Origin of the sequence: Streptomyces sp. NPDC051207 (assembly GCF_040682395.1) — a bacterium.
GTDB lineage: Bacteria > Actinomycetota > Actinomycetes > Streptomycetales > Streptomycetaceae > Streptomyces.
This window is the reverse complement of sequence record NZ_JBFBAX010000021.1, coordinates 55,820-113,490: the sequence shown is the minus strand read 5'-3', so window position 1 is coordinate 113,490 and position 57,671 is coordinate 55,820. Positions and strand designations below refer to the sequence as shown.

48 protein-coding genes and 3 pseudogenes (1 of these 51 cut by a window edge) are annotated in these 57,671 nt (G+C 73.2%); 32 read left to right on the top strand and 19 right to left on the bottom strand.

Features of this window, described 5'->3' with window-relative positions; translation table 11 throughout:
- Together AB0M97_RS21170 and AB0M97_RS21165 are read right to left on the bottom strand one after the other, a co-directional pair.
- On the bottom strand, positions 1–687 hold the start of the coding sequence (locus AB0M97_RS21170) for a PucR family transcriptional regulator ligand-binding domain-containing protein (protein ID WP_365962461.1). 966 nt of this gene lie to the left of the window's left edge; the window shows 687 of its 1,653 coding nt (coding positions 1–687); it begins with the start codon at positions 685–687; the stop codon falls past the left edge of the window.
- Between the two features lie 140 nt (positions 688–827).
- The gene (locus AB0M97_RS21165) at positions 828–2,630 is read right to left on the bottom strand and encodes a glycoside hydrolase family 15 protein (RefSeq protein ID WP_365962478.1); all 1,803 of its coding nucleotides are present in this window, start codon (positions 2,628–2,630) and stop codon (positions 828–830) included.
- A 458-nt stretch (positions 2,631–3,088) separates the two neighbouring features.
- On the opposite strand from AB0M97_RS21165, the gene AB0M97_RS21160 reads away from it, so the two are divergent.
- From AB0M97_RS21160 to AB0M97_RS21105, 12 genes and pseudogenes are all read left to right on the top strand, one after another.
- Positions 3,089–4,738, top strand: coding sequence for a CTP synthase (locus tag AB0M97_RS21160; RefSeq protein WP_365962460.1), 1,650 nt, complete (start codon positions 3,089–3,091; stop codon positions 4,736–4,738).
- 83 nt (positions 4,739–4,821) lie between these two features.
- Positions 4,822–5,448: an NUDIX hydrolase gene (locus AB0M97_RS21155; protein WP_365962459.1), complete on the top strand. Its 627-nt coding sequence runs from the start codon at positions 4,822–4,824 to the stop codon at positions 5,446–5,448.
- Positions 5,449–5,655: 207 nt separating this feature from the next.
- A complete protein-coding gene (locus AB0M97_RS21150) occupies positions 5,656–7,794 on the top strand; it encodes a tetratricopeptide repeat protein (protein ID WP_365962458.1) in 2,139 nt (712 codons plus the stop codon).
- A 135-nt stretch (positions 7,795–7,929) separates the two neighbouring features.
- A complete protein-coding gene (gene ald, locus AB0M97_RS21145) occupies positions 7,930–9,054 on the top strand; it encodes an alanine dehydrogenase (RefSeq protein WP_365962457.1) in 1,125 nt (374 codons plus the stop codon).
- A 412-nt stretch (positions 9,055–9,466) separates the two neighbouring features.
- Entirely contained in the window at positions 9,467–10,594 is a 1,128-nt protein-coding gene (locus AB0M97_RS21140) for a ParA family protein (RefSeq protein ID WP_365962456.1), read from the top strand.
- Entirely contained in the window at positions 10,579–11,136 is a 558-nt protein-coding gene (locus tag AB0M97_RS21135; RefSeq protein ID WP_365962455.1) for a hypothetical protein, read from the top strand. The genes AB0M97_RS21140 and AB0M97_RS21135 overlap by 16 nt, the downstream gene beginning before the upstream one ends.
- A gap of 18 nt (positions 11,137–11,154) precedes the next feature.
- Complete coding sequence (locus AB0M97_RS21130; protein WP_365962454.1) at positions 11,155–12,255, top strand: segregation/condensation protein A; 1,101 nt, start codon at positions 11,155–11,157, stop codon at positions 12,253–12,255.
- Positions 12,252–12,956 (top strand): SMC-Scp complex subunit ScpB, encoded by a 705-nt coding sequence (gene scpB / locus AB0M97_RS21125; RefSeq protein WP_365962453.1) that lies wholly within the window; start codon positions 12,252–12,254, stop codon positions 12,954–12,956. Before AB0M97_RS21130 ends, scpB begins: the two co-directional genes overlap by 4 nt.
- A complete protein-coding gene (locus AB0M97_RS21120; protein ID WP_365962452.1) occupies positions 12,956–14,023 on the top strand; it encodes a pseudouridine synthase in 1,068 nt (355 codons plus the stop codon). Before scpB ends, AB0M97_RS21120 begins: the two co-directional genes overlap by 1 nt.
- Positions 14,024–14,158: 135 nt before the next feature.
- Positions 14,159–14,326 (top strand): annotated as a pseudogene (locus AB0M97_RS21115) (sigma factor); the annotation flags it as partial.
- A gap of 318 nt (positions 14,327–14,644) precedes the next feature.
- On the top strand, positions 14,645–15,400 hold the full coding sequence (locus AB0M97_RS21110; protein WP_365962451.1) for an NUDIX domain-containing protein: 756 nt from the start codon (positions 14,645–14,647) through the stop codon (positions 15,398–15,400).
- Positions 15,397–16,419: an ADP-ribosylglycohydrolase family protein gene (locus tag AB0M97_RS21105; RefSeq protein WP_365962450.1), complete on the top strand. Its 1,023-nt coding sequence runs from the start codon at positions 15,397–15,399 to the stop codon at positions 16,417–16,419. Before AB0M97_RS21110 ends, AB0M97_RS21105 begins: the two co-directional genes overlap by 4 nt.
- Positions 16,420–16,606: 187 nt before the next feature.
- On the opposite strand, the gene AB0M97_RS21100 is transcribed toward AB0M97_RS21105, so the two are convergent.
- Positions 16,607–17,323, bottom strand: a complete 717-nt coding sequence (locus AB0M97_RS21100; RefSeq protein ID WP_365962449.1) for a nucleotidyltransferase domain-containing protein — start codon at positions 17,321–17,323, stop codon at positions 16,607–16,609.
- A 252-nt stretch (positions 17,324–17,575) separates the two neighbouring features.
- Here AB0M97_RS21100 and aroH point away from each other — a divergent pair, with 252 nt between their 5' ends.
- The 5 genes from aroH to der all read left to right on the top strand — a co-directional run bounded on the left by aroH (position 17,576) and on the right by der (position 22,013).
- Positions 17,576–17,938, top strand: a complete 363-nt coding sequence (gene aroH / locus AB0M97_RS21095) for a chorismate mutase (RefSeq protein WP_365962448.1) — start codon at positions 17,576–17,578, stop codon at positions 17,936–17,938.
- A complete protein-coding gene (locus tag AB0M97_RS21090) occupies positions 17,935–19,020 on the top strand; it encodes a prephenate dehydrogenase (RefSeq protein WP_365962447.1) in 1,086 nt (361 codons plus the stop codon). The genes aroH and AB0M97_RS21090 overlap by 4 nt, the downstream gene beginning before the upstream one ends.
- A 109-nt stretch (positions 19,021–19,129) precedes the next feature.
- On the top strand, positions 19,130–19,807 hold the full coding sequence (gene cmk / locus AB0M97_RS21085) for a (d)CMP kinase (protein ID WP_365962446.1): 678 nt from the start codon (positions 19,130–19,132) through the stop codon (positions 19,805–19,807).
- Positions 19,765–20,490: a lysophospholipid acyltransferase family protein gene (locus AB0M97_RS21080; RefSeq protein WP_365962445.1), complete on the top strand. Its 726-nt coding sequence runs from the start codon at positions 19,765–19,767 to the stop codon at positions 20,488–20,490. Before cmk ends, AB0M97_RS21080 begins: the two co-directional genes overlap by 43 nt.
- 47 nt (positions 20,491–20,537) lie before the next feature.
- Positions 20,538–22,013 (top strand): ribosome biogenesis GTPase Der, encoded by a 1,476-nt coding sequence (gene der, locus AB0M97_RS21075; protein ID WP_365962444.1) that lies wholly within the window; start codon positions 20,538–20,540, stop codon positions 22,011–22,013.
- A gap of 68 nt (positions 22,014–22,081) precedes the next feature.
- Here der and AB0M97_RS21070 read toward each other — a convergent pair whose 3' ends face one another.
- Positions 22,082–22,483 carry a hypothetical protein gene (locus AB0M97_RS21070; protein WP_365962443.1) on the bottom strand — a complete coding sequence of 134 codons (402 nt, stop codon included), beginning with the start codon at positions 22,481–22,483 and terminating at the stop codon, positions 22,082–22,084.
- Positions 22,484–22,569: 86 nt separating this feature from the next.
- On the bottom strand, positions 22,570–23,385 hold the full coding sequence (locus tag AB0M97_RS21065; RefSeq protein WP_365962442.1) for a hypothetical protein: 816 nt from the start codon (positions 23,383–23,385) through the stop codon (positions 22,570–22,572).
- A 261-nt stretch (positions 23,386–23,646) separates the two neighbouring features.
- Here AB0M97_RS21065 and AB0M97_RS21060 point away from each other — a divergent pair, with 261 nt between their 5' ends.
- Complete coding sequence (locus tag AB0M97_RS21060; RefSeq protein ID WP_365962441.1) at positions 23,647–24,555, top strand: transglycosylase family protein; 909 nt, start codon at positions 23,647–23,649, stop codon at positions 24,553–24,555.
- An 84-nt stretch (positions 24,556–24,639) separates the two neighbouring features.
- Complete coding sequence (locus AB0M97_RS21055) at positions 24,640–24,855, top strand: I78 family peptidase inhibitor (protein WP_365962440.1); 216 nt, start codon at positions 24,640–24,642, stop codon at positions 24,853–24,855.
- A gap of 24 nt (positions 24,856–24,879) precedes the next feature.
- On the opposite strand, the gene AB0M97_RS21050 is transcribed toward AB0M97_RS21055, so the two are convergent.
- Entirely contained in the window at positions 24,880–25,917 is a 1,038-nt protein-coding gene (locus AB0M97_RS21050; protein WP_365962439.1) for a phosphatase PAP2 family protein, read from the bottom strand.
- Between the two features lie 621 nt (positions 25,918–26,538).
- On the opposite strand from AB0M97_RS21050, the gene AB0M97_RS21045 reads away from it, so the two are divergent.
- Both AB0M97_RS21045 and AB0M97_RS21040 read left to right on the top strand, forming a co-directional pair.
- Positions 26,539–28,152, top strand: coding sequence for an MFS transporter (locus tag AB0M97_RS21045; protein ID WP_365962437.1), 1,614 nt, complete (start codon positions 26,539–26,541; stop codon positions 28,150–28,152).
- Between the two features lie 101 nt (positions 28,153–28,253).
- Positions 28,254–29,444: an acyl-CoA dehydrogenase family protein gene (locus tag AB0M97_RS21040; RefSeq protein ID WP_365962436.1), complete on the top strand. Its 1,191-nt coding sequence runs from the start codon at positions 28,254–28,256 to the stop codon at positions 29,442–29,444.
- 43 nt (positions 29,445–29,487) lie between these two features.
- On the opposite strand, the gene AB0M97_RS21035 is transcribed toward AB0M97_RS21040, so the two are convergent.
- Positions 29,488–29,925, bottom strand: coding sequence for a cell division protein SepF (locus tag AB0M97_RS21035; protein WP_365962435.1), 438 nt, complete (start codon positions 29,923–29,925; stop codon positions 29,488–29,490).
- A 290-nt stretch (positions 29,926–30,215) separates the two neighbouring features.
- On the opposite strand from AB0M97_RS21035, the gene AB0M97_RS21030 reads away from it, so the two are divergent.
- From AB0M97_RS21030 to AB0M97_RS21010, 5 genes are all read left to right on the top strand, one after another.
- Positions 30,216–31,400, top strand: a complete 1,185-nt coding sequence (locus tag AB0M97_RS21030) for a DUF5685 family protein (RefSeq protein ID WP_365962434.1) — start codon at positions 30,216–30,218, stop codon at positions 31,398–31,400.
- A gap of 421 nt (positions 31,401–31,821) precedes the next feature.
- Positions 31,822–32,730 (top strand): S1 family peptidase, encoded by a 909-nt coding sequence (locus tag AB0M97_RS21025; protein ID WP_365962433.1) that lies wholly within the window; start codon positions 31,822–31,824, stop codon positions 32,728–32,730.
- Positions 32,731–33,080: 350 nt separating this feature from the next.
- Positions 33,081–34,163 (top strand): S1 family peptidase, encoded by a 1,083-nt coding sequence (locus AB0M97_RS21020; RefSeq protein WP_365962432.1) that lies wholly within the window; start codon positions 33,081–33,083, stop codon positions 34,161–34,163.
- Positions 34,164–34,387: 224 nt separating this feature from the next.
- A complete protein-coding gene (locus AB0M97_RS21015) occupies positions 34,388–37,900 on the top strand; it encodes a DNA polymerase III subunit alpha (RefSeq protein ID WP_365962431.1) in 3,513 nt (1,170 codons plus the stop codon).
- Positions 37,897–38,901, top strand: coding sequence for a hypothetical protein (locus AB0M97_RS21010; protein ID WP_365962430.1), 1,005 nt, complete (start codon positions 37,897–37,899; stop codon positions 38,899–38,901). Before AB0M97_RS21015 ends, AB0M97_RS21010 begins: the two co-directional genes overlap by 4 nt.
- A 253-nt stretch (positions 38,902–39,154) precedes the next feature.
- Here the strand turns inward: AB0M97_RS21010 and AB0M97_RS21005 are convergent, their stop codons facing one another.
- The 4 genes from AB0M97_RS21005 to AB0M97_RS20990 form a co-directional block, all read right to left on the bottom strand.
- Positions 39,155–40,174, bottom strand: a complete 1,020-nt coding sequence (locus tag AB0M97_RS21005; RefSeq protein ID WP_365962429.1) for a lytic polysaccharide monooxygenase — start codon at positions 40,172–40,174, stop codon at positions 39,155–39,157.
- A gap of 227 nt (positions 40,175–40,401) precedes the next feature.
- A complete protein-coding gene (locus AB0M97_RS21000) occupies positions 40,402–40,536 on the bottom strand; it encodes a hypothetical protein (protein WP_365962427.1) in 135 nt (44 codons plus the stop codon).
- 260 nt (positions 40,537–40,796) lie between these two features.
- The gene (locus AB0M97_RS20995) at positions 40,797–41,297 is read right to left on the bottom strand and encodes a DUF402 domain-containing protein (RefSeq protein WP_365962426.1); all 501 of its coding nucleotides are present in this window, start codon (positions 41,295–41,297) and stop codon (positions 40,797–40,799) included.
- Positions 41,278–42,207 carry a GNAT family N-acetyltransferase gene (locus AB0M97_RS20990; RefSeq protein WP_365962425.1) on the bottom strand — a complete coding sequence of 310 codons (930 nt, stop codon included), beginning with the start codon at positions 42,205–42,207 and terminating at the stop codon, positions 41,278–41,280. Before AB0M97_RS20990 ends, AB0M97_RS20995 begins: the two co-directional genes overlap by 20 nt.
- A 70-nt stretch (positions 42,208–42,277) precedes the next feature.
- Here AB0M97_RS20990 and AB0M97_RS20985 point away from each other — a divergent pair, with 70 nt between their 5' ends.
- The gene (locus AB0M97_RS20985; protein ID WP_365962424.1) at positions 42,278–42,646 is read left to right on the top strand and encodes a GntR family transcriptional regulator; all 369 of its coding nucleotides are present in this window, start codon (positions 42,278–42,280) and stop codon (positions 42,644–42,646) included.
- A 40-nt stretch (positions 42,647–42,686) separates the two neighbouring features.
- On the opposite strand, the gene AB0M97_RS20980 is transcribed toward AB0M97_RS20985, so the two are convergent.
- The 4 genes and pseudogenes from AB0M97_RS20980 to AB0M97_RS20965 form a co-directional block, all read right to left on the bottom strand.
- The gene (locus AB0M97_RS20980; protein WP_365962423.1) at positions 42,687–43,439 is read right to left on the bottom strand and encodes a DUF72 domain-containing protein; all 753 of its coding nucleotides are present in this window, start codon (positions 43,437–43,439) and stop codon (positions 42,687–42,689) included.
- A gap of 20 nt (positions 43,440–43,459) precedes the next feature.
- Positions 43,460–44,554, bottom strand: a complete 1,095-nt coding sequence (locus tag AB0M97_RS20975; RefSeq protein ID WP_365962422.1) for a DUF5925 domain-containing protein — start codon at positions 44,552–44,554, stop codon at positions 43,460–43,462.
- 97 nt (positions 44,555–44,651) lie between these two features.
- Positions 44,652–45,311 (bottom strand): annotated as a pseudogene (locus tag AB0M97_RS20970) (polysaccharide deacetylase family protein); the annotation flags it as partial.
- Positions 45,312–45,421: 110 nt separating this feature from the next.
- A complete protein-coding gene (locus tag AB0M97_RS20965; RefSeq protein ID WP_365962421.1) occupies positions 45,422–46,627 on the bottom strand; it encodes a S8 family peptidase in 1,206 nt (401 codons plus the stop codon).
- Positions 46,628–47,003: 376 nt separating this feature from the next.
- Here AB0M97_RS20965 and AB0M97_RS20960 point away from each other — a divergent pair, with 376 nt between their 5' ends.
- Positions 47,004–47,810 carry an SGNH/GDSL hydrolase family protein gene (locus AB0M97_RS20960; protein WP_365962420.1) on the top strand — a complete coding sequence of 269 codons (807 nt, stop codon included), beginning with the start codon at positions 47,004–47,006 and terminating at the stop codon, positions 47,808–47,810.
- A gap of 4 nt (positions 47,811–47,814) precedes the next feature.
- On the opposite strand, the pseudogene AB0M97_RS20955 reads toward AB0M97_RS20960, so the two are convergent.
- Positions 47,815–49,382 (bottom strand): annotated as a pseudogene (locus AB0M97_RS20955) (serine/threonine-protein kinase).
- Between the two features lie 425 nt (positions 49,383–49,807).
- On the opposite strand from AB0M97_RS20955, the gene AB0M97_RS20950 reads away from it, so the two are divergent.
- Complete coding sequence (locus AB0M97_RS20950; RefSeq protein WP_365962419.1) at positions 49,808–50,077, top strand: hypothetical protein; 270 nt, start codon at positions 49,808–49,810, stop codon at positions 50,075–50,077.
- Between the two features lie 238 nt (positions 50,078–50,315).
- On the opposite strand, the gene AB0M97_RS20945 is transcribed toward AB0M97_RS20950, so the two are convergent.
- The 3 genes from AB0M97_RS20945 to hmgA all read right to left on the bottom strand — a co-directional run bounded on the left by AB0M97_RS20945 (position 50,316) and on the right by hmgA (position 53,745).
- Positions 50,316–51,482, bottom strand: a complete 1,167-nt coding sequence (locus AB0M97_RS20945) for a type ISP restriction/modification enzyme (protein ID WP_365962418.1) — start codon at positions 51,480–51,482, stop codon at positions 50,316–50,318.
- Positions 51,483–51,651: 169 nt separating this feature from the next.
- Positions 51,652–52,401, bottom strand: a complete 750-nt coding sequence (locus AB0M97_RS20940; RefSeq protein WP_365962416.1) for a GntR family transcriptional regulator — start codon at positions 52,399–52,401, stop codon at positions 51,652–51,654.
- Between the two features lie 27 nt (positions 52,402–52,428).
- Positions 52,429–53,745: a homogentisate 1,2-dioxygenase gene (gene hmgA / locus AB0M97_RS20935; protein WP_365962415.1), complete on the bottom strand. Its 1,317-nt coding sequence runs from the start codon at positions 53,743–53,745 to the stop codon at positions 52,429–52,431.
- A 215-nt stretch (positions 53,746–53,960) separates the two neighbouring features.
- On the opposite strand from hmgA, the gene AB0M97_RS20930 reads away from it, so the two are divergent.
- From AB0M97_RS20930 to AB0M97_RS20920, 3 genes are all read left to right on the top strand, one after another.
- A complete protein-coding gene (locus AB0M97_RS20930) occupies positions 53,961–54,500 on the top strand; it encodes a hypothetical protein (protein ID WP_365962414.1) in 540 nt (179 codons plus the stop codon).
- Positions 54,501–54,529: 29 nt separating this feature from the next.
- The gene (locus AB0M97_RS20925) at positions 54,530–55,147 is read left to right on the top strand and encodes a TetR/AcrR family transcriptional regulator (RefSeq protein ID WP_365962477.1); all 618 of its coding nucleotides are present in this window, start codon (positions 54,530–54,532) and stop codon (positions 55,145–55,147) included.
- A 167-nt stretch (positions 55,148–55,314) separates the two neighbouring features.
- Positions 55,315–57,567, top strand: a complete 2,253-nt coding sequence (locus AB0M97_RS20920) for a molybdopterin oxidoreductase family protein (protein ID WP_365962413.1) — start codon at positions 55,315–55,317, stop codon at positions 57,565–57,567.
- The last annotated feature ends 104 nt before the right edge of the window (positions 57,568–57,671 follow it).

Below are 57,671 nucleotides of genomic sequence, written 5' to 3'. Positions count from 1 at the left end.
CACCAGCACCGAACCCGCGGGCGGCGGCACGTCCTTGTGCTGGCCGCGCAGGCCCTCCCACACCTGCAACGGCTCCGCGCCCTCGGGCCCGGCCCCGGCGGCGTACAGGAGCTGACCGTCCGCCGTCTCCAGGAAGACCGGGTTGCCGCCGAAGTCGGCCAGAATGCCGAGCACCTGCGGCACTCCGCCGCCGCCCAGCAGGGCCTGTGTGCAGCGGCGGTGCACCTCCTCGGCGCGCTGCAGCAGCGCGTAGTGCCCGTTGACGATCTCGGTGTGGATCTCCTCCGTGACCGTCACGAACGGCACCTCGCGGTGCAGTTGGACGAGCGGCAGCCCGGTCGCCCGTGCCGTGTCGACGAGCGCGGCGGGCAGCCGCGCGAAACGCGGGCCCAGCTCCACCACGAGGGCGGCGATGCCGCGCTCGGCCAGCGTGCGCACGAACGCGCGCTGTTCGGCCGGGCGGGCGCCGAGCCCGTAGCCCGTGGTCAGCAGCAGTTCGCCGCCCTTCAGCAGCGACGCGATGTTGGGCACCTCGCCCGCGTGCACCCAGCGCACGGTCCTGCCCAGCCGGTCGCCGCCCGCGAGGATCTCGGGCAGCCCGCTGCGCAGTCCGGGCAGCTCCAGTGCCCGCCGCACGGTGATCCCTGCGCCGTGGGTGTCGAATCCCCTGTCCCTGCCGCTGTCCATGGGCCGGACGCTACCCGCGCGCGGGCCCCGGCGGCATCTCGCGGCGGGCGAGCGGCCAGGGAGGTGAGGGCCGCGGCCGGCGGCACGGGCCCCGGCGCAACCGGGGACCCGTGCCGGGCGGGCCCCCGGCGGACGCCCGCTCAGCCCCCGTACGCCCCGGACGCCGTCAGCCGCAGCGCCGTGTCGATCAGCGGCACGTGGCTGAAGGCCTGCGGGAAGTTGCCGACCTGGCGCTTGAGGCGCGGGTCCCACTCCTCCGCCAGCAGACCGAGGTCGTTGCGCAGCGACAGCAGCTTCTCGAACAGCTTGCGCGCCTCGTCCACGCGGCCGATCATCGCCAGGTCGTCGGCCATCCAGAACGAGCAGGCCAGGAAGGCGCCCTCGTCGCCGGGCAGTCCGTCGACGCCCGCGTGGTCGCCCTCGGTCGGGTAGCGCAGGATGAAGCCGTCCGGCGTGGACAGCTCCCGCTGGATCGCCTCGATGGTGCCGATGACGCGCTTGTCGTCCGGCGGCAGGAAGCCCATCTGCGGGATCAGCAGCAGCGACGCGTCGAGTTCCTTCGAGCCGTACGACTGCGTGAACGTGTTGCGTTCCTTGTCGTAGCCCTTCTCGCACACGTCCCGGTGCATGTCGTCGCGCAGCTGCTTCCACTCCTCCAGCGGGCCGTCGGCGTCCCCGGACTCGATCAGCTTGATGGTGCGGTCGACGGCGACCCAGGCCATCACCTTGGAGTGCACGAAGTGGCGGCGCGGACCGCGCACCTCCCAGATGCCCTCGTCCGGCTCCTGCCAGTGCTTCTCCAGGTAGCGGATCAGCTTCAGCTGGAGCAGCGAGGCGTAGTCGTTGCGGGCCAGGCCCGTCATGTGGGCCAGGTGCAGAGCTTCGGTGACCTCGCCGTACACGTCGAGCTGGAGCTGGTGCGCGGCGCCGTTGCCGACCCGGACCGGCGCGGAGTTCTCGTAGCCGGGCAGCCAGTCCAGCTCCGCCTCCCCGAGTTCGCGCTCGCCGGCGATGCCGTACATGATCTGCAGGTTCTCCGGGTCGCCCGCCACCGCGCGCAGCAGCCACTCGCGCCAGGCGCGGGCCTCCTCGCGGTAGCCGGTGCGCAGCAGCGACGACAGGGTGATCGCCGCGTCCCGCAGCCAGGTGTAGCGGTAGTCCCAGTTGCGCACGCCGCCGATGTCCTCCGGCAGGGAGGTGGTGGGCGCGGCGACGATGCCGCCGGTCGGCGCGTACGTCAGCGCCTTGAGCGTGATCAGGGAGCGGACCACGGCCTCCCGGTAGGGGCCGTGGTACGTGCAGTGCTCGACCCACTCGCGCCAGAAGTCCTCCGTCGCCTCCAGGGACTGCTCCGGCTCCGGCAGCGGCGGCGGCTCCTTGTGCGAGGGCTGCCACGAGATGGTGAGCGCGATCCGGTCACCCGGCGCGACCGTGAAGTCCGAGTACGTGGTGAGCGACTTGCCGTAGGTCTCGGTGGGTGTGTCGAACCACACCGAGTCCGGGCCCGCCACGGCGACCGTGCGCCCCTCGTGCTTGTGCACCCACGGCACCACGCGCCCGTAGGAGAACCGCATCCGCAGGGCCGAGCGCATCTTCACGCGGCCCGAGACGCCCTCCACGATGCGGATCAGCTGCGGGGCGCCGTCACGCGGGGGCATGAAATCGGTCACGCGGACCGTTCCGCGACCGGTGTCCCACTCCGACTCCAGGACGAGCGAGTCGCCGCGGTAGCTGCGCCGGGCGGCCCGGGGCGGCTCCTCGTCCGGCGCGTGCGCGGGGCCGATCCGCCAGAAGCCGTGGTCCTCGGTGCCCAGCAGACCGGCGAAGATGGCGTGCGAGTCGAAGCGGGGCAGGCACAGCCAGTCGACCGTGCCGTCCCGGCAGACCAGGGCGGCGGTCTGCATGTCTCCGATGAGTGCGTAGTCTTCGATGCGCCCGGCCACGTGCAACTCCAGTCGAACGGCCACGTCGCCCCGTGGTGGGGCTGTCGCTGATGCGGTCAAGGGGTCGTTGTAGTGCGTTGTTGAGCGACGAAGCAAAGCAGTTGCCCCGCTGTGGGGCAAAACCACAATTATTGCTCAACGAACTGACGAGCTCTCGTTGTTCCGGGGCTCACGGGCGGGGGTGGTGCCGTTTTGCCGGCCGGGCTCGGCAGCGATGTCCGAGCAGGATACGACGCACGTAGATGCTCTGTGTGCCGCTCTGGGGAACGGGGCTACGCCGAAAGGGTGAGCCACGGGTGCGAAAGCGTTGAATGTCGCGCGTACGTGTCGGTCCGTGTGCGCAGCGTGGCCGGACGCCTTCGGTGCCCGGCGCTGATACCCTGGTAGCCCGTGGACCGGTGGGCGAGAAACCCCCGAACCGCAAACCGAACCGCGACCACGGGAGCCCCCTCTTGGCCATGCCGCCCAAATCCTCGACGACCAAGCACATCTTCGTCACGGGGGGTGTCGCCTCCTCTCTCGGCAAGGGCCTGACGGCCTCCAGCCTCGGCATGCTGCTCAAGGCCCGCGGCCTGCGCGTCGTCATGCAGAAGCTCGACCCGTACCTGAACGTCGATCCGGGCACGATGAACCCCTTCCAGCACGGTGAGGTGTTCGTCACGAACGACGGTGCCGAGACCGACCTCGACATCGGACACTACGAGCGCTTCCTCGACCGTGACTTGGACGGCACGGCCAATGTCACTACAGGGCAGGTCTACTCGACGGTCATCGCCAAGGAGCGGCGCGGCGAGTACCTGGGCGACACGGTGCAGGTCATCCCGCACATCACCAACGAGATCAAGCACCGCATCCGCCGCATGGCGACGGACGAGGTCGACGTCGTGATCACGGAGGTGGGCGGCACGGTCGGCGACATCGAGTCGCTGCCCTTCCTGGAGACCGTCCGCCAGGTGCGGCACGAGGTCGGCCGGGACAACGTGTTCGTCGTCCACATCTCCCTGCTGCCCTACATCGGGCCGTCGGGCGAGCTGAAGACGAAGCCCACCCAGCACTCGGTCGCGGCGCTGCGCAACATCGGCATCCAGCCGGACGCCATCGTGCTGCGCTGCGACCGCGAGGTCCCCACCGCCATCAAGCGCAAGATCTCCCTGATGTGCGACGTCGACGAGGCAGCCGTGGTCGCCTGCCCCGACGCCCGCTCGATCTACGACATCCCGAAGGTGGTGCACTCGGAAGGGCTCGACGCCTATGTCGTCCGCAAGCTGGACCTGCCCTTCCGCGATGTCGACTGGACCACGTGGGACGACCTGCTGGACCGGGTCCACAACCCGGACCACGAGATCACCCTGGCCCTGGTCGGCAAGTACATCGACCTGCCGGACGCCTACCTGTCGGTCACCGAGGCGCTGCGCGCGGGCGGCTTCGCCCACAAGGCCCGCGTGAAGATCAAGTGGGTCACCTCGGACGACTGCAAGACCCCGGTCGGCGCCAAGGCCCAGCTGGAGGACGTGGACGGCATCTGCATCCCCGGCGGCTTCGGCGACCGGGGCGTGCTCGGCAAGGTCGGCGCGATCAAGTACGCCCGCGAGAACAAGATCCCGCTGCTGGGCCTCTGCCTCGGCCTGCAGTGCATCGTGATCGAGGCGGCCCGCAACCTGGCCGGCATCTCGGACGCCAACTCCACCGAGTTCGACCCGGCCACCGCCCACCCGGTCATCTCCACCATGGCCGAGCAGCTCGACATCGTGGCGGGCGAGGGCGACATGGGCGGCACCATGCGGCTCGGCATGTACCCGGCCAAGCTTGCCGAGGGCTCCATCGTGCGCGAGGTGTACGACGGCAAGGAGTACGTCGAGGAGCGCCACCGGCACCGCTACGAGGTGAACAACGCCTACCGCACCGAGCTGGAGAAGCAGGCGGGCATCCTCTTCTCGGGCACGTCGCCGGACGGCAAGCTCGTCGAGTACGTGGAGTACCCGCGCGAGGTCCACCCGTACCTGGTCGCCACGCAGGCGCACCCCGAGCTGCGCTCCCGCCCCACCCGTCCGCACCCGCTGTTCGCCGGCCTGGTCAAGGCGGCGGTCGAGCGGCAGCAGGGCAAGTAGCACGCCGGTTGTACGGTGGCCGGGGCGCGCCTGTTCACGGGGCGCGCACCCGGCCGTCGTACGTGTGGAAGGACAATCAGGGCATGACGATCAAGGACATTCCCGAGGAGTGGGAGATCCGGGCGACGGAGACCCCCTTCGTGGGCAACAAGACCTCCGTCCGCACGGACGACGTGGTCATGCCCGACGGCACGGTCGTCACCCGCGACTACCAGGTCCACCCCGGCTCGGTCGCCGTCCTCGCCCTCGACGACGCGGACCGTGTCCTGGTCCTGCGCCAGTACCGCCACCCCGTCCGGCACAAGCTGTGGGAGATCCCGGCCGGGCTGCTGGACGTCCCCGGCGAGAACCCGCTGCACGCCGCCCAGCGCGAGCTGTACGAGGAGGCCCACGTCAAGGCCGAGGACTGGCGCGTCCTGACCGACGTGTACACCACCCCCGGTGGCTGCGACGAGGCCGTACGGATCTTCCTCGCGCGCGGGCTGTCCGAGGCCGAGGGGGAGCGCTTCGCGGTCGAGGACGAAGAGGCCGACATGGAGCTGGCGCGGGTGCCCCTCGAGGACCTCGTGCGCGGGGTGCTGGCGGGCGAGCTGCACAACAACTGCCTGGTCGTCGGCGTGCTGTCGCTGGTGGCCGCGCGCGCCGGCGACGGGATCGAGGCGCTGCGCCCGGCGCTGGCGCCCTGGCCGGCGCGCCCCTTCGAGGCCTGAGCCGTCCTGCGCGGGCGTCCTTCGTATCCCGGGACGCCCGCATCCGCACCTCCGCATACCTCCATCGTGTGACCATCGGCTGATCCGATCGGGGGACGTGTCCGCCGCGCTCCCCACGGTTCGTCGCAGAGCGTGAACTAGGCTCTGGAAAGCCCGATCCGGAGTCCCGGCGGGCGCCCGGAGTGCGGTAGGACGGGAGTGTGGCCCGTGACGGATCAGGCAGTGGACACAGACGGCGCGCAGCTGTCCGGACACGCTGCTGCGGAGGGCCGGTTCCTGGGCCGCACACGGGAGTTGAAGGAACTGCGCGCCGACATCGAGCGCGCGGGCCTCGACACCCTCTCCGGCCGCAAGGCGCCACGCGCACGCGTGCTGCTCATCGCGGGCAGGCCCGGCTCGGGCCGCACCTCACTGGCCGGGGAACTCGTGCAGCAGGTTGCGGAGCGTTACCCCGACGGGGTGCTGCGCGCCCGCCTCAGCGAGCCCGACGGCACGCCCGTGCCCACCGGCCGCACCGCCCGTGAGCTGCTCACCGCCCTCGACGTGAGCGCGCCGCCCGGAGCGGACGACGACGACCTCACGGCGGCCCTGCGCGACGCCCTGGCGGACCGCAGGGCGCTGCTGCTGCTCGATGACGCGGCCGACGCCGAACAGGTCGACGCCCTGCTCCCGGACAGCCCCGACTGCCTGGTCGTCGCCGTCGCCGAGGGCCCGCTGACCGGGATCGCCGACGTGCGGCCCTGCACGCTGGGCGGCCTCGACACCAAGTCGGCCGTGGAGCTGCTGTCCCGGTACACCGGTTCGGTCCGCGTGACCGTCGACCCGCGTGCCGCCGAGGACCTGGTCGAGGCGTGCCAGGCCCACCCCACCGCGCTGAGACTGGCCGGTGGCTGGCTCGCCGCCCGCCCGAAGGCCGCCGTCGCCGACCTCGCCAAGCAGCTGCACGCCGAGGGCGACGACGGCACCCCCCTCACGCGCGTCTTCCGGCTCGCCCACGCCGCGCTGCCCGGTCCCACTGCCCGGATGCTGCGCCTGCTCAGCCTCGCCCCGGCCGGCCTGGTCGACCCGCACACCGCCTCCGCGCTGGCCGGCTGCTCGGTCGGCGGCGCCCGCACCACCCTGGACGACTTCGTCGCGCTCGGCCTGCTGCGGGCCGTGGACTCGCCGGTGCCGCAGTACGAGGTGCCGGGCTGCCTGCACCCGCTGCTGAGCGCCCTCACCGAGGCCCACGACCGCCCGGCCGAGATCCTGCTGGCCCGCGCCCGCATGCTGGAGCGGACGGTACGGCTGCTGCAGTCCTGCCGCGCCATCACCGAGACCGACAGCCCGCAGGCCCGCGAGAAGCTCCTCGGCATGCCGCGCTCGCTGCGCTTCCCCACCCCGCGCGCCGCCGCCGACTGGCTGCGCCTGCGCCGCCCCGCGCTGCTCGCCTCGGCCCGCCTCGCGGTCGCCGACGGGGAGCTGGACACGCTGGCGCGGCGCCTGATGTCCCAGCTGGTCCGTGCCATGGTCGCGCACTTCGGCACCCAGGCCGCGGCCGCCGACCTGTACGGGGTGCACCGGCTGGTCCTCGACGTCGCCGAGCGCCGCGACCTGCCCCGCGAGAAGGCCGCCGCCCTGCTGAACCTCGGCGACCTCGACGCCCGCACCGGCCGCACCGCCGAGGCCCTGACGCGCTACCGGGCCGCCCTGGACGCCGGGCGCGCCGCCGACGACCCGTACGCCACCGGCCGCGCCATGGAGTCCATCGGCGGCGCCCACCTGGAGCTGGGGGACTACGACCGGGCCGCCGACTGGTTCGGCCGCGCCCTCGCCCAGCGCCTCGCCCGCGACGAGCGCGACGACGCCGCCCGGCTGTACGGCCGTATCGGCACCGCGCACACCTACGCCGGGCGCTACGGCGAGGCCATGCGGCACTGGCGGGCGGCCGTCGCCGGATACCGCAGGGCCGGCGACGTGCCCGCCTACGCCCGGGCGCTCAGCGAGCTGGCGCGGGTCCAGGAGTACGCGGGGCGCTTCGAGGAGTCGCTGCGCACCTGCCAGGAGGCGGTCGAGTGGGCGCGCCGCGCCGAGGACGTGCGGTTGCAGGCCGCGCTGCACCTCAGGCTCGCCGACACCCTGGAGCGCCTCGGCGACCCCGCCGCCGCCCGGCTGCACCGGGGCGCCGCCCGGCGGATGCTGGGAGAGGAACCCCAGGAGAGCGAGCCCGGGCCCGAGGCTTTCGTGGCCGGTGAGGAGGCGGCATCCGCGCCCGCATCGCAGGCCTTCGGACCCCAGCAGCAGCCCTCGGAGCAGGGACAAGAGCCCAGTGCCTGCGAAATCCGCAGTACATCCAGTGCAGATTGATGCAATGAAAGGCTAGACAGCGGGAACACCTTCATTAGACTGGCTCTGCCGCACGTTCTCCTGCGGTCTCTCCCGGTGTGCCCCCGCACGCCCGGGTATGTCATGCAATACCCCCTGTCCCCAGAGCCAAGGACCGTGATCGACGTGAAGGTCGGCATCCCCCGCGAGGTCAAGAACAACGAGTTCCGGGTGGCCATCACCCCCGCCGGTGTGCACGAGCTGGTGCGCCACGGCCATCAGGTCGTCATCGAGCGCGGTGCGGGCACCGGCTCCTCGATCACGGACGACGAGTACGTCGCCGCCGGTGCCGAGATCCTCGGCACCGCCGACGAGGTCTGGGCCGCCGCCGACCTGCTGCTGAAGGTCAAGGAGCCCATCGCCGAGGAGTACCACCGCCTCCGCAAGGACCAGACGCTCTTCACCTACCTGCACCTGGCCGCCTCCAAGGAGTGCACGGACGCCCTGCTGGAGTCCGGCACCACCGCGATCGCCTACGAGACCGTCGAGCTGCCCAGCCGCGCGCTGCCGCTGCTCGCCCCGATGTCCGAGGTCGCGGGCCGGCTGGCCCCGCAGGTCGGCGCCTACCACCTGATGCGCGCCAACGGCGGCCGCGGCGTGCTGCCCGGCGGTGTCCCGGGCGTCACCCCCGCCAAGGCCGTCGTCATCGGCGGCGGCGTCTCCGGCTGGAACGCCACCCAGATCGCCGTCGGCATGGGCTTCGACGTGACCCTGCTCGACCGCGACATCAACAAGCTCCGCGAGGCCGACAAGATCTTCGGCACCAAGGTCAAGGCCGTCATGTCCAACTCCTTCGAGCTGGAGAAGGCCGTCCTCGACGCCGACCTCGTCATCGGCGCGGTGCTCATCCCCGGCGCCAAGGCCCCGAAGCTGGTCACCAACGAGATGGTGGCCCGCATGAAGCCCGGAAGTGTCCTTGTCGACATCGCGATCGACCAGGGCGGCTGCTTCGAGGACTCCCGTCCCACCACCCACGCCGAGCCGGCCTTCCCGGTCCACGAGTCGGTCTTCTACTGCGTCGCCAACATGCCCGGCGCGGTGCCCAACACCTCCACCAACGCCCTGACCAACGCCACGCTGCCGTACATCGTCTCGCTCGCCAACAACGGCTGGGTCGACGCGCTGCGCCGCGACCCGGCGCTCGCCAAGGGCCTCAACACCCACGACGGCAAGGTCGTTTACAAGGAGGTCGCCGAGGCGCACGGCCTCGACCACGTCGAGCTGGACTCGCTGCTCGGCTGACCGTCCGGCCGACCGGCACGATCAAGTCATCACGAGGTAAAGGCGATACGTCAACACGGGTCGTCAACCTCGTACATCCGGCCGGACCTTGCCCGACAAGGTCCGGCCGGATGTGTGTATGGTCACTTTGCGGCTCTCGGTCAACTCGCCTCGAACGTAGCCCTTCGACCGATTCGTACACCGGCGAAACCTGCCGTGCGACGGCCGTACGCCCTTGACAGAGGGATGTTTCATTGCCGACACATCAGGCCGGGTCCGGCGGATTGTGTTGCTGCGGACGCCCGACACGCCATAGAGTCGCCAACCGTCGGCATGGTGCCACGCTGACCTGTCTAGAAGTTTCCTGGTCACCAAGGAGGTAAGACGACTTGTGAATGAGTCGACATTTACTCCCGGGGGTGGTCAACCAGGAATGCCTGCACGGGGCCAGGGTCCCGCGGGGTTCGAGGCTGTCGGCTCCGTCGCAGTGCGCACCTTCGCAGCCCACCAGAGTCAGCAGGCGACTCAGACAGCACACCCGAGCATGGATGGCCATCACGTGAACGCCAAGGCCGGCGACGGAAGTGGCGCGCCCCACAACCATTTCGCCGCCTACGACGAACTGCCCGAGGGTCACTTCTACGACCCCGACGCCGAGTACGAGCCCGATCCGGAGTACGCGGCGACGCTCGCGCCCGACGCGGCCCGTCAGCGCCGTGAGCGCATCGGCCCGACCGGGCGCCCGCTGCCGTACTTCCCGATCCCGGGCCCGCTGACCGACCACGGACCCGCGAAGATCATCGCGATGTGCAACCAGAAGGGCGGCGTCGGCAAGACGACGTCGACCATCAACCTGGGTGCCGCGCTCGCGGAGTACGGACGCCGGGTGCTCCTCGTCGACTTCGACCCGCAGGGCGCGCTGTCGGTCGGACTCGGCGTCAACCCGATGGAACTCGACCTCACCGTCTACAACCTGCTCATGGAGCGGGGCATGGCGGCCGACGAGGTGCTGCTGAAGACGGCGGTCCCGAACATGGATCTGCTGCCCAGCAACATCGACCTGTCGGCGGCCGAGGTCCAGCTGGTCTCCGAGGTCGCCCGCGAGTCGACGCTGCAGCGGGCGCTGAAGCCGCTGCTGCCCGACTACGACTACATCGTCATCGACTGTCAGCCCTCGCTCGGCCTGCTCACGGTCAACGCCCTGACGGCCGCGCACAAGGTGATCGTGCCGCTGGAGTGCGAGTTCTTCGCACTGCGCGGTGTGGCCCTGCTGACGGAGACCATCGAGAAGGTCCAGGAGCGGCTCAACCCGGAGCTGGAGCTCGACGGGATCCTCGCCACGATGTACGACTCGCGCACGGTGCACAGCCGTGAGGTCCTGGCGCGTGTCGTCGAGGCGTTCGACGACCACGTCTACCACACGGTCATCGGGCGTACGGTGCGCTTCCCGGAGACCACGGTCGCCGGCGAGCCGATCACCACGTACGCCTCCAACTCCGTCGGTGCCGCCGCCTACCGCCAGCTCGCCAGGGAGGTGCTCGCCCGGTGTCACGCCGAGTGAGTCTGCCGGGGGCCGACGAACTCTTCCGTACGACAGGGGGGATGGCGCTCCAGGCGTCCACCCCCCGGCGCCAGGCCAACGGCGAGCCCCGGGTGCCGCCTCCCGCGGGGGAGAGCGATCCGGCGGCGTCGGCCGAGGACGCGCCCCAGTCGGTGCCCGCCCAGGGCGGCGACGGCGTCGGCCCGGAACACGTCGCGGCGGACGCGCAGCCGGTCGACGCGGAGTCCCGCAGCCGGTCCGGCGCCGCGGGGCCCGCGCGGCGCCAGGACGCGGCGGAGGGTTCCGCCGCCGCGCCGCGCAAGCGGGGCCGGGCCGCCGCGCGGCGGCCCAGCGGCCGGGAGCGGCACGACGAGAAGATCACCGTGTACGTGTCCGCCGAGGAGCTGATGGACCTGGAGCACGCGCGTCTGGTGCTGCGCGGGGAGCACGGACTGGCCGTCGACCGCGGGCGGATCGTCCGGGAGGCGGTCGCGGTGGTGCTCGCGGACCTGGAGACCCGCGGGGACGCCAGCATCCTCGTACGACGGCTGCGTGGGCGGTAGCGGTAGCCTGCGGGGGTCATGACCTCGAACGATGTTCCCGCCTCCGCCTCCGGCGCGTCTGCCGGGCGCAGGCGTGCGCTGGGGCGGGGGCCGGGGGCGGTCCCGCCGCCCGAGCCGGCGGGGGCCGAGGACGAGGCCGCCGCTTCCATCGATGCAGCCGCTTCCGTCGCTTCTGCCGGTGAGCCGCCGGGCCCGGTGGTTCCGCCGAGCGCCGACGAGGCCTCCGGTGGTGGTGACGGGAGGGAACCGTCCGGCGCCGACGAAGCCTTTGGCGCCGACGGGGCCTCCGACGGCGACGGTGGGTTCACGGTCCGGCTCGCCAACTTCGAGGGGCCCTTCGACCTGCTGCTCCAGCTGATCGCCAAGCACAAGCTGGACGTCACCGAGGTCGCCCTGTCGAAGGTGACCGACGAGTTCATGGCGTACATCCGGGCCATGGGGCCGGACTGGGACCTGGACGAGACGACGGAGTTCCTGGTGGTGGCCGCCACGCTGCTCGACCTGAAGGCGGCCCGGCTGCTGCCCGCCGCCGAGGTGGAGGACGAGGCCGACCTGGCCCTGCTGGAGGCCCGGGACCTGCTGTTCGCGCGGCTGCTCCAGTACCGCGCGTACAAGCAGGTCGCCGACATCTTCAGCGCCCGCCTGGACGCGGAGGCCCGGCGCCACCCCCGTACCGTCGGACTCGAACCGCACCACGCCGAGCTGCTGCCCGAGGTCGTCATCAGCATCGGCCCCGAGGGCTTCGCCCGGCTCGCCGTGAAGGCGATGCAGCCCAGACCGAAGCCGCAGGTGTACGTCGACCACATCCACGCGCCGCTGGTCAGCGTGCAGGAGCAGGCCGGGATCGTCGTCGCGCAGCTGCGGGAACTCGGCGAGGCGAGCTTCCGGGCGCTGGTCGAGGACACCGACGACACCCTGACCGTCGTGGCCCGCTTCCTCGCCCTGCTGGAGCTGTACCGCGAGAAGGCCGTCGCGCTGGAGCAGGAGACCGCCCTCGGCGATCTGCTCGTGCGCTGGACCGGCGGCGACGGGGACGAGACACCGACCGTGACGGACGAGTTCGACCGGCCGCCCGAGCCGCCGAAGCCGCCCAAGCCGCCCAAGGGGGACAAGCCGTGAGCGAGGACACCACCGAACGACCGGCGGGGCCGCGGACCGTCGCCGGCCTCGCACTCAAACCCGCCCTGGAGGCGGTCCTCATGGTCGTGGACGAGCCCGCGACCGAGGAGCACCTGGCGAAAATACTGGAGCGTCCCAGACGCCAGGTCGCGGACGCGCTGCGCGAACTGGCCGACGAGTACACCGCGCAGGGCCGCGGCTTCGAGCTGCGGCTCGTCGCGGGCGGCTGGCGCTTCTACACCCGGCCCGAGTACGCGCCCGCCGTCGAGGGCTTCGCCCTGGACGGCCAGCAGGCCCGGCTGACGCAGGCCGCGCTGGAGACGCTCGCGGTCGTCGCCTACCGGCAGCCGGTCAGCCGCAGCCGGGTCTCCGCCGTGCGCGGAGTGAACTGCGACGGCGTCATGCGCACCCTCCTGCAGCGAGGGCTGGTCGAAGAGGCGGGCACGGAACCCGAAACAGGTGCGATCCTGTACAGGACGACGAACTACTTCCTGGAGCGGATGGGCCTGCGCGGTCTGGACGAGCTCCCGGAGCTCGCGCCCTTCCTCCCGGAAGCGGAGGCGATCGAGGCCGAGACCCAGGAAGGCGTACCGTCGTTCGATCCGGACGCCCCGGAACCGGACGACGGACCCACGACGAACGTGCCGGCCACGACGACCCCGACGACTACGACGACTACGACGACAACGACGGATATTTGATGCGAAGCAGCGGCAGCGGCAAGAGCGGCGGGCGCGGTAACCACCGCGGCGCCGGCAATGACAGGGACCAGAAGCAGGGGCAGGGCCGCCCCCGCAAGCCCCGCCCCGAGGAGCGCCGCTACGACGTGGGGCCCGGGGCCACGAAGGACGGCCCGCAGGCCGGGCGCGGCGGCGCGGCCCGCGGCGGCGCCAAGGGCGGCCCCAAGCAGCCCCAGCAGGGCGGACGGGGCCGTACCGCCCCGGCGCGCCCCCGCGAGTACGACACGCGGATCGAGGAGCGCAACCGCGAGCGGTACGCAGGGAAGAAGGACATCAAGCTCCCCAAGACGTTCCCCGGCGCCGAGCAGGAGGGCGAGCGCCTGCAGAAGGTCCTCGCCCGCGCGGGCTACGGCTCCCGGCGCGCCTGCGAGGAGCTGATCGAGCAGGCCCGCGTCGAGGTCAACGGCGAGATCGTGCTGGAGCAGGGCCGGCGGGTCGACCCGGAGGAGGACGAGATCAAGGTCGACGGGCTGACCGTCGCCACGCAGAGCTACCAGTTCTTCGCGCTGAACAAGCCCGCCGGGGTCGTCTCCACGATGGAGGACCCCGAGGGCCGGCAGTGCCTCGGCGACTACGTCACCAACCGCGAGACGCGGCTGTTCCATGTTGGGCGGCTCGACACGGAGACCGAGGGCATCATCCTGCTCACCAACCACGGCGAGCTGGCGCACCGGCTGACCCACCCCAGGTACGGCGTGAAGAAGACGTACCTCGCGCACATCGTGGGCCCCATCCCGCGCGACCTCGGCAAGCGCCTGAAGGACGGCATCCAGCTGGAGGACGGCTACGCGCGCGCGGACCACTTCCGGGTCGTGGAGCAGACCGGCAAGAACTACCTGGTCGAGGTCACCCTGCACGAGGGCCGCAAGCACATCGTGCGCCGCATGCTCGCGGAGGCCGGGTTCCCGGTCGACAAACTGGTGCGCACCGCGTTCGGCCCGATCACGCTGGGCGACCAGAAGTCGGGCTGGCTGCGCCGCCTGTCGAACACGGAGGTCGGCATGCTGATGCAGGAAGTCGACCTGTAGACAGCGCCGGCCCGTCCTGAGAACGACATGGGCCGCTGTGCCCCGGCCGGTTCCGGACATTGCTCCGGGACCGGCCGATGCCTTTTCGCTCGCGCGCCGGTCTGTCCTTCCGTGACGGAGGGAGCGGGGACGACCGTGACGACGACGGACCGCGAGGAGTTCGCGCGGCTGACCGAGCCGTACCGGCGGGAGCTGCTGGCGCACTACCGGCTGCTGGGGTCCGCCGACGAGGCGGAGGACCTGGTGCAGGAGACGTATCTGCGGGCCTGGCGCTCCTACGACGGTTACGAGGGCAGGCACGCTGCGCCTGGCGTTCGTCGCCGCGTCCCGTCGTCCTTCGTGGCCGGCTGCGGCCCGGCGCTGGCCGTCATGGCGGGCACGGCGGCGACCGGGGCGGTGGTGGCGGCGCTGGCGCCGGGGCGCGATGCGGGGGCAGGGGCCCGCTGAGGGATTGTGCCGGGGCGCGACCGGGGTGCTCGCCGGGTGCGGTCCGCGCCGGGCCGCACCGGACGGTCGCGCCCCGGGCGGAGCGACCGCTGACCGGTTGTGGCGGTCGCCCGTCCCCCTTTATAGTCGCACTGACTATTAACGGTGTCGGCCAGGGAAGGGGGGTGGGCGGTCGTGACCGCGCCGCGGGGATACGACAAGTACGCCCACGAACCCTTCGCCGTCACCGTCGACCTCGCCGTCCTCACCGTCCACGCGGACACCCTGCACGTCCTCCTCGTGGAGCGCGGGCAGGAGCCGTACGCCGGGCAGTGGGCGCTGCCCGGCGGGTTCGTGCGGCCGGACGAGTCCGCGGAGACCGCCGCCCGGCGCGAACTCGCCGAGGAGACCGGCCTGTCCGACGTCACCGGGCTGCACCTGGAGCAGCTGCGCACCTACAGCGAGCCCGGCCGCGACCCCCGTATGCGGGTCGTCTCGGTCGCGTTCGCCGCGCTGCTGCCGCCTCCCGCGGGCCCCGGCCCGGGGAACACGCCGCTCGAACCGCGCGGCGGCGGCGACGCGGCACAGGCCCGCTGGGTGCCGTACGGCGACGCCCGGCCGCTGTCCTTCGACCACGACCGGATCCTGGCCGACGCGCACGAACGCGTCGGCGCCGAGCTGGAGCACACCTGCCTCGCCACCGCCTTCTGCCCGCCCGAGTTCACCCTCGGCGAGCTGCGGCGCGTCTACGAGACCGTCTGGGGCACCGCCCTGGACCCGCCCAACTTCCGCCGCAAGGTGCTCGCCACGCCCGGCTTCGTCGAACCGGTCCCGGGCGCCGCCCGGCTCACCGGCGGCCGCGGCAAACCGGCCGCGCTGTACCGCGCGGGCACCGCCACCACCCTGCACCCGCCCCTGCTCCGACCGTCCCGGGAAGGACGACCCGCATGACCTCGACCACCGTCCGCAAGCGCGCCGCCACCGGAGCGCTGATCGGCCTCGCCCTCGGGGACGCGCTCGGTTTCCCGACCGAGTTCAACGACGTGCCCTCGATCCTCGCCAAGTGCGGGCCCTGGCGGGAGATGGAGCTGCCGACGCCCGCGATCGTCACCGACGACACGCAGATGACGCTCTCCCTCGGCAAGGGCCTGCGCACGGCGATGGACCGGGGCGTGCTCAGCCCGGAGAGCCTGGAGCGGCCGGTGCGCGAGGAGTTCGTGGACTGGTACCGGTCGCCGGAGAACAACCGCGCGCCCGGCAACACCTGCCTGCGCGCCTGCGACCTGCTCGGGAGCGAGGACCGGCCCTGGCAGGACGCCAGCCAGATCCACTCCAAGGGCTGCGGCGCCAACATGCGCGTCGCGCCCGTCGGCCTCGCCCCCGGCCTCAGCGACGACCAGCGCGCCGGCGCCGCCCAGTTGCAGTCGGCCCTCACCCACGGCCACCCCACCGCGCTCGCCGCCTCCGACCTCACCGCGCACGCCGTGCACCTGCTCGCGCAGGGCGCCGACCCGGCCGGCCTCGTCGGCCTGCTGCGCTCCTACGCCCTGGACAACCGCACCCGCTACCACCACGACTGGCTCGGCGACCTGTGGACCCGTGACCAGGACCCCGGCCCGGAGCAGTTCATCGCCCGCGGCTGGGACGAGTGCCTGGCGATCCTCGACCGGCTCGACGACGCCGTGCGCACCGCCTCGCCCGAGACCGACCCGTGCCTGGCCACCGGCGCCGGCTGGATCGCCGAGGAGGCCCTGGCGACCGGGCTGCTCTGCTTCCTGATGTTCACGGACGAGCCCCTCACCGCGCTGCGCCGCGCGGCCTGCTCCTCCGGCGACTCCGACTCCGTCGCCTGCCTCGCCGGCGCCTTCGCGGGCGCCCACCTCGGCGCGGACGCCTGGCCTGCCGCGTGGGCCGACCGCATCGAGTACCGCAGCGACCTGATCACGCTCGGAGCGCTCTGGGACGCCTGAGCGGGGACCGGCGCGGGGAACATCCGGCACGCGCGCGGGTCGGCCTGCGACGTCGCCCACGCGCGCGTGGGCGGACGGCATCCCGCACGCGCGCGTGCGGGACACACGCCGGTCCTGCCCGCGCGCGTGCAGGACACACCCCGGGGAAACCGCACGGCGCGCCGGGCGAGCCGCAAGCCGCGCTCCTTCAGCGCTTCCCGGCTCCCCGGAGGGCTGCGAGGGCCGACGTGCGGCGCACCCGGACCAGGAAGTCCTCGACGCGGCGCCGGTCCGGTTCCACCGGGAGCGGACTGCGCGCGGCTGCCTCCTCGGCCTCCCGGGCCAGCCGGGTCATCCGGGCCTCGACCCGCTCCCAGGGGACCTCGCCGCGCTTCACGGCCAGCAGCGGCTCGCGCGCGTCACCGACGTCCAGGGTGAGCGTGCCCGTGCGCAGCAGGTCGCGGACGCTCGTCAGCAGCCGCAGCAGGTGCATGGCGTGCTTCCAGCGCGGCACGCCGTGCGCCCGGACGCCGGCCTCCAGCCTGCGGTGCTGGCCCAGCGCGTACCCGGTGAACGTCTCGCCGACCCGCCGGGACAGGAACGCCCCGCGCAGGGCCAGCAGCTCGCGGCCGGTGTCGTCGGCGTACTCCACGAGCGGGGAGTGCAGGCACTCCAGGATGTTCGGGTTCGCGCGCAGCGCCAGCTCGCAGAACCGCTCCAGCTCCCAGCTGAACTGCTCCTCGGCCGGGCCCTCGACGTGCGCCGGCGGCTTCTCGAAGCGCCAGAACAGCTCGGTGGGCGCGACGAACACCCCGCGCCGGTCGGTGTCGCTGCCGTCCGTCGCCAGGCCGAAGGCGCGCGAGCCCATCACACAGGCGTAGACCGTGTGGTCGCGCACCAGCGTCCCGGGTGTTGTCGGATGCATGACCGGGAGCGTACGCGGGGCGTCACGCCGGGCGGATCGAATTTCCCTCCCGGCCGCCCGTGACCCCCGCGGACCGGCCGGGACCCGTCGCCGTCGCCCGCCGCAGCCGCGCCGGCCGCCGGCACAACCGTTCGCCGCGTCGCGTTCCCCGCAGCGGACGTCTCACGCATTGGGCATCGCCGGTCGGCGGTGCGCGGATGGCTAGGCTGGACGGACGCACAGCCAACACGCACGTCAGCGAGGAGCATCACCGTGGCGGTACGAGCGGTCCGGGGCGCCGTCCAGCTGGAACGGGACGAGGCCGGGCACATGGACGAGCAGGTCGGGGCCCTGCTCACCGCCGTCCTCGAACGCAACGGGCTGACCCCCGACGACCTGATCAGCATCTGGTTCACGGCCACGCCCGACCTGCACAGCGACTTCCCGGCCGCCGCCGCGCGCAAGCTCGGCATCGTCGACGTCCCCCTGATCTGCGCCCAGGAACTGGACATCGAGGGCGCCATGCCCCGCGTCGTCCGGCTCCTCGCGCACATCGACTCCGACCGCCCCCGCGCCGACATCGCACACGTCTACCTCGGCGCCGCCGCCGCCCTGCGCAAGGACATCGCCCAGTGAGAACCGCACTCGTCATCGGCACCGGGCTCATCGGCACCTCCGCCGCCCTCGCCCTCTCCCAGCGCGGGGTCGCCGTCCACCTCGCCGACCACGACCCGGAGCAGGCCCGCACCGCGGCGGCCCTCGGCGCCGGCACCGACGAGGCGCCGGACGGGCCCGTCGACCTCGCCGTCGTCGCCGCGCCGCCCGCGCACGTCGCCGGGGTCCTCGCCGACGCCATGCGGCGCGGCCTGGCCCGTGGCTACCTGGACGTCGCCAGCGTCAAGGGCGGCCCGCGCCGCGAGCTGGAGGAACGCGGCCTCGACCTGTCCGCGTACATCGGCAGCCACCCCATGTCCGGCCGCGAGCAGTCGGGGCCGCTCGCCGCGACCGGGGACCTCTTCGAGGGCCGCCCCTGGGTGCTGACACCGACCCGGGACACCGACACCGAGGTGCTGAACCTCGCCCTGGAACTGGTCTCGCACTGCCGGGCCGTGCCCGTCGTCATGGACGCCGACGCGCACGACCGCGCCGTGGCCCTCGTGTCCCACATGCCCCACCTGGTGTCCAGCATGGTCGCCGCCCGGCTGGAGAACGCCGAGGAGGCCGCCGTACGGCTGTGCGGCCAGGGCATCCGCGACGTGACCCGGATCGCCGCCTCCGACCCCCGGATGTGGATCGACATCCTCTCCGCCAACCCGGGGCCGGTCGCCGACCTCCTCACGGACGTCGCCGGCGACCTGGAGGAGGCCGTACGGGCGCTGCGCGCGCTGCAGTCCTCCGACGAGGACAAGCGCCGCGAGGGCGCCGCCGGCATTGCGGACGTGCTGCGCCGCGGCAACGCCGGCCAGGTCCGGGTGCCGGGCAAGCACGGCACCGCCCCGCGCGTCTACGAGGTCGTGGCCGTGCTCATCGACGACCAGCCCGGACAGCTGGCCCGCATCTTCGCGGACGCCGGAACGGCCGGGGTCAACATCGAGGACGTGCGCATCGAGCACGCCACCGGACAGCAGGCCGGCCTGGTGCAGCTCATGGTCGAGCCGAAGGCGGCGCCCCTGCTGGCGGCGGCGCTGCGGGACCGGGGCTGGGCCCTGCGGCAGTAGGCGCCGGGGGGCCGCGGGCGTGGACCGGGGGGCCACTCGTACGCAGTAACCTTGTCCAGGGCCCTTCTGCCCCCGCCCACCACCCAGGACCAGGAAAGGTGCCCCCACAGTGGAACGCGCCGCAGTGATTGTCGCCATCGACGGCCCCTCCGGCACGGGCAAGTCGAGCACGTCGAAGGCAGTGGCCGCGCAGCTCGGCCTGAGCTACCTGGACACCGGCGCCCAGTACCGGGCGATCACGTGGTGGATGGTCACCAACGGCGTCGACGTCGACGATCCGGCCGCGATCGCCGCCGTCGCCGACAAGCCGGACATCGTGTCCGGCACCGACCCGGCGAACCCGACGATCACCGTCGACGGCACGGACGTGGCCGGCCCGATCCGCACCCAGCAGGTCACCTCCAAGGTCAGCGCGGTCAGCGCCGTGCCCGAGGTGCGCGCCCGGATCACCGAGCTGCAGCGCGCCATCGCCCGGTCCGCCGAGCAGGGCATCGTCGTGGAGGGCCGCGACATCGGTACGACCGTCCTGCCGGACGCCGACCTGAAGATCTTCCTCACCGCCTCCGCCGAGGCGCGCGCCGCCCGCCGCAGCGGCGAGCTGAAGGGCGCCGACATCAACGCCACCCGCGAGGCCCTGATCAAGCGGGACGCGGCCGACTCCAGCCGCAAGACCTCCCCGCTGGCCAAGGCGGACGACGCGGTCGAGGTGGACACCACCGACCTCACGCTGGCGCAGGTCGTCGAGTGCGTCGTCACGCTCGTCGAGGAGAAGCGGGCCGCGAAGTGACGGCTGGGTCCCGGGCCCCGTCCGTCAAGGGCGCCGAGATCGGGCGGCGGATCGGCGTCGGACTGATGCACGGGCTGTGGAAGCCGCGGGTGCTCGGCTCCTGGCGGGTCCCCGCGGCCGGCCCGGTGATCCTCGCCGTCAACCACAGCCACTTCATCGACGGCCCGATGGTGATGGGCGTGGCGCCCCGGCCGACGCACTTCCTGATCAAGAAGGAGGCGTTCGTCGGCCCGCTCGACCCCCTCCTGCTCGGCATGGGCCAGCTGAAGGTGGACCGCACGACCGCCGACCGCGCCGCCATCACCCGGGCGCTGGCCGTCCTGGACAACGGCGGCGTGCTCGGCATCTTCCCGGAGGGCACCCGCGGCGAGGGCGACTTCGCCGCGCTGCGCGCCGGACTCGCGTACTTCGCCGTGCGCAGCGGGGCGCCCGTCGTCCCGGTGGCCGTACTGGGAACCACCGAGCGGTGCGGGCGGCTGCTGAAAGGGCTGCCCCCGCTGCGCTCCCGCGTCGACGTCGTCTTCGGCGACCCGTTCGACGCGGACGACGGCAGCGGGCTGCGCACCCGCGCGGCGCTGGACGCGGCGACCGATCGCATCCAGAAGCAGCTCACCGCGAACCTGGAAAACGCCAGGCGGCTGACCGGCCGCCGGGCCACACTGAGTAGTGGATCAGACCGTTAGGAAACGGGCGGTCCACCGATCACCACGATGAACGAGGTACGGACTTCATGAACGACCACATCCACTCCGAGGGCTCGGGCGAGGAGCACGACCACGGGGCGCTTGGCGATGCCGAGTACGCGGAGTTCATGGAGCTCGCCGCGGAAGAGGGCTTCGACGTCGAGGACGTCGAGGGCGCCATCGAGGCGGCCGGGCACGGCCCGCTGCCCGTGCTCGCCGTCGTCGGCCGCCCCAATGTCGGCAAGTCGACCCTGGTGAACCGCATCATCGGCCGCCGCGAGGCCGTCGTGGAGGACAAGCCCGGCGTCACCCGCGACCGCGTCACCTACGAGGCCGAGTGGGCGGGCCGCCGCTTCAAGGTGGTCGACACCGGCGGCTGGGAGCAGGACGTCCTCGGCATCGACGCGTCCGTGGCCGCGCAGGCCGAGTACGCCATCGAGGCCGCCGACGCGGTCGTCTTCGTCGTGGACGCCAAGGTCGGCGCCACCGACACCGACGAGGCGGTCGTCCGCCTGCTGCGCAAGGCCGGCAAGCCCGTCGTGCTGTGCGCCAACAAGGTGGACGGCCCGAGCGGCGAGGCCGACGCGTCCTACCTGTGGTCACTGGGCCTCGGCGAGCCGTACCCGGTCTCCGCGCTGCACGGCCGCGGCACCGGCGACATGCTGGACAGGGTCCTGGAGGTCCTCCCGGAGGCCCCGGCGCAGACCTTCGGCACCGCCACCGGCGGCCCGCGCCGCATCGCCCTGATCGGCCGCCCGAACGTCGGCAAGTCCTCACTGCTGAACAAGGTGGCGGGCGAGGAGCGCGTCGTCGTCAACGAACTCGCCGGCACCACCCGCGACCCGGTGGACGAGCTGATCGAACTCGGCGGCGTGACCTGGAAGTTCGTGGACACCGCCGGCATCCGCAAGCGCGTCCACCTCCAGCAGGGCGCCGACTACTACGCCTCGCTGCGCACCGCCGCCGCCGTCGAGAAGGCCGAGGTGGCCGTCGTCCTGATCGACGCCTCCGAGTCCATCTCGGTGCAGGACCAGCGCATCCTCACCATGGCCGTCGAGGCGGGCCGCGCGATCGTCCTCGCCTTCAACAAGTGGGACACCCTGGACGAGGAGCGCCGCTACTACCTGGAGCGGGAGATCGAGACCGAGCTGGGCCAGGTCGCGTGGGCGCCCCGGGTGAACGTCTCGGCGCGCACCGGGCGTCACATGGAGAAGCTGGTCCCGGCGATCGAGACGGCCCTCGCGGGCTGGGAGACACGGGTTCCGACGGGCCGGCTCAACGCCTTCCTCGGCGAGCTCGTCGCCGCCCACCCGCACCCGGTGCGCGGCGGCAAGCAGCCGCGCATCCTGTTCGGCACGCAGGCCGGCACCAGGCCGCCGCGGTTCGTGCTGTTCGCCTCCGGCTTCATCGAGGCGGGCTACCGGCGCTTCATCGAGCGCCGGCTGCGCGAGGAGTTCGGCTTCGAGGGCACGCCGATCCACATCTCGGTGCGGGTGCGCGAGAAGCGCGGCAGGAAGAAGTGACCCGCTGAGCACGCCGAAAGGGGCGGCCCCGTCGAGGGGCCGCCCCTTTCGGCGTGCCGGGCCGGCAGTCACAGGCCGCGGCGCGGACCGGGCGGCAGGGCGGCCGGCACGTGCTGCGTCCCGGAGCCCTGCCGCTCGATCTGCCCGACGCGCTGCCACGGCGACAGCTGGCCCGTGGTGTGGCGGGCGCTGTGCGCGCCCGCGCTGTAGGCGCTGTACGAGCTGCCGTGCGACCCGTGCCCGGGGCTGTTCCAGGAGCCCGTGCCGTGCGGGCTGTGTCCGAAGGCGGTGAAGCCCAGGTCCTCCTCGCCGCTGCGGTCGCCCGGCAGCGTGCGGAAGGACCTGACGTACTCGGCGTAGAGCGCGTCGTAGATCGGCGTGGCCGATGGGCCGCCCTGGGGCTCCCGGGCCGGTCGCCCCGGAGGCAGCGGCTGGTAGGACTGGCGGCGGGGAACGTCGTATGTGTGCACGTATGTCCAAACGACCCCGCCCGCCAAGGGATGCGGTCCCCGGGCGGCTTTCGCAGGTCAACCGCCGGCGGGGACGCGGCAGGTGCTCAGGTGCCGGACAGGGGCAGTGCGGCGGCGACCAGCCTGCCGTTCGCCGCGGCCTTGTCCAGCGCGTCCCGCAGCAGGTCCTCGCGGGGCTGGCGGCCGATGGAACCGACGGACGCCGCGAACATCAGCACCTGCTGGTGCTTGTTGGCGGCGGCCCGCCAGCCGTCGGTGACCAGCAGCGGCTGGTGCGCCTGCCACCAGGCCACCGGCTGGCCGCCGCCCGGGCCGGGCTGGAGCACCGCGTGCAGCTGGCCCATGGCGAGCAGCGCCGACCAGCCGTGCAGCACGGGCGGCAACGCCGACAGCTCGGTCACCGGCATGTAGCCCTGCTCGATCAGCAGCGGCAGGAAGTCGTCGCCGGGGCCCGTGGTGCCGGGCCGCACGATGGGCGTGGTCGGCTCGACCACCAGCGCCGCGTGCAGCTCCCCGGCGATCAGCACCAGTCCGCTGGTCACGCCGAGGACGGCCTGTCCGGGCGCGGCCAGGTCGTGACCGTCCCGGCCGGGCTCGGGCTGCTGCGGGGCGGGCGCGCCGGCGCTGTCGCCGGTGATGGACTTCACGGCCCCCCGCAGCTGCTCCTCGGTGACCTGGACGACCTGTGAGGGCAGGCAGGTGGCGTGGGCGAAGGCGAGGACGGCGGTCTCGTCCCCGATGAACAGGACGGTGCTGGTGCGCTCCTGCTCCGCGTCGCCCGGAGTGCGGCAGGAGGTGCAGTCGTAACTGCCCGGGGCGGTCTCTCCGGCGAGCAGCCGGTCGGCTTCTTCGTCGCCGATCTCGGCGCGTACCTCGTCGCTGACGTCGAGCATGCGCGGCACGGGTGGCTCCCTCGGGATGCGGTACGTGGCGAGGCCGGGTGGCTCCCGGCCCGTGGTCCGGGTGGGTCCCCGGCTCATGAAGAAGACAACGGGCGAGCCGCGGGGGGAGTCACGCATCCAGGCGAACGGATACGGGCCGTACACGGCGCGGCGCCCGCCGGGCCGGTGGCGCGGCCGTCCCGTCCACCGGCCGGGTGGGCCGCCCCGGCGCACCGGACGCGGCTGGCCGGCGGTACGCGACGGGCCGCCTGGCGTGGGCCGATGCACGCCGAGCCGCTCACGTTCGCCCTGGCCGCGGCCCTGTTCGCCGCCCTCGTCCCCGGCGCAGCGCACGCCGCCGCACCCTCCCAGGTGCCGCCCGCGGCGAGCGCGCCGCGCCACTGCCCGAAGGAGGAATGGCCCTGGGACTGCGTCACCGAGTGCGAGAGCGGCGGGCGCTGGGACGCGGACACGGGCAACGGCTTCCACGGCGGACTGCAGTTCTGGCAGCCCACCTGGCGGCAGTCCGGCGGCCCGAAGTACGCCCCGCGCGCGGATCTCGCCACCCGCGCCGAGCAGATCGCGGTCGCCCAGGAGGTGCTGGTGCAGGGCTGGGGCGCATTGCCGGTCTGCTCGAAGCGGTACGGGCTCACGGGCCGCATGCACACCGTGAGGCCCGGCGACACCCTGTCCGCCCTCGCGCGCACCTACGGCGTCGAGGGCGGCCGGCGGGGCATGGACGACGCCAACCGCGAGACCATGGGGGCCGCCCGGACCTGCTGCGTGTCGGAATGCTGCTGGTCCTCCCGGAGGGCTCGGCCCGCGCCCAGGACGCGCACAGCGCCCGGCCGTGTTCGGCCCGCCGCTGTCCGGCGTACCGTCCGCCGCGTCTCACCGCTGAATACGACCGTCCCGCGGCGGTGCGTACGTCCGCTGCGCGCTCGGCCCGTCTCGCGGCGGGGGGGCACGGTGCCGGAATCCGGCGAATTCGCGTGCCGACCGGAACGCCCCGGAGGGCTCCGACGCCGGAATGAAAAGAAGCCCGGAGGGCTTCTCACGGCACCATTTGGCCCGGCTATTCCCGCCGTCGGCGGGACACGCGGGAATTGCGTTCGAATGCCTGCGGAAGTCGTGGGGCACCGCTCGTCCGTGTGGGCGGTGCCGCCCCGGACGACTGTCGTCGTCCTGTGACAGAAGCGTGACGGGAGAGGCGTACGGGACGGGTGTTCGCGGCCCGTACTTCCCCGCCCGCCGGTCAGGGCATAGCGTGACGGCATGGCACCGATTCCGACTCCACCCGCCGAACCGCAGGACAGTCCGGACGCCTACGTGGGCCTCGCGTCCGAACGGGCCGAGGCCCTCGCGCGCGAGCGCGGCTGGTCGACGGTGAGGGCGCTGCCGCCGGGGGCGATCATCACCATGGAGTACCGCGTGGGCCGGCTGAACTTCGAGGTCGAGGACGGTTTGGTGGCGCGCGCCTGGAAGGGGTGAGCGCCGCGCGGGGAACGCCGTTGGTCAGCCGCCCGTCACGGGGTGGGCCGGGGACCCCGTGCCGCGCCCGAGGCGGTCCGGGTGCGCGGCATGGGGATGCGGGCGCCTGCTGCCCGCCGGGGTGACCGGGGTGCGCTCCGAGCGGGCCGTGTGCGGGCCGGGGGCCAGGTAGACCGGCGCCCGGGCCGAGCGCGCCGCGGAGACCGGCTCGCACGCCGGCGCGTCCTCCCCGGCGGACGCCGGGCACGGTGTGACCACGACCGGCACGCCGGCCGGGGCGGTGCCGACCGGTCCCCTGCGGCCGAGGCGGGCGGACCAGCGGTCGCGCAGGTCCAGGATCCGCGCCTCGGCGTGGGCGATCAGCGGCTCGAACCAGGGCAGCGCCAGCAGGATCAGCAGACCGGCGACCCAGCCCAGCAGCACGTCGCTCAGCCAGTGCGTACCGAGGTAGACGGTGGCCATGCCGACGCCGAGCGAGGTGACCGCGGACAGCGCGGACAGCCAGCGTCTGGCCCACGGGGTGGAGGCCAGATAGGCCAGGATGCCCCAGGTCACGACCGCGTTGGCGGTGTGGCCGCTGGGGAAGATGTCGCCGCCGAGCCACATCTCGTTCGAGCCGATCTCGGTCGCGTAGTGCGGGCCGAGCCGCCCCATGCCGTACTTCGCGGCGCCGACGGTGACGTTCAGCAGCAGCAGGGAGACGCCGAGGGCGAGCAGCGGGCGCAGCGTGTGCTGCCGCCAGGAGCGCCAGCCGAGCCAGGCCGCGATCATCACGGCGGTCGGGCCGCGCTGGCCGAGGACGACGTAGTAGTCGACGAAGGCGTGCAGCTGCTGCCACTGCTGGTACGGCCGGAAGAACATGACCTGCCAGTCGAGGCGGACCAGCCACGAGGTGATGACGACGGCCCATACGATTGCCACGTACACGGCCAGGGTGCCCGCCAGCAGCACGATCCGGTGCCGGCTCATGCGCGGCACGTCGATGTGGGCCGGCCGCTGCGGTTCGCGGTCCAGCCTGGCGAACACCCGGTCCAGTCGGGTGGGGCTCGTTTTGGTACGCACCCAATCGACGCTACAGGGCCCGGCTGGGCGGATTGGCCCGACGGAAGGGTTTGTAATGCCTACGTGATGTGGCCTTCGCCTCAAACAGCACCATCTCCCGTGTGGCATATGGTTCCTTTGCCGCGGAAATCCGCGGGCCAAAGGGTCTCGGCTTCATTTCGCGGTGGATCGGTGTTCCTCGGCGATTTACCGCCGCGCCACCTGGAAGCCGGGCGTCTATTCGGCCGTTCCCTTGCGCGATATAGCCAGAAAATGTGGGTACTCGGGCCGTTCGTGTCGGCCGGTGCGCGCCTGTGAACTGCGACGATGCCGCCCCGGGGGCCGTCCCTTTCGGTGCGCCGCGAATTCCGGGCACCCGCTTTGCCTGCTTTATGCGGGATTTCTCTGAATGTGGCCGCGCGTGCCGGTGCCTGCCCGGCTGAGGTGGGAGTGGCGTACGCCACACCGTTTCGCGCGGAGTCCGAGAGGCCCGCCACTGGGCATCCGGACGGACTCGCGTACCCTGACGTGTCACTCGCCTCGATGCGCGGGCCGGGGACCACCGCTCCTCCCCGGCCGAGTCACGGGAGTCCCCACCCCGTGAGCCCGCCGACCGCGAGGGAACATCTGGGAGGTACGTACATGTCCGGGACGACCACGGCCGCCGCACTGCGCCGTCGGGCGGCCGGGGCCGGTGCCAACCGCTGGGTGGTTCTCGTCGTCCTCTGCGCCAGCCTGCTGCTGGTCGCCGTCGACGCGACCGTGCTGCACGTCGCCGTCCCCGCCGTCACCGAGGACCTCAGGCCCGGCGCGATGGAGCTGCTCTGGATCGTCGACGCCTACCCGCTGGTCTGCGCGTCGCTGCTGATCCTCTTCGGCACGCTCGGCGACCGCGTCGGCCGCAGACGCGTGCTCCTCCTCGGCTACGCCCTGTTCGGCGTCGCCTCCGGCCTGGCGGCCGTCGCCGACAGCGCCCAGGTGCTCGTCGCGGCGCGGGCGCTGCTCGGCGTCGGCGGCGCCATGATCATGCCCGCCACGCTGTCGATCCTGCGGCAGGTCTTCCCCGACCGGCGCGAACGGGCCCTCGCCATCGGCCTGTGGAGCGCCGTCGCCGCGGTGGGTGCCGCGGTCGGGCCGCTGCTCGGCGGCTTCCTGCTGGAGCACTTCTGGTGGGGCTCGGTCTTCTTCGTCAACATCCCGCTCATGCTGGTCAGCCTGCCGGTGGGCCGGCTGCTGCTGCCCGAGTCGAAGGGCGACGGCCAGGGCCCCTGGGACGTGGCCGGCGCGCTGATGGCGGCGGCCGGGCTGTTCGGCGTGGTGCTCGGCGTGAAGCGGCTCGGCGGCGGCGAACCGGCCGGCAGCGCGCTGACCGTGCTGCCGCTGGTGACGGGCGCGGCCCTGCTGGTCCTCTTCGTACGGCGGCAGCGGCGCCGCCCGCACCCGCTGGTCGACCTGCGGATGTTCGGGCGGCCCGTGTTCAGCACCTCCGTCGGCTGCATCGTGCTGGCCATGCTCGCGCTGGTCGGCCTCGAACTGATCGCCGCGCAGTATCTGCAACTGGTGCTCGGCCTGTCCCCGCTGGAGACGGGGCTGCGGCTGGTGCCGCTGACCCTCGCGGCGATGGCGGCCGGGCTGGCGGGCGCGCGGATGCTGCGCCGGTTCGGGCCGCGCCGCACGGTGTGCTTCGGGTTCTGCCTGACGGCGGGCGCGGTGCTGCTGCTGACGGCGATGGGCACCGCGGACGACTTCCCGCTGCTGCTGTCCGGGTTCGTCCTGCTCGGCTTCGGCCTGGAGACCACGCTGTTCGGGGCGTACGAGTCGATGCTCAGCGCGGCGCCGCCCCAGCAGGCGGGCGGCGCCGCGGCCATCGGCGAGACGTCCTACCAGCTCGGCGCCGGCATCGGGATCGCCCTGCTGGGCAGCGTGATGAACGCGGCGTACGCGCCCGGGCTCACGTCCGTGCCCGGCGTGCCGTCACCCGTGTCGGCCGCGGCGTCGCACTCGCTGGGGGAGGCCTACGAGGTCGCCGCGCAGCTCGGCGGACCCGTCGGCGGGGCCCTGCGGGTCGCGGCGCGGGACGCGTTCGTGCACGGGCTGCATGTGACGCTGCTGGTGAGCGCGGGGCTGCTGCTGCTCGGGGCGGTGATGGCGCTGCGGCTGCCGCGGACGATGCAGTGCGACGCCGGGCCGGTGGAGCTGCCGGGCCCGCGGGAGGCCGAGGCGCCCGCCCACGCGCCGCCGGTCACCGCCCGCTGATCACCGCCCGCCGAGGGAGTGGACGTGCGGGACACTGCGTCGTAACGTCGGAAGCCGTCGTGACTAGCGGTGCTAGTTTTTCGCTGCCGGAGGGTGCCCCCATGTCCACGTCCTCGTCGTTGCCCCCGTTCGATCCCGCCGACCCCCTCGGCATCGACGACCTGCTGGAACCCGAGGACCTCGCCGTCCGGGACACCGTGCGTGCCTGGGCCGCCGACCGTGTGCTGCCGCACGTCGCCGAGTGGTACGAGAAGGGCGAACTGCCCGGCATCCGGGAACTCGCCCGGGAACTCGGAGGCATCGGGGCGCTCGGGATGTCGCTGACGGGCTACGGATGCGCCGGGGCCAGCGCCGTGCAGTACGGGCTCGCCTGCCTGGAACTGGAGGCCGCCGACTCCGGGATCCGCTCCCTGGTCTCCGTGCAGGGCTCGCTCGCCATGTACGCCGTCCACCGGTTCGGCAGCGAGGAGCAGAAGCAGCAGTGGCTGCCGCGCATGGCCGCCGGTGAGGTCATCGGCTGCTTCGGGCTCACCGAGCCCGACCACGGCTCCGACCCCGCGGCCATGCGGACGTACGCCAAGAAGGACGGCGGCGACTGGGTCCTCAACGGCCGCAAGATGTGGATCACCAACGGCTCGGTCGCCGGGGTCGCCGTGGTCTGGGCGCGGACCGACGACGGCATCCGCGGCTTCGTCGTGCCGGCCGACAGCCCCGGCTTCTCCGCGCCCGAGATCAAGCACAAGTGGTCGCTGCGGGCGTCCGTCACCAGCGAACTCGTCATGGACGACGTACGGCTGCCCGCCGACGCCGTGCTGCCGGGGGTGACCGGACTGCGCGGCCCCCTCAGCTGCCTGTCCCACGCCCGCTACGGCATCGTGTGGGGTGCGATGGGCGCCGCCCGCTCCTGCTTCGAGACCGCCGTCGACTACGCCAGGTCACGCGAGCAGTTCGGCAGGCCCATCGGCGGTTTCCAGCTGACGCAGGCGAAACTCGCCGACATGGCGGTCGAACTGCACAAGGGAATTCTGCTCGCCCACCATCTCGGGCGGCGCATGGACGCCGGCCGCCTGCGTCCCGAGCAGGTCAGCTTCGGCAAGCTCAACAACGTACGGGAGGCCATCGACATCTGCCGTACGGCCCGGACCATTCTGGGGGCCAACGGGATCTCGCTCGAATATCCCGTGATGCGGCACGCGACCAACCTCGAATCGGTGCTCACCTACGAGGGCACCGTCGAAATGCACCAGCTCGTGCTGGGCAAGGCGCTCACTGGACTCGACGCGTTCCGGTAGACCGGCGGACCCCGCGCAGGCGGGGCCGGTGAGCGGCCCTGCCTCAGCTCTGGTTGAAGAAACCGTCCGTGCGGTGCGCGGCGGGTTCGCCGCTGATGATCTCCGTGTCGGCGGGCGTCAGCAGGAACACCCGGTTGGAAACGCGGTCGATGGAACCACGCAGGCCGAAAATGAGCCCGGCCGCGAAGTCGACGACGCGCTTGGCGTCGGCGGCCTCCATGGCCGTCAGATTCATGATGACCGGGACCCCGTCCCGGAACAGCTCACCGATGGCACGCGCGTCCCGGAAGCTGTCCGGGGTGACGGTGCCGATTCTGCGGCCCTTCTCCTCGGCGGTGTCCGAGGCCACCTTCACGCGCGGGTCGGTGACCCAGGCGTCCCCGGACTCGGTCCCCTCGTAAGTCTCGTCGTCGTAGTAGCGCTCGTCATCGTTGTCGTCGACGAGGCCGAGCCACGCACTCGCCTTGCGCACCGATCCCATGGACGCCTCCTCTCACAGCGGTCTTTCTTGCTTTCCGCACCCCTATGGTCGTCCATGATGCGGATGGCGCGCCAAGTGGATAGTCGCCGCGCGGGGGGTTTGTGACGGTACTGGTGCACGGCTGATCCGTCGAGGGTCCATGTTTCCCAAGGGTCTTGCGGTAAACCGCTGCTGACTGTGAGTGAAATATGATTCTTCGCGGCGGACGGGTGACGGACGGCGCGTACGGGTGAACGAAATGGCCGATACGATGCGGTCGATCCAGCGCGTCGAACAACGGGGGAAGCGTCGTGTTCGGAATGGTCAGGCCTTGTCGGCACAGACTCGGTGAAGGGCTCACGGCCCAGTGGATGGCGCATTTGTGCGGGCTCTGCCTGGCACTGCGCAGCGACCACGGACAGTTCGCGCGCGTCGTGACCAACTACGACGGGTTACTGATTTCGGTTCTGACGGAGGCTCAGGCCGACCGCTCGGGACAGTGGCGGCGCACGGCCGGGCCGTGTCCGTTGCGCGGCATGCGCACCGCGTCCGTCGCGCGGGGCGAGGGGGCGCGGCTCGCGGCGGCCGTCTCGCTGGTGCTCGCCTCCGCCAAGGTGCGCGACCATGTCGCCGACGGTGACGGGCTGCTGGCCCGCCGGCCGGTGTCGCGCGCCGCGCGCCGGGTCGCCGCGAACTGGGACAGGGCGGGGGAGCGCACCGGCAGTGCCGTCGGGTTCGACACCGCCGTCCTCGTCGAGGCCGTCGACCGGCAGACCGGCCTGGAGGCGCTCGCCGGGCCCGGGACGCCCGTCCTCGCCGTGACCGAACCCGCCGAGACCGCCACCGCGGCGGCCTTCGCGCACACCGCGGTGCTGGCCGGCCGGCCCGGCAACGCCGTACCGCTCGCCGAGGCCGGACGCCTCTTCGGGCGGCTCGCGCATCTGCTGGACGCCGTCGAGGACCGGCAGGCCGACGCCGCGTCCGGCGCCTGGAACCCGCTCACGGCCACCGGCACCCCGCTCAGCGAGGCCCGGCGCCTCGCGGACGACGCCGTGCACGGCATCCGGCTCGCGCTGCGCGAGGTCGAGTTCACCGACGGCAGGCTCGCGCACCGGCTGCTCGTGCACGAACTGCCCGCCTCCGTCGACCGAGCCTTCGGCACCGCCTCCTGCGCGCACGGCCGCCCTGAGTCGTACGGCCCGCAGCCGGGCGGACCGTACGCCCCGCCCGGCGCACCGTACGGCCCCGGCGCACCGCTGCCGCCCGAGCCGCCGCGCCGCGACCGGCGCGGACTGCTGGCCGGCTGCGCCGTCTGGCTGGGGCTGGCCTGCACCTGCCGGTTCTGCTGCGGCGAGTTCGAGGGCCCCTGGTCGCGGCGGCGCCGGGAAGGACTCTGCAACGGCGACTGCACGGGCTGCGGCGACTGCTTCAACTGCTGCGGATGTTGCGGGGAGGACGGCTGCTGCGACGGGTGCGGGTGCGACTGCGGTTGCTGACGCCCGCCGGCCTTCACTTGGTGAACTCGGGCGGTGAGATCCGCGACTCGGAGATCGCCGACTCAAAGCCGAGGAGCTGGGCTGCGCCCACTGCCACCTGCTGTTCACGGCCCACCCGGAACGGACCCGCGGCTCCTGGACCGCCTTCGAGGAGAAGGAAGGTCACCTCCGGGGGCCCCGCTGTGAAGGAGCCGTGGAGGTCGAAGGGTCATACGGGGGTAAGTCGAACGGTCATATCGGGGTAAAAGGTTGACGTCCGAAAGAGCCTCTTGCGGCAACCGGCTGCCCGGCCGAATACTCCCCCTCAGCGCTTGTCAGGGGCACGACGTGTTCGGAATCCGGACGCCGTCATGTCTCCGACTGCGCCTCACGGGCCCCAACCCCACAAAGGCCCCCAACTTCCCATGTGGAGGAACGAAAAGTGAGGATCGAGCGCACCACCCCCCGCAGCGGCATCACGAGACGGACCCGGCTGATCGCCGTTTCCACCGGCCTCGTGGCCGCGGCCGCCATCGCGATCCCCAGCGCGAACGCGTCGGAGACCCCGGCCACCTTCAGTGCCACCCAGCTCAAGAGCGCCGGCGCCGCGGTGCTGGAAGCCGACGTCGCGGGCACCGCCTGGGCTGTCGACAGCAAGACCGGCCGCGTCGTCGTCACCGTCGACAGCACGGTCTCCAAGGCCGAGATAGCCAAGATCAAGGAGGAGGCCGGGGCCAACGCCGGCGCCCTCACGATCAAGCGCACCCCCGGCAAGTTCACCAAGCTGATCCAGGGCGGCGACGCCATCTACTCGGGCAGCGGGCGCTGCTCCCTCGGCTTCAACGTCCGCAACAGCGCGGGCACCCAGTACTTCCTGACGGCCGGTCACTGCACCGAGGGTGCGGGTACCTGGTACGCCAACTCCAGCCGTACCACGGTGCTCGGCTCGACCGCCGGCACCAGCTTCCCGGGCAACGACTACGGCATCGTCCGGTACACCAACACCTCGATCAGCAAGCCCGGCACCGCCAACGGCGTGGACATCACCGGCGCGGCCACGCCGGCCGTCGGCACCACGGTCATCCGTGACGGTTCCACGACCGGCACGCACAGCGGCCGGGTGACCGCCCTCAACGCGACCGTCAACTACGGCGGCGGCGACGTCGTCTACGGTCTGATCCAGACCAACGTCTGCGCCGAGCCCGGCGACTCCGGCGGCTCGCTCTACGGCAGCAACGGCACCGCGTACGGTCTGACCTCGGGCGGCAGCGGCAACTGCTCCTCCGGCGGCACGACCTTCTTCCAGCCGGTCACCGAGGCGCTCAGCGCCTACGGCGTCAGCATCTACTGACCGGCGCCCACCGGCAGATCCGCACGGCCCATCCGACGGCCCGTCACGGCCGCCGTCAGGCGAGCCCCCGCGCAGTGATCACTGCGCGGGGGCTCGCCCTCGTGCGGGGTGTGTGCAGGTGAACCAGCCTGGTGACCGTGGACAGTCAAGGCGGTGGGGGCGCGTGCAGCTCGTCGCACGCGCATCCTGAAGTCGACCTTGTGTGCGCCCTGCAACTGTCGGAATAGTGGACTCCGATCAGTCGGCGCGGACGCGGCACCGCATGCCGTACGCCGCCTCCGTGCCCGCACGCCTTCCGGTTCGTGAGGTCCCCACAACCTCCCGGGCCGACCCCCCACAGGAGGACGTGAGTGAAGCACCGACGCGTATCCAGGCGGCGTGCAGCCGTGGCAGGTGCGGGAATCGCCGCACTGATCGCCGCGGGAGTCACCTTCCAGACCGCGAACGCGAGCGAGAGCCCCGGGACCACCGCACCCAGGACCCTGTCGGCCGCGGCGGCCGGAAAGCTCGCCTCGGCCCTCGTGCGGGACCTCGGCGCCGACACGGCGGGCACCTACTACGACGCCCGGGCCAGGAGCCTCGTCGTGAACGTGCTCGACGAGACCGCCGCCGAGGCCGTACAGGAGGCCGGCGCCAAGGCGAGAGTCGTGGAGAACTCCCTCGCCGAGCTGAGGAGGGCCCGCGCCGCCCTGGAGCGGGACGCGACCATCCCGGGCACGTCCTGGGTGACCGACCCGGCCGCCAACAAGGTGGTCGTCACCGCCGACCGCACGGTCTCCGAGGCCGAGCTGGCCAAGCTGAACGAGGTGGCCGACGGGCTCGGCCGGACGGTCGAGGTCAGGCGCACGAAGGGCGAGTTCAGGCCCTTCGTCGCGGGCGGCGACGCCATCACCGGCGGCAGCGTACGCTGCTCGCTCGGCTTCAACGTCGTCAGGGGCGGCGAGCCCTACTTCCTGACCGCCGGCCACTGCACCGAGGCCGTCTCCACCTGGTCGGACGCGTCCGGCACCGTCATCGGGGAGACCGAGGTCTCGAGCTTCCCCGGCAACGACTACGGCCTGGTGAAGTACACCGCGGACGTCCCCCACCCGAGCGAGGTCAACCTCTACAACGGTTCCTCGCAGGCGATCAGCGGTGCCGCCGAGGCCACCGTCGGCATGGAGGTCACCCGCAGCGGTTCCACGACCCAGGTGCGCTCCGGCACCGTCACGGGCCTGGACGCCACGGTGAACTACGGCAACGGCGACATGGTCACCGGCCTCATCCAGACCGACGTGTGTGCCGAGCCGGGCGACAGCGGCGGCCCGCTGTTCTCCGGCGACAAGGCGATCGGCCTCACCTCCGGCGGCAGCGGCGACTGCACCTCCGGCGGGGAGACCTTCTTCCAGCCGGTGACCGAGGCGCTGTCCGCCACGGCGACCGAGATCGGCTGACGCTCCCGCCGGACCGACGGCCACGTGAGTCCCGCCCCGCGCGAGGGGCGAGACTTTCGCGTGCCGGGCGCCGTCGCCGCTCACCGGGAGGTGTTTGCGCAGGTGGACCGGGGCCGGACGCGTGTCGTACGGATGTTCGAGAATTGGTCTATGGTGGAGGCGGGGAGCTTGGGAACTGATGTTCGAAGGACCGATCCCCGGGTCCGCGAGTGCGGGAGGTGCGTGTGCCGGGTTTCACGCATCTGCACACCGTCTCCGGGTTCTCCCTGCGCCACGGCGCCTCGCACCCCGAGCGGCTGGCCGAGCGTGCCGCCGAGCGGGACATGAACGCGCTCGCCCTGACCGACCGCGACACCCTCGCGGGCGCGGTCCGCTTCACCAAGGCCTGCGCCGCCGCGGGCGTCCGCCCGCTGTTCGGCGTGGACCTCGCCGTGGCGGACATCGACACGGCCGGGGCGGCCCGGCCCGGCGGCCGGCGCCGTACCCCGGTGCGCGGCGGCGCCTTCGTCGACGAGTCGGCGCCCCGCGTCACCTTCCTCGCCCGGGACGGCGCCCGCGGCTGGGCCGACCTGTGCCGGATCGTCACGGCCGCGCACGCGGACGGGGAGGGCCCGCCCCTGCTGCCCCGCTCCGCCTGCCACGGGGACGGGCTGACCGTCCTGCTCGGACCGGACTCCGACGTCGGCCGCGCCCTCGCCGCGGGCCGCCCGGACCGCGCCGCCCGGCTGCTCGCCGCCTGGCGCGAGGTGTACGGCGACGCCCTGCGGCTGGAGGCCGTCTGGCACGGCCGCACCGGCACCGGGCCCGGTTCCCTGCGGCTCGCCGCCCGCACCGTCGGCCTCGCCGCCGAGCAGCGGATCAGGCCCGTGCTCAGCAACGCCGTACGGTACGCCGACCCCGGCGCCGGCCCGGTCGCCGACGTGCTGGACGCGGCGCGCCGCCTGGTGCCGGTCGGCGCCGTCGGGGAGCTGGACTCCGGGGAGGCCTGGCTGAAGGGGGCGGACGCGATGGCCGAGGTGGCGGAGCGGGTCGTGGAGGCCGCCGGGTTCCGGCGCGACATCGCCCACCGGCTGCTGGAGCAGACCCGGGCGACGGCCGCCGAGTGCCGCGTGGAGCCCGAGGACGACCTCGGCATCGGCACTGTCCACTTCCCCGAGCCGCACCTCGTCGGCGCCGGCCGGCGCACCGCGCAGCGCGCCCTCGCCTCCCGGGCGGCGGCGGGCATGGTGCTGCGCGGCTACGACCGGCGGCGGGAGTACTGGGAGCGGATGCACCGGGAGCTGGACATCATCGCCCACCACGGCTTCGCCTCCTACTTCCTCACCGTGGCCCAGGTCGTGGACGACGTACGGGGCATGGGCGTCCGGGTCGCCGCGCGCGGCTCCGGCGCCGGATCGCTGGTCAACCACCTGCTGGGCATCGCCCACGCCGATCCGGTGGAGCACGGGCTGCTGATGGAGCGGTTCCTGTCCAAGCGGCGGCTCGTGCTGCCGGACATCGACATCGACGTGGAGTCCGCCCGCCGCCTGGAGGTCTACCGGGCGATCATCGGCCGGTTCGGCGCCGAGCGGGTCGCGGCGGTCTCGATGCCGGAGACATACCGGGTGCGGCACGCCGTCCGTGACGTGGGCGCCGCCCTGTCCATGGACCCGGCCGACATCGACCGCATCGCCAAGTCCTTCCCGCACATCCGCGCCCGGGACGCCCGCGCGGCCCTGGCGGAACTGCCCGAGCTGCGGCAGCTGGCGGGCGAGAAGGAGAAGTACGGGCGGCTGTGGGAGCTGGTCGAGGCGCTCGACGCGCTGCCGCGCGGCGTCGCCATGCATCCGTGCGGGGTGCTCCTCTCGGACGCCTCCCTGCTCGCCCGTACGCCGGTCGTGCCGACCAGCGGCGAGGGCTTTCCCATGTCGCAGTTCGACAAGGAGGACGTGGAGGACCTCGGGCTGCTCAAGCTCGACGTGCTGGGCGTGCGGATGCAGTCGGCGATGGCGCACGCCGTCGCCGAGGTCGAGCGGGCCACGGGGGAGCGGATCGACCTGGACGCGGTGCCGGAGGGCGACCCGGACACGTACGCGCTGATCCGCTCCACCGAGACGCTGGGCTGCTTCCAGATCGAGTCGCCCGGGCAGCGGGACCTGGTGGGGCGGCTCCAGCCGGCCACCTTTCACGATCTCGTCGTGGACATCTCGCTGTTCCGGCCCGGTCCGGTCGCCGCCGACATGGTGCGGCCGTTCATCGAGGCGCGGCACGGGCGGGCGCCGGTGCGGTATCCGCACCCGGACCTGGAGGAGGTGCTGAAGGAGACGTACGGGGTCGTCGTCTTCCACGAGCAGGTCATCCAGATCCTCGACGTCATGACCGGCTGCGGGCGCGGCGAGGCCGACCGGGCGCGGCGCGGGCTGTCCGACCCGGAGTCGCAGGCGCGGATCCGGGTGTGGTTCGCGCAGTGCGCGGAGGAGCGCGGCTACGACGCAGAAACGATTCAGCGCACCTGGGCGATCATCGAGGCCTTCGGCAGCTACGGCTTCTGCAAGGCGCACGCCGTGGCCTTCGCCGTGCCCACCTACCAGTCGGCGTGGCTGAAGGCCCACCACCCGGCCGCCTTCTACGCGGGCCTGCTCACGCACGACCCCGGCATGTACCCGAAGCGGCTGCTGCTGGCGGACGCGCGGCGGCGCGGGGTGCCGATCCTGCCGCTGGACGTGAACAGGTCGGGCGTCGCCCACCGCATCGAGCTGGTGTCTGAATCAGCCGCCCCGTCCGGGCGCTGGGGACTGCGGCTGGCCCTGTCCGACGTGCACAACATCAGCGAGGCCGAAGCCGCCCGGATCACCGAAGGGCAGCCGTACGCCTCCCTGCTCGACTTCTGGGAACGGGCCCGGCCGTCCCGCCCCCTCGCTGGACGCCTCGCGCAGGTCGGCGCGCTGGACGCCTTCGGCGCCAACCGGCGCGACCTGCAACTGCACCTGACCGAACTGCACCGGGGCGCACGAGGCGGCGGCGGGAACCAGCTGCCTCTGTCCGGCGTACGGAAGACGGCCCCGGCCGGGCTGCCCGACCTCACCTCTGCGGAGCGGCTCAGCGCCGAACTGGGCGTGCTGTCCATGGACGCCTCCCGCAACCTGATGGACGACCACCGGGCCTTCCTCGACGAGCTGGGCGTGGTGTCGGCCCGCCGGCTGCGCGAGGCGCGGCACGGCGAGACGGTACTGGTCGCGGGCGCCAAGGCGGCCACCCAGACACCGCCAATCCGGTCCGGCAAACGGGTCGTCTTCTCCACCCTGGACGACGGCACGGGCCTGGTCGACCTCGCCTTCTTCGACGACTCCCACGACGCCTGCGCCCACACCGTCTTCCACTCCTGGCTGCTGCTGGTGCGCGGCGTGGTGCAGCGCCGCGGCCCGCGCAGCCTCAGCGTGGTGGGCTCCGCCGCCTGGAACCTCGCCGAACTGGCCGCACTGCGCGCCGAGGGCGGCCTCGACGAGGTGGCGGCACGGCTGGCGGCACCCGTGGCCCACGGCGGCGACGGCGGCGACGGCGCGGCGCGCAGGCGGCTCGCCGGCTCGGACGGGCTGCCGGCGCCGTCCGGTTCCGCGGCCCGCGATCCGATGGAGGACCGGACGATCCGCATGCCCACGGGGTACGAGATGCACCCCTGGGCCGACCTGCGACCCGCGGGCGAGGGCCCGGCGGGCGGAAGGAAACTGTGGCACCAGAGTCCGGGGAGTGCGGGATGACCATTCTCTGCGTACGTTTCCAGCTGCCGCTGACGCGCGAGGCGGCCCTGCCGGGGCTGCTCGGGCTGCTGGAGGAGTTCACGCCCGTCGTGCAGGCCCTGCCGCCCGACGGGGCACTGGCCGATCTGCGGGGCGCCGAACGGTACTTCGGGCGCGACGCGGTCGCCCTGGCGTCGGTGATCCGCGTCCGCTCCCTCGCGCTGCACGACGTCGACTGCGTGATCGGCGCCGGACCCGGCCCGATGCTGGCCCGCCTGGCGCTCGGCGACGCCCGGCCCGGGGTGACGTGCGCGGTGCCCGACGACCCGGAGGGCATCGCGGAGTTCCTCGCCGGCAAGCCCGTCACCGCGCTGCCCGGCGTCGGCGCCGCGACCGCCCGCACCCTGTGCGAGTACGGCCTCGACACCCTCGGCCGGGTCGCCGCCGCACCGCCCACCACCGTGCAGCGCCTGGTCGGCGCGAGGACCGGGCGCGAACTGCACGAGAAGGCGAACGGCGTCGACCGCGGCCGGGTCGTACCGAACGCCGTCTCCCGGTCCCTGGCCACCGAGCGCCCCTTCGACCGCGACGAACTGGACCCCGCCCGGCACCGCCGCGCCCTGCTCTCCGCCACCGAGGAACTGGGCGCCCGGCTGCGCGCCGTGGACACGGTGTGCCGCACCCTGACCCTCACCGTGCGCTACGCCGGCCCGCCCGGCTCCCGGACCGGCTCGGGCGCCCCCGCCGCGACCACGCGCAGCCGCACGCTCCCGGAGCCGACCGCGCACTCGGCGGCGCTGACGAGGGCGGCCTACGGCATGTACGAGGCGCTCGGCCTGCAACGCGCCCGGGTCCGCGCCGTCGCCCTGCGCGCCGAGGGCCTCACCCCCGCCGGACAGGCTTCCCACCAGCTCACCTTCGACCCGGCGGACGAGAAGGCCCGCCGCATCGAGGAGGTCGCGGACCGGGCACGGGCGAAGTTCGGGCCGCGCGCGGTGATGCCGGGGGCGCTGGCCGCGTAGCCCCGTCGGGGGACCCGGTCATGGCCAGGATTTTTACTGACGCGCGACTTCACATGTTCCCTACTCGCCCGTAACGCTGGAACGACTACTCCTGCAAGCCGTCCACCGCCCACTCCCGGCCCGTCGTCCTCGTCCACGGCACCTCACCGACGAGGTCGCCGGGTCCGACCTGCTCGCCAAGCTGACGACACCTCGGCGGTACGTACGGGGCCTGCCCGCCCCGAGCCGCCGGACAGGCCCCGGAACCGGTGGCTCAGCGGCCGTGGCGCCCGCCGGCCGACGCGCGCCGCCGGACCGACGCGAACAGCACGGCCGAGCCGAGCGCCAGCGCGGCGAACCCGCCGACGGTGAGATACGGCGTGCCGCTGTCGCCGCCGGTCTCCGCGAGGCTCTGCCCGGCACCGGCCGCCTTCGGCGGGTTCGGGGCACTGTCGTCCGCGGCGACCGGCTCCGCCGAGGTGGCGGGGGCGTCGTCGCCGTGCCCGTGGTTCTCGACGGTCGACCCGCCGGTACCGGCGGCTGTCTTGCCGTCGGACGGGGCGGAGGCGGCCGGGGTGGGGGAGGGGGAGGCACCGGAACCGGAGCCCGTGCTGCCACCGCTGCCATCGCCACCGCTACCGCTGCCGTCGAACGCCACGTCGGAGCAGGAGTAGAACGCCTCGGGGCTGTCCGACCGCTGCCAGATGGCGTACAGCAGATGCTTGCCGGAGCGCTCCGGAAGCGTGCCGGAGAACGTGGAGAAACCGCCTGCCGCCGCCGGGTCGGCGGCCGTCGCCACCGGGTGCTCCAGGTCCAGGTCACTCCAGGCCAGCGGCTTCGCCGGGTCATAGCCGGGCTTGGTGATGTACACGGTGAAGGCGCCCTTGTGCGGGGCGGTCACGCGGTACCTGAAGGTGTACGAGCCGCTGCTCACGCCGGTCGCGGGCCAGTCGGCGCGCACCAGGTCGAGGCCCCGGAACGCCTGGTCGCCCGCGCTGCACAGCTTGCCGTCCGGGATCACCTCCCGGTGCTTCCCGGCCGCGTTGCCGATGCGGACGCCGTTCCAGTCGTACAGCGCCTGCGTGCCGCCCGTCTCCACCGCGGCCCTGCAGGCGGCGGACCGGGGGTTCTCGGGTCCCTCGGCGAAGCACTGCGAGACGCGGCTGACCGGGTCGCCCATCGAGCCGTGCGCCACCGCGGGCGCGGCGGACAGTCCGGTGAGGGCGAGCGGGACGACACCGGCAGCGGCGACGGCGGCGACCCCGCGGCGTGCGGGCGTGCGGTGTACGGGCATACGGGAACTCCTCGGAACGGTCCTGATGCGCGATCACGCCCGGGGTCGAAACCCCGGGCGTGATCCCGTGGGGGGTGTTCCGAAACTAGCCCCGAAAACCCGCGACACCGCCTGCCGAGGGCGGGTGGAGGACATCCTTATGGTCGCGTTAAGGGAGGGCTCAGGCTGCGCTCAGACAACCGGCGCTCACCGAGCGCAGCAGGCCCGCGCCGTGCCGTGCCCCTTCCTCAGCCGTCGGGCCACCAGGTCCGGGCGATGTCCTTGCGGACCTCGGGCCGCCCCGCCGGGCGCTCGTCCGCCTCCTCCACGACTCGGCGGACGTCCGTCTTCTTCAGGGGCTTGTGCACGGTCACACGGCGCATGGCTGCCTCCTTCAGTGACTACCGGGTTCCGTGTTCCTACGGAGGTAGACACTTTCGGCGAGAGTTACTCATCGGCGCGGGTCTGTCAGTGGTGGTCGTCACGCATCGGACGGTCAGTGGCGGATGCCACTCTGGGGTGCATGACCATGAACCGCCCTCCGCAAACCCCGCCGGACCGGGAAGCCGGCTGCGGCACCCGGTGAACCTGTCGCTCCTCGTGTCCGGGCGGGTGCGCGGCGTGACGGGCGTCGGCCCGGCCCTCAGGCCGTCAGCGTCTCGAAACCGCCCTCCCGGGCGAGCCTCTCCAGCTCGTCCAGGGCGGCCACGGCCCGCGCGGCGGCCTCCGGGTCCCGCTCGGCGAGCCCGCTCGCCGCGAACTCGTCCTCGTCCAGCCGCCGTACGCCGGTGCCGTCCGCCGGCCGCCACAGGTCCAGGTCGAGGTCCTCGACGACCAGCTCGCCGCCGGCCAGCACGGCGGGGCGGGTGATGTCGCAGTACCAGCCCTTGAGCCCGCCCCCGGCGTCCCGGACCTCCTTCACGGCGTACCAGCGGTCCCGCCAGTAGTACTCCGTGAAGACGTCACCGGGCTCGAAGCGCACGAAGCCGAAGTCGCGGGTGCCGTCGCCCGCCCAGGGAGCACGCACCACCACGCGCGTGCCGTCGTCGGAGAGGAGACCGGCCGGATAACGGATCTTCGTACGTCCCCCCTTGACCAGGACCACGTCCACCACCCCGGTGGGATCAGCCGAGTTCACGGACATAACGCACCTCCGTCGCCGTCACCTCGTACCCGAACCACTTGTTGATCGCGAGCATCGGCCCGTTCCCGGTGTCGTTGCCCGTGAACGCCTCCGTGTACCCGGCGGCGCGGGCCCGGTGCAGGGAGTCGTTCTTCGCCAGCTTGGCCAGGCCCCGGCCGCGGTGGGCGCGTGCGGTGCCGGTCATGACGGTGCCGTAGCGGGTGCCGCCGTCGGTGCGGGCGGCGCTGAAGGCGGCGGGACGGCCGTCGACGAGCGCGACCGACGTCAGCTCCGCGCTGAACAGCGGGTGGTGCCAGGTCTCCGCCAGCCACGCCTCGTAGTCCGTGAACTCGGCGTCGATGTCGCTCGGTTCGTCCGCCGTCGTCTCCGCGTCCAGCTCGAACAGCGGACGCGGATCGGCGGCGAAGTCCGCGGCCGGACGCACCTCCACCCCGGCGGGCGGGTCCTGGAGCGGCGGCAGCGTGCCACCGGCCAGGTCCAGGCGCAGGAAGTGGGCCGAACGGCTCGCCGTGTACCCGCGCCGCTCGGCGAACACGCGGTTGCCCGGCTCGTCCAGGACCCACGAGAAGACCTTCGCCGCGCCGAGGGAGGCCAGCCGCTCCTCGGCGGTACGCACCAGCAGCGATCCGGCGCCGCGCCCCGTGCGGTCCGGGCGGACGTAGATGTTGGCCGCGCCCTGGCCGGGCTCCGGGCTGTCGTGGGCGAGGCTCACCTGGGCGGTGCCGATGACCTCGCCGTCCTCCTCGGCGACGAGCTGCGTGAAGTGGGCGTCCGGGTGGGTGTGCGCCCCGTCGTACAGCACGGACTCGGGGGTGGACAGCATGAAGGGCAGCGCAAGGCGCCGGACCAGGGAGAAGCCCTCCGCGTCGGCCGGGACGTCGGGACGGAGATTGCGCACGATCACGGTCATGGAGGCGCACGCTACGGGGGGACGCCGCCGGGTGCCTCTCATTTTCCGCAGGGTGCGGGACAATCGGGCCGTGACCTTGCAGATCCACATCGATGACAGCGCCGCGCCGTACGAGCAGGTGCGGGCGCAGATCTCCGAACAGACCCGCTCGGGCGCGCTGCCGGTGGGGTACCGGCTGCCGACCGTGCGGGGACTGGCCGAGTCGCTGGGGCTCGCCGCGAACACGGTCGCCAAGGCGTACCGGGCGCTGGAGGCGGACGGCGTGATCGAGACGCGGGGGCGCAACGGCACGTACGTGGCCGCCGCCGGCTCGGCCGCCGAGCGTGAACTGGCGTCGGCGGCGCAGGCCTACGTCGAGCGGGCACGCCGACTCGGGCAGCCGCAGGCCGCCGCCCTGTCAGCAGTCCGGGACGCGTTGCGGGCGGCCTACGGGGACTAGGACCCGCCGCCTCCGCGCAGGCCCCTGGCGCGGACGCCGCTCACGGTGTCCGTGTCGGCCTCAGTCCCACCGCCTGAGCCGCCCCGGCGAAAGCCGTCGCGTCCTGGATTGCCGCCCCGTTCGGGTCGTTGTTGAAGTACGCGTACACGTCCTCCCCGTCCGGCCACGCGCGCGCGATCCGCTCGGCCCACGTCCTCAGGGACTGCCGGCCGTAGCGCGGCCACGCCTTGGCACGGCCCTGGTGGAAGCGGACGTAGCCCCAGTCGGTGGTGCGCCACAGCGGTGTCACCGGGCGGGCCAGGACGTCCGCCCAGCACAGCGCGGCGCCCCGGGCGGTCAGGACGCCCCGGACTTCTTCCGTCCACCAGGAGGCGTGGCGCGGCTCGACCGCGACCCGCGTCGGCGCCGGGAAGCACGCCAGGCAGGCGTCCAGCAGGCCCGGGTCGCAGCGCAGCGTCGGCGGCAGCTGGAGCAGGATCGGGCCGAGGCGGTCGCCCAGCCCGGCGGCGTGGCTCATCAGGCGGTCCACCGGCTCCCCGGGGTCCCGCAGCCGCTTGATGTGGGTGAGGTACCGACTGGCCTTCACCGCGACGACGAAGCCCTCCGGCGTCCGCTCCCGCCACGCCTCGAAGGTCTCCCGGGACGGCAGCCGGTAGAACGCGTTGTTGATCTCCACCGTGGCGAAGCGCGCCGCGTACTCCTCCAGCCACAGCCGCGTCGGACACCCGGCCGGGTAGAACACGCCCCGCCAGTCCTTGTACTGCCACCCCGACGTCCCGACAAACAGGGTCATGCGTCCATCAAAACACCGGGCTAGAGGTACAGCCCGGCATCCGCGCCCTCGCGGGGCTCCGGCAGGGCCGTCGGCGACGTGCCCCGGCGCAGCGCGTACAGCTCGGCCAGCGTGGCGCCCTCGCGGCCGACGCCCTCCTCGGTGCCCAGCCAGTTCACCGCCTCCCGGCGGGTCAGCGGCCCCACCTCGATGCGGGCCAGGCAGCGGCCGGGCCGGACGACGGCGGGGTGCAGGCGTTCGAGGTCCTCGTTGGTGGTGACGCCGACCAGGACGTTGCGCCCCTGGCCGAGCAGGCCGTCCGTCAGGTTCAGCAGCCGCGACAGCGCCTGCCCGGCCGTGTGCTTCGCCTCGCCGCGGATCAGCTCGTCGCAGTCCTCCAGGAGCAGCAGCCGCCAGCGGGACTTGCCCGCCGGGTCCTCCTCGCCGATCGCGATGTCCATCAGGTAGCCGACGTCGGAGAACAGCCGCTCCGGGTCCAGGACGCAGTCCACCTGGCACCAGTCCCGCCAGGACCGGGCGAGCGTGCGCAGCGCCGACGTCTTGCCCGTGCCGGGCGGGCCGTGCAGCAGGAGCAGCCGCCCGGCGATGTCCTCCGGGGTCGTCTTCATCAGGCGGTCCATCGCTTCCGCGACCGGCGCCGTGTAGTTGTTCCGCACCTCGTCCCAGGTGCCCGCCGAGATCTGCCGGGTCGTGCGGTGCGGGCCGCGGCGCGGCGAGACGTACCAGAAGCCCATCGTCACGTTCTCCGGCTGCGGTTCGGGCTCGTCGGCCGCGCCGTCGGTGGCCTGGCTGAGGATCTTCGCGGCCAGGTCGGCGCTGGTCGCGGTCACGGTGACGTCGGCGCCCCGGTTCCAGCGGGAGACCAGCAGGGTCCAACCGTCACCCTCCGCCAGCGTCGCGCTGCGGTCGTCGTCGCGGGCGGCGCGCAGCACGCGGGCGCCCGGCGGCAGCAGGGTCGCGCCGGAGCGGACGCGCTCGATGTTCGCCGCGTGCGAGTACGGCTGCTCGCCCGTCGCGAAGCGGCCGAGGAACAGCGCGTCGACGACGTCGGACGGGGAGTCGGAGTCGTCGACGTTGAGCCGGATCGGCAGTGCGTCGTGTGGGTTCGGGGACATGCCGTCCATGATCCGGCACGCGGGCGCCGCGTGCACCCGGTTTCCCGGTTACGCGCGGTCTGTCCGGCTTCGGTGGCGCGCACCGCACCCAGGCCGCCACCTGCCGTGCCCTGCGCACCACCGCGTGACCCTTCGTCAGCACGCGGTCCCCGGTGAAGGCGGGGCCGATTCCGCGGCCCTCGACGAGCCGCGCGAACGCGTCCATCCCGGTGCCGCGCCGCAGGTCACCCGGCGCAGCGCGTACGGCCCCTGGCGGCACCGCGCGAGGCCGCCGTCGACGGCGAGGGCCGGCGCGTACCCGGTCTCCCGGACCGCCTGCCGCACCCGTCGGCCGGAGGAGCCGCAGGGCCAGGCGAACGAGGCGGGCGCGGTGTCCAGCCGGCCGGCCACGATCTCCCGGCCGCGGACCGGTCCGTCCCGCAGCGCGTCCCCGGGGGCTGGTCGAGCCGGGGACGGGTGTGGCTGTGCTGGCCGATCTCGACGCCGGATGCGGCGAGTTCGCGGACCTGGCCCCGGTCCAGCACGGTGTCCGGGGCGCCCCCGGTGCCGTACGGGCCGCGCAGCCGTGGGCGGCGAGGACGGGCAGGGCGTGCCGGTGCACGCCCGCGCAGCCACCGTCGGACGTGACGGGCACCGGGCGCCCGGGCAGCGCCCCGCCCGACCGCCAGGCGCGCGCCAGTCGGGCCGAGGTGACGGGCGTGAGGCCCCGGTCGGCGACGAACGCCGTCTGCGCCGCGAAAGTCTCGGGGGACACGGTGTGGCAAGACCTGTAACGACCCTGCGCATGACGAAAGGCCCCGGGGGCACACGTGCCCCCGGGGACCGGTGATGCGGGTTGGGTCGTCGCCGGCCGGGCCGACGCGGGACTTACGGGACGAGCTTCAGCAGGCGGTTCGGGGATCCGGTGCCCGCGCTCGTGACCTTGCCGGTGGTGGCGCCGTTGACCAGCGCCGAGGCGACCTGGGACGGCGTGGCCGAGGTGTGGCCCGCGAGGTAGACGGCGGCGGCGCCCGCGACGTGCGGAGTGGCCATCGACGTACCGGAGATGGTGTTCGTCGCGGTGTCGCCGGTGTGCCAGCCGGCCGTGATGGAGGAGCCGGGGGCGAAGATGTCCAGCGCCGAGCCGTAGTTGGAGTAGCTGGCGCGGGCGTCGGTGCTGGTGGTGGCGCCGACCGTGATCGCCTCGGCGACCCGGGCCGGGGACGAGGAGGAGGCGGTGGTGTTGCTGTTGCCGGCGGCGACGGCGTAGGTCACGCCGCTGGCTATGGAGTTGCGGACGGCGGTGTCCAGGGTGGTGGAGACGCCGCCGCCGAGCGACATGTTGGCGACCGAGGGGCCGGAGTGGTTCTTCGTCACCCAGTCGACGCCCGCGATGACGCCCGCGGTGGTGCCGGAGCCGCTGTTGTTCAGCACCCGGACGGCCACGATCCTGGCCCGCTTGGCGACGCCGTACGTGCTGCCGGCGACCGTGGTGGCCACGTGGGTGCCGTGGCCGTTGCCGTCCTGGGCGACGCTGTCGCCGTCGACGGCGTCGTAGCCGTTGACGGCACGGCCGCTGAGCTGGGTGTGCGTGATGCGCACGCCGGTGTCGATGACGTACACCGTCACGCCCGCGCCCGCGGTGTCCGGGTAGGTGTAGGTGCCGTTCAGCGGCAGGGAGGTCTGGTCGATGCGGTCCAGGCCCCAGGGGGCACTGGTCTGCGTGGCGTCGACCCGCACGCGCTGGTCCTGCTCGACGGCGGCCACCGCCGGGTCGGCGGCCAGGCGCCGGGCCTCCTCGGCGGAGAGGGTCGCGGTGTAGCCGTTCAGCGCGGTGCCGAACGTCTTCTTGACCGTGCCGCCGTACTCCTTGATGAGGTTCTTGCCCGTCGCCGAGGAGGCCTTGAAGCCGGCCGTCTTCTTCAGCGTGACGATGTAGCTGTCCTTGACCGCTGTCGGGGAGCCTGCCGCCAGCACGGTGCCCTCGGCGGGGGCGGCCTGGGCGGGCAGCGCGGTGAGTCCGCCGACGAGGGCGGCGGCCGCCAGGGTGGTCGTGGCGGCGAACCGGAGTCTCTTGCTACGCAGATGTGCCATTACGAGGGAGTCCTCCTCTAGGCGCGCGTGCCTGGGTGGGGCACGCGTCTGTGGGGGGTGCGGGCGTGATCGCCCGCACGCCCGGGAGCGTCGCGTTCCGCTCACGGGCCGGAGTAAAGCGTGGATCTCCTCGGGGCGCAGAACAAGAGGTTTGAACGTACGTCAACAAATTTGTCATGAGCGCGTAATGAGATCCGGCCACGGCGGTCCGGCGGTGAGGTCCGGGGGCGGGGTGCGAGGCCCAGGTGCGGTCGCGCGTTCGGGTGAACGGAGGGGTGAACCCCCTACCGGCGGGGAATGACTTGGCATGAACATCACCAGTCAACACGCGTTACCGGTACGAAAGTTGTGCAGAGATCCTGCTGATGGAGGTTCCGTGAGACGTTCCCGCATTGCCGTCCTTGTGAGTTCGCTCCTTCTCGCCGTCGGCTCCGTCCTCACCGGGGCGACCACGGCGACGGCGGCCCAAACCGCAGCAACGGGCCCCTATGTGGCCCTCGGTGACTCCTACGCCTCCGGAGTGGGAGCCGGCAGTTACCTCAGCACCAGCGGCGACTGCAAGCGCAGCACGAAGGCCCACCCCTACCTCTGGGCAGCCGCCCACGCACCCTCGTCGTTCTCCTTCATGGCCTGTTCGGGCGCCCGGACGGGTGATGTCCTGTCAGGTCAGCTCGGCCCGCTGAACTCCTCGACCAGCCTTGTCTCCATCAGCATCGGCGGCAACGACGCCGGCTTCGCCGACGTCATGACGACGTGCGTCCTGCAGTCCGACAGCGCCTGCCTGTCGCGCATCGCCACCGCCCGCGCCTACGTCGACTCGACGCTCCCGGGCAGCCTGAACAACGTCTACTCGACCATCCGCAACAGGGCCCCGTCGGCGAAGGTCGTCGTGCTGGGCTACCCCCGCTTCTACAAGCTCGGCACCTACTGCCTCGGCCTGTCCGAAACCAAGCGCAAGGCCATCAACGACGCCTCCGACCACCTCAACAACAAGACCGCCGAGGTGGCCCGCGGCCACGGCTTCCTGTTCGGTGACGTCCGCACCACCTTCACCGGCCACGAGATCTGCTCCGGCGCCTCCTGGCTGCACAGCGTCAACTGGGCCAACATCGGCGAGTCCTACCACCCCACCGCGGCAGGTCAGTCCGGCGGCTACCTGCCCGCCCTGAACAACCTGGCCTGACCCGTCAGGGCGACGGCGCAACGGAGGCGGAGACCTCGTCCGTCGGGGTCTCCGTCACGCACCTCACCGCGAACGGCACCGGCCCGGACGAGGCGCGCACCGGGGACCGGACCTCCACACTCACCGCGTTCTCGTACGTCCCGCCGTCGTCGTACGCCGTCACCAGCGCCGTGTCCTGCCGGATCCGCCCGCCCTGGGGGAACGACAGCGTCTTCCAGCCCGGGTCCAGGACCTCGCCGTCCCGCGACACCCACCGGTAGCTCACCCGCGCGGGCAGCCGGCCCACCGTGAACGCCACCGTGAAGGCCGGAGTCCGCCCGTGCGGCGGCGGACAGCTCCCGGAATACGCCGTGTTGGCGCCCGTCAGGCTCACCTCGACCGGCTGCGCCGCGCCCGTGGCCGCGGGGCCGCCGCCGCTCCGCGTCGCGGAAGGGGCCGCACTGCCCGGACCGGCCGTGCGCCGCGCGCCGCCACCGGTCGCCGCAGGCGACGTCGCCCGCGCACTAGGGCTGTCGGTACCCGCGCCTTGTGCCCGTCGCCGTCGTCCGGCAGTACGTACGTCAGCCCGCCCAGCGCCAGCAGCAGGGCCGCCGCGCCCGCGATCAGCGCGGCGACGGCACGGCGGTCGCGCTCCGGGCGCCCCGCGTCCGTCGCCGTGGTGTCCGGGCCGGGACCGGCCCGCCCGGGCATCGGCGGGGTCGGCGCCGGCCGCGGGGGCTCCGCCACCGCCGGCGCGTACGGCGACGCCCGCAGCCCGTCCGCCCGGGGCGTGCCGCCCGCGCCCACCAGCCGCAGCTCCCGCTCGGCCCGGTCGGCCGGCAGCCGCTCGGCCGGGTCCTTGCGCAGCAGGCCCTCGATGACCGGGGCGAGCGGCCCCGCCCGGCGCGGCGGCGGCAGCTCCTCGTCGACGATCGCCCGCAGCGTGCTCAGCGGCGTGTCCCGGCGGAACGGGGAGTGGCCCTCGACCGCCGCGTACAGCAGCACGCCCAGCGACCACAGGTCGGACTCGGGCCCTGGCGTGCGCCCCAGCGCCCGCTCCGGGGCGACGAACTCCGGCGAGCCGACGACCTCACCGGTCATGGTCAGCGCCGAGGTGCCCTGGACCGTGGCGACACCGAAGTCCGTGAGGACGATCCGGCCGTCGTTCGCGATGAGCACGTTGGCCGGCTTCACGTCCCGGTGCAGCACCCCGGCGCCGTGCGCGGCCCGCAGCGCGGCGAGCACCTCGGCGCCGATCGCCGCCGCCCGCCGCGGCGGCACGGGCCCCTCGGCGTCCAGGATCTCCGCCAGGGACAGGCCGCGCACCAGCTCCATGACGATCCACGGCCGGCCACCGTCGGTCGCCACGTCGTACACGGTCACCATGTTCCGGTCGGCGACCCGGGCCGCCGCCCACGCCTCCCGCTCCAGGCGGGCGTACAGCCGCTGCACGTCGTCGGCCGGCAGCCCGGCCGGGGCGCGCACCTCCTTGACGGCGACCTCGCGGTGCAGCACCTCGTCGCGGGCCCGCCACACCGTCCCCATGCCGCCCTCGCCGAGCGGCGACAGCAGCCGGTAACGGCCCGCGATCATTCGCTCACTGCCCGGTTCCTCGGACACGGACGCCCCCTTCGCGGCCGGGCGCATCATCCGCTGGTCATGCGCTTCCTCACGAAAGTAGCTCAGACGGGGGCGGATGCCGCCGTCCCGGCACCGGTCCAGCCGCCAGCCGGGGTGGGGAGGGTGACGGAGGCCACGGTGGCGACACGCCCCGGTGGTGGCCGTCTTGAGCGGACCGCGATGTCACTCGCCGTGACCGGTCGGCCCGGCGGGGGAACCGGCGCACCCCATCAGCCAGCCGGTTGTCCAACTCACCCTGAAAACGGTCCGATTCGGAGAGTAATCATCAACGCCCTTGCGGGGAAGGTGAATCCTGTGACCGAGATACACGAGTGCCCCATGAGGGCGATAGGGTTACTCTGCCCGGGCCGGGTGGACTCGTACGGGTGGGGAGTGACATGGAACAGATAACAGTGCGCAGCAGGGCCAGGGTCCCTGCGATCACCTGCGGGAGCAGCGCGACCAGCTCGCGCCTGGACCGCCATCTCGCGGTGCTGGGCGGTCCGGCCGTCCCGCAGCGGGAGACGGTCGAGGCGACCTCGCTGATGCGTGAGCTGACCGCGCGTGACACCACGCACGGCCGCAGCGGCAGGGGTGCGCGCGTCAGGCGCGTCTCGCTCTTCGCCCCACTGCGCCGGCTGCGCCGCACGCTCTTCGGCAGCAGGTAGACCCGCGCTCCTCGGCCGCACCGTCCCGGCGCGGCGCTGCGTTCGCGCCGTCCGTCATCCCCACGGCGCGCGACAGTGCCACAGGTGCGCCCCGAGCGCGGGTACCACCCCTTGAGTCCGCGGCCGTGGTCACCGCTGTCACCGCGCTGATCGCCGTCCCACCCGGCGACCCGTCGGCCGTCACGTACGCCATCACCGCCACCGCCTCGGGCCTTGCCCGAGGCAAGGCCCGAACCGGTCAGATCAGCGCGAGCTGGCCCTCCGGGCCCTCCTCGCGCGCGTCGAGCACCGAGGCCGGCCTGCGGGCCGATTCCGGGACCGGCAGGACGCCCGCCGCGCGCAGGTCCGCCGCCGTGATCGGATCGGTCACCGCCAACTCCTGCTGCTCCGGGCGCAGTTCGGCGAGCAGCGCCAGGACCGTGATCAGTTCGAGCAGCTCCGAGGTCCAGGGCTGCGGCCAGGCGGCCGGGCGGATCGCCGCCAGCGTGCCCGGCTCGGCGGTCGCCGTGCGGGCCGTGAACCACTGCTCCAGCACGCGGACACCGTTCACCTCGAAGTCCCAGGCCTCCGGCGGCACCGGCGAGATGCGGCCCTCGTCCAGGTACAGCGCCTCCTCGTCCCGGTCGTAGTGCAGCGTGACCGGACGGCCGGGGAGCGGGGCGCGCACATAGGGGCGCCGCCCGCCCGGCAGCTTGGGCCGCTCGCCGTCGCGGCGCATCAGCCACAGCATGCGGTGCCCCAACCGGACGCCCCGCGACCACAGTTCGGGGTCCCGGGTCAGGGGCACCGCGCCGCCCGGCCGGATCACCGCCAGCGTCCAGGCCAGCACGTCCACCGGTGTGGGGGAGTGGCCGAGCGGCTGTGCCAGGTGCTCCAGCAGGCCGGGCGCCAGGTTCGGTTCCGCGCCGCCCGGCCGCCGGTACAGCGGGCGCACCCGGCCCGGCCGCGTCAGCGGCAGCAGGGACGTCGCCAGCAGGACCGGTCCGGACGCCTCGGGGCCCGCCTGCGTCTGCACCGCGAAGATCTGGTGACCGTCAGCCACCCGCCACAGCTCGGGCCGTGCCGCGTCGATCAACCGCTGGTCGGGGATCAGCCACTGCTCGTCGAAGGGCGCGGACAGCACCCGTACCGGCCGGGGGCAGGGACCGGAGGCGCGCGCCAGCCGCTCGGTGCCTCCGGTACGGCCCGGCAGCTGCCCCACCGCCGTGTGCAGGGTGCGGGAGCGGGTCGGCTCCAGCAGGGCCGCGCGGTCGGCTCCCTCGGCCTTGACCAGCGCGTCCCAGCGAGCCGTCAGCGACGCCGCGTCGGGGGCCGTCGGCCACCCCCGCCCGATGCGCGGCGGTGCGACGGACCACGGCATGAGGTCCACCAACGGCGGAGCGTCGTCGTACGTCACGCCGGGCATCGTACGACGGCTGGGCCGCGCGGCGGCGAGGGCCCGTGCGGCGACCGGGGGCCGGCCGGGGACCGCCCGGCGTATCCCTCTGCGGTGGCCGCCTTCGGCACGCCTCCGCCGATCGCCCCGGCGCACCCCTGCGGTGGACCCTCGTCCGTTCACGCCCCCCGCCGGAGGCCTACGTCGCGTCCAATGTCACCGTGAACGAGAAGCAGTCCCCCCGGTAATGGATCACCGCCACGTCCAGCGCACGGCCCTGGGCGTCGTACGTCACGCCCGTGTAGTGCAGGATCGGGCTGAGCAGGGGTACCTCCAGGAGCCGGGCCGTCTCCGGGTCCGCGAGGCGGGCCGTCACCGTGTCCGTGATGCGGCTGATGTCCGCGCCCACCACGTCCCGCAGCACCTTGGTCATCGGCCAGCGGACCAGGTCCTGGAGGTCGATGCGGTCGGCCAGTGCCGGACGGACGTAATTGCGCGCGTGGTTGGTCGGCTCGCCGGTCTTCTCGTCGCTGCGCAGCCGGTGGTACGTGGCGACCTCGGCGAGATCCGGGAAATGCTCGGCGAGTCCGGCCGGGACCGGGCCCCTGCCGTGCTCCAGCAGCTCGGTCGTCATGCCGGACTGCTGGGCCACGATCGCGTCCACCGAGCCGAGCAGCCGGACCGGGGCGCCGCGCCGGGCGTGCGGCTCGATGAACGTGCCGCGCCGGCGGTGCCGCGTGATGAGCCCCTCCTCCTCCAGCTCCTTCAGCGCCTGCCGCATGGTCAGCACGCTCACGCCGTAGTGCCCGGCCAGCTGCTCCTCGGTGGGCAGGCGCAGCGGGTCCTGCGGCGAGCGGCCGAGGATCGAGGCGCGCAGCGACTGCGACACCTGGTACCACAGCGGCAGCTTGCGGTTCAGGACGATCGAGTCCGGGGCGAAGGAGGTCACGGGCCCATCCGTACCGGTCGGTCCTGCTCAGTGCAAGGGGCGGAAGTGCCGCTCCAGGCCCTTCCACACGTCGTCGTAGCCCTGTTGCAGGTGTTCCGCGCGGGCCGCCTGAAGCGTCAGCGTCACCGGCCAGCGCGTCTCGAACATGAACGCGAGGCCGTCGTCCACCTTGTGCGGGGTCAGCTCGGCCGCGCTCGCCCGGTCGAACGTCTCCCGGTCCGGGCCGTGTGCCGACATCATGTTGTGCAGCGAGCCCCCGCCGGGCACGAAGCCCTCCGCCTTCGCGTCGTAGGCGCCCTCGATGAGGCCCATGTACTCGCTCATCACGTTCCGGTGGAAGTACGGCGGGCGGAAGGTGTCCTCGCCCACCAGCCAGCGCGGCGCGAACACCACGAAGTCCACGCCCGCGAGGCCCGGCGTGTCCGACGGCGAGGTCAGCACCGTGAAGATCGACGGGTCGGGGTGGTCGTAGGAGATGCTCCCGATGACGTTGAAGCGGCGCAGGTCGTACACGTACGGCACGTCGTTGCCGTGCCAGGCGACGACGTCGAGCGGGGAGTGGCCGTAGGTGGCCGTCCAGAGGTTGCCGCAGTACTTGTTCACCACCTCCACCTCGCCCTCCACGTCCTCGTACGCGGCGACCGGGGCGCGGAAGTCCCGTGGGTTGGCGAGGCCGTTGGCGCCGATCGGGCCGAGGTCGGGCAGGCGGAAGGGGGCGCCGTAGTTCTCGCAGACGTAGCCGCGGGCGGTGGCGTCGAGCAGTTCCACGCGGAAGCGGACGCCGCGCGGGACCAGCGCCACGTCGCCCGGCTCGGCGTGCAGCAGGCCGAACTCCGTGCGCAGCAGCAGCCCGCCGCTCTCCGGCACGATCAGCAGCTCACCGTCGGCGTCGCTGAAGACGCGGTCCATCGAGGAGGTGGCGTGGTAGAGGTGCACGGCCATGCCGGTGCGCTGGGTGACGTCGCCGTTGCCGCCGAGGGTCCACAGGCCGGCCAGGAAGTCCGTGCCGGCGGGCGGTTCGGGCAGCGGGTTCCAGCGCAGCCGGTTCGGGTCGGGGACGGTCTGCGTGAAGGGCGCGGTGCGCAGCGCGCCGTTGCCGGTGCGGGTGAACGCCGGGTGCGCGGCCGAGGGGCGGATGCGGTACAGCCACGAGCGCCGGTTGTGCGCCCTGGGCTCGGTGAACGCCGAACCGCTCAGCTGCTCCGCGTACAGCCCGAGCGGCGCCCGCTGCGGCGAGTTGCGGCCCTGCGGCAGTGCGCCCGGCACGGCCTCGGAGCTGTGCTCGTTGCCGAAGCCGGACAGGTACTCCAGCCCTTCCGCGGTCTTCCGCGCGTCCCCGCTCATGATCGCTCCCTTGCCGTCACACGCCTGCCCCGAACCGGGCCTCGATTCCTATGCTTCACCGTAGGATTACGCTTTCACTTGCGCAAGGGGGTCACCGGCCCGCCATGGCCGCCGCGCCTCCTCCTCAAGGTCCCCGTCGTGTCCTCATCAGGAACGACCAGAACCAGACTTCAGACGGATACGGCCGGTCGCACCCGTGTTCTACGCTCCCCGGCATGTCGTGGACGCGGGGCATCCTGGCCGCGCTCGCGGTCTGTGTCACTTTGTCGGCCGGATCCGCGGGCTGCGGCTCCGGCGATGCGGGAGAGACGGGAAGCGGGGAGTCGCCGGCGGCGGCCGGCAGGCTCCTGGAAGAGACCGACGAGGGCGGTCGGCGCTATCGGGAGGTCGACGCGGAGGGCGCTCCCCGCGTCCGCGTCGAGGTGCAGCCCGACGAGGACGGCAGCTGGGACGTACGCCTGACGCTGCGTGACTTCCGTCTCTCGCCGCCCGGCACACGGGCGCGCCCGGTACCGGGGCAGGGGTTCGCGCACCTCTACATGGACGGCCGGCTCGTGGCCCGGCTGCGCACCCCGGAGCACCGGCTCCCGGCCGTGCCGCGCGGCACGCATCAGGTCACCGCCCGGCTGTACGCCGACGACGGCACCGTGTGGGCGGTCGACGGGGAGCCGGTGGAGAGCACCGCGGACATCACCGTGTCCCAGCCCCGGCCGGCACCCGGCGCCCGGGAAGCGGGGACCGGACCTCGGCGGTGAGGTTCACCGGACGCTTCCGGAACGGCATGATGAGCCCCGTGCCCCACCCGACATCGCTACGGCGCGCACCCGTTCAGCGGCGCAGTGCCGAACGGCTGGCCCGCATCCTCGACGCCTGCGCCGACCTGCTGGACGAGGTCGGCTACGACGCCCTGAGCACCCGGTACGTCGCGCAGCGCGCCGGCGTGCCCATCGGCTCGGTCTACCGGTTCTTCGGCAACAAGCGGGAGATGGTCAACGCGCTCGCCCAGCGCAACCTGGAGCGGTACGCCGACCGGATCACCGAGCGCCTGCGGCAGTCCGGCGACAAGGGCTGGCGCGCGGCCGTGGACACCGTCCTGGACGAGTACCTGGAGATGAAGCGCACCGCGCCGGGCTTCTCCCTGGTCGACTTCGGCAACCAGATCCCGGTCGGCGCGCGTGACGGCGAGCCGAACACCCGGGTCGCCGACCGTTTCACCGAGCTGTTCGCCGGCCATTTGCGGCGCGAGCCGGACGAGGAGCTGCGGCGCGTCTTCCTGGTCGCCGTGGAGACCGCGGACACGCTGGTCCACCTCGCCTTCCGCATGGCGCCCGGGGGCGACCCGAGGATCATCGCGGAGACGCGCGAGATCCTGCGGGCGTATCTGGCGCGGGTGCTGGACTGACACGGGTGCTGGACTGACCCGGCCGGCGACGCGGAACGGCCGACCGTGGCGGGCGGCGACGCGGAAGACCGCGCGGCGGTGTCACGCAGGGCCCTCCCCAACATGCCTACCGGTCGGTATGCTCGCGGGACATCGAGCGTCACCGCCGCCACCCTCCGGGAGGACCCGTGTCCCGCACCGCTCTGCGCATCTGCCCCCTGTGCGAGGCCACCTGCGGGCTGACCCTCACCGTCGACGGCACTCGTGTCACCTCCGCCCGCGGCGACCGCGACGACGTGTTCAGCAAGGGGTTCATCTGCGCCAAGGGCGCCGCCTTCGGGGCCGTCGACGGCGACCCCGACCGGCTGCGCGGCCCGCTGGTGCGCCGCGACGGCGAGCTGCGCGAGGCCACCTGGGAGGAGGCCTTCGCCGCGGTCGCCGCCGGCATCCGCCCCGTCGTGGAGCGCCACGGCCCGCACGCCGTGGGCGTCGTCCTCGGCAACCCGAACGTGCACACCATGGCCGGCGGCCTCTACCCCCCGCTCCTGATCGGCGGACTCGGCACGCGCAGCGTCTTCAGCGCCTCCACGGTGGACCAGATGCCCAAGCACGTGGCCTGCGGGCTGCTGTACGGCGACGCCAACCTGATCCCCGTACCCGACCTGGACCGCACCAGCCACCTGCTGCTCATCGGCGCCAACCCGCTGGAGTCCAACGGCAGTCTGTGCACCGCCCCCGACTTCCCCGGCAGGCTCAAGGCCCTCAAGGCACGCGGCGGCACGCTCACCGTCATCGACCCGCGCCGCACCCGCACCGCCGGGCTCGCCGACCGGCACATCGCCATCCGCCCCGGCGCCGACGCCCTGCTCCTCGCGGCGATGGCGCACGTCCTCCTCGAAGAGGACCTGGCCGATCCGCGCGACCTGACCCCGCACCTCCAGGGCCTCGACCAACTCGCCGACGCCCTGCGGGACTTCACGCCCGAGGCCGTCGCCGGCGCCTGTGACGTCGGCGCGGACACCATCCGCGCCCTCGCCAGGGAACTCGCCGCCGCGCCCACCGCGGCCGTCTACGCGCGCATCGGCAGCTGCACCGTCCCGCACGGCACCCTCGCCAGCTGGCTCGTGGACGTCCTCAACATCCTCACCGGCAACCTCGACCGGCCCGGCGGCGCCCTCTTCCCGCAGGCCGCCACCGACCGGACGCCGCGCCCCGCCGGACCCGGCCGCGGATTCACGCTGGGGCGCTGGCGCTCCCGGGTGAGCGGGCATCCGGAGGCCAAGGGCGAGGTGCCGCTGTCCGCGCTCGCCGAGGAGATCGACACCGCCACCGCCGACGGCGAGCCGGTCCGCGCCGTGATCACCGTCGCCGCCAACCCCGTGCTGTCCGCACCCGACGGCCACCGCCTCGACAAGGCCCTGGGCTCCCTCGACTTCATGGTCAGCGTCGACCCGTACCTGAACGAGACCTCGCGCCACGCCGACGTCGTACTGCCGCCGCCCCCGCCGAGCCAGAGCCCGCACCACGACGTCGCCTTCAACAGGCTCGCCGTCCGCAACCAGGTCCGCCACACCCGCCCCGCCGTCCCGCTGGAGCCCGGTCGCATGGCCGAGACGGAGATCCTGGCCCGGCTGATCCTCGCCGTGACCGGCATGCACGGCGCCGATCCGGCCGCCGTCGACACCATGGTCGTCGAGCAGACCCTCGCCGCAGCGGTCGAGGAGGCACACTCCCCGGTGCACGGCCGGGACCCGCGGGAACTGGCCGCGCAGCTCACCGGCGTCGACGGCCCCGAGCGGCGGCTCGACATGATGCTCCGCCTCGGCCCGTACGGCGACGGCTTCGGCGCCCGCCCCGGCGGGCTGTCCCTGGCCAGGCTGCTCGACCACCCGCACGGCATCGACCTGGGCCCCCTCGCCCCCCGGCTGCCGCAGCCCCTCAAGACCCGCAGCGGCAAGGTGGAACTGCTGCCGGGGCCGATCGCCGAAGACCTGCCGCGCCTGCGCCGGGCCATGACCGAACGCGCCGAAGGGCTCGTCCTCGTCGGCCGCCGCCATCTGCGCTCCAACAACAGCTGGATGCACAACGTGCCCGCGCTGACCGGCGGCACCAACCGCTGCACCCTGCACATCCACCCCGAGGACGCCGCACGCCTCGGCGTGACCGACGGCGCCCCGGTGCGGGTGAAGGGCGCCGGGGGAGAGGTCACCGCCCCCGCCGAGGTCACCGACGTCGTCCGCCCCGGCGTGGTGAGCCTGCCGCACGGCTGGGGACACGACCGTCCCGGCACCCGGCTGCGCCACGCCGCGACCGATCCCGGCGTCAACGTCAACCAGCTCCTCGACGGCAGTCTGCTCGACCCGCTGTCCGGCAACGCGGTCCTCAACGGCGTGCCGGTCAAGCTCGCGCCCGTGACCGCTCAGCTCGGCCCGGTGACCTGAGCAGGGCCGCGACCTGGAGTTCTGCGCTTATTGCTCGCAGGCCAACGTCTTGTTGACGCCGCTTGACGGGACCTAACGTCGCTCGCACCGCCGGCCCTGGTGGG

What these genes read in the sequence shown, in the direction of transcription:
- AB0M97_RS21060 (WP_365962441.1), top strand. Translation starts at nt 23,647, where the DNA reads ATGCACGCCGAGCCGCTCACGTTCGCCCTGGCCGCGGCCCTGTTCGCC.
- AB0M97_RS21130 (WP_365962454.1), top strand. Translation starts at nt 11,155, where the DNA reads ATGACCTCGAACGATGTTCCCGCCTCCGCCTCCGGCGCGTCTGCCGGG.
- AB0M97_RS21040 (WP_365962436.1), top strand. Translation starts at nt 28,254, where the DNA reads ATGTCCACGTCCTCGTCGTTGCCCCCGTTCGATCCCGCCGACCCCCTC.
- AB0M97_RS20965 (WP_365962421.1), bottom strand. Translation starts at nt 46,627, where the DNA reads ATGGCACATCTGCGTAGCAAGAGACTCCGGTTCGCCGCCACGACCACC.
- AB0M97_RS20930 (WP_365962414.1), top strand. Translation starts at nt 53,961, where the DNA reads ATGTCGTGGACGCGGGGCATCCTGGCCGCGCTCGCGGTCTGTGTCACT.
- AB0M97_RS21045 (WP_365962437.1), top strand. Translation starts at nt 26,539, where the DNA reads ATGTCCGGGACGACCACGGCCGCCGCACTGCGCCGTCGGGCGGCCGGG.
- AB0M97_RS20990 (WP_365962425.1), bottom strand. Translation starts at nt 42,207, where the DNA reads ATGACCGTGATCGTGCGCAATCTCCGTCCCGACGTCCCGGCCGACGCG.
- AB0M97_RS21105 (WP_365962450.1), top strand. Translation starts at nt 15,397, where the DNA reads ATGACCTCGACCACCGTCCGCAAGCGCGCCGCCACCGGAGCGCTGATC.
- AB0M97_RS21035 (WP_365962435.1), bottom strand. Translation starts at nt 29,925, where the DNA reads ATGGGATCGGTGCGCAAGGCGAGTGCGTGGCTCGGCCTCGTCGACGAC.
- AB0M97_RS20950 (WP_365962419.1), top strand. Translation starts at nt 49,808, where the DNA reads ATGGAACAGATAACAGTGCGCAGCAGGGCCAGGGTCCCTGCGATCACC.
- AB0M97_RS21120 (WP_365962452.1), top strand. Translation starts at nt 12,956, where the DNA reads ATGCGAAGCAGCGGCAGCGGCAAGAGCGGCGGGCGCGGTAACCACCGC.
- AB0M97_RS21000 (WP_365962427.1), bottom strand. Translation starts at nt 40,536, where the DNA reads ATGCGCCGTGTGACCGTGCACAAGCCCCTGAAGAAGACGGACGTCCGC.
- der (WP_365962444.1), top strand. Translation starts at nt 20,538, where the DNA reads ATGAACGACCACATCCACTCCGAGGGCTCGGGCGAGGAGCACGACCAC.
- AB0M97_RS21160 (WP_365962460.1), top strand. Translation starts at nt 3,089, where the DNA reads ATGCCGCCCAAATCCTCGACGACCAAGCACATCTTCGTCACGGGGGGT.
- AB0M97_RS20995 (WP_365962426.1), bottom strand. Translation starts at nt 41,297, where the DNA reads ATGTCCGTGAACTCGGCTGATCCCACCGGGGTGGTGGACGTGGTCCTG.
- hmgA (WP_365962415.1), bottom strand. Translation starts at nt 53,745, where the DNA reads ATGAGCGGGGACGCGCGGAAGACCGCGGAAGGGCTGGAGTACCTGTCC.
- AB0M97_RS21100 (WP_365962449.1), bottom strand. Translation starts at nt 17,323, where the DNA reads ATGCATCCGACAACACCCGGGACGCTGGTGCGCGACCACACGGTCTAC.
- AB0M97_RS20975 (WP_365962422.1), bottom strand. Translation starts at nt 44,554, where the DNA reads ATGTCCCCGAACCCACACGACGCACTGCCGATCCGGCTCAACGTCGAC.
- AB0M97_RS21055 (WP_365962440.1), top strand. Translation starts at nt 24,640, where the DNA reads ATGGCACCGATTCCGACTCCACCCGCCGAACCGCAGGACAGTCCGGAC.
- AB0M97_RS20925 (WP_365962477.1), top strand. Translation starts at nt 54,530, where the DNA reads ATGAGCCCCGTGCCCCACCCGACATCGCTACGGCGCGCACCCGTTCAG.
- AB0M97_RS21010 (WP_365962430.1), top strand. Translation starts at nt 37,897, where the DNA reads ATGACCATTCTCTGCGTACGTTTCCAGCTGCCGCTGACGCGCGAGGCG.
- AB0M97_RS21155 (WP_365962459.1), top strand. Translation starts at nt 4,822, where the DNA reads ATGACGATCAAGGACATTCCCGAGGAGTGGGAGATCCGGGCGACGGAG.
- AB0M97_RS20945 (WP_365962418.1), bottom strand. Translation starts at nt 51,482, where the DNA reads ATGCCCGGCGTGACGTACGACGACGCTCCGCCGTTGGTGGACCTCATG.
- AB0M97_RS20980 (WP_365962423.1), bottom strand. Translation starts at nt 43,439, where the DNA reads ATGACCCTGTTTGTCGGGACGTCGGGGTGGCAGTACAAGGACTGGCGG.
- AB0M97_RS21005 (WP_365962429.1), bottom strand. Translation starts at nt 40,174, where the DNA reads ATGCCCGTACACCGCACGCCCGCACGCCGCGGGGTCGCCGCCGTCGCC.
- AB0M97_RS21140 (WP_365962456.1), top strand. Translation starts at nt 9,467, where the DNA reads ATGCCTGCACGGGGCCAGGGTCCCGCGGGGTTCGAGGCTGTCGGCTCC.